The organism is Bosea sp. ANAM02, assembly GCF_011764485.1.
In the GTDB taxonomy this organism is placed as follows: Bacteria; Pseudomonadota; Alphaproteobacteria; order Rhizobiales; family Beijerinckiaceae; genus Allobosea.
The window spans coordinates 4,651,640-4,705,511 of the sequence record NZ_AP022848.1 but is presented as its reverse complement, the minus strand read 5'-3'; the positions used below and the strand labels follow the sequence as shown (position 1 = coordinate 4,705,511).

Annotated in this window: 59 protein-coding genes and 1 pseudogene (2 of these 60 cut by a window edge); 34 read left to right on the top strand and 26 right to left on the bottom strand. The window is 67.1% G+C overall.

The features are described 5' to 3' along the window. Window positions 1-387: the 3' portion of an oxygen-independent coproporphyrinogen III oxidase gene (gene hemN, locus OCUBac02_RS22485; RefSeq protein ID WP_173048850.1), read on the top strand. 957 nt of this gene lie to the left of the window's left edge; 387 of the gene's 1,344 nt are visible here — the last part of the coding sequence; its start codon lies off the left edge, out of view; its stop codon occupies window positions 385-387. Between the two features lie 8 nt (window positions 388-395). Here hemN and OCUBac02_RS22480 read toward each other — a convergent pair whose 3' ends face one another. Genes OCUBac02_RS22480 through OCUBac02_RS22470 form a run of 3 tightly spaced genes read right to left on the bottom strand, consistent with a single transcriptional unit; the run spans window position 396 to window position 3,597 of the window. Beyond that, window positions 396-1,523: an NnrS family protein gene (locus OCUBac02_RS22480; RefSeq protein WP_244639023.1), complete on the bottom strand. Its 1,128-nt coding sequence runs from the start codon at window positions 1,521-1,523 to the stop codon at window positions 396-398. Beyond that, window positions 1,502-2,083, bottom strand: a complete 582-nt coding sequence (locus OCUBac02_RS22475) for a UbiX family flavin prenyltransferase (protein ID WP_173048846.1) — start codon at window positions 2,081-2,083, stop codon at window positions 1,502-1,504. The genes OCUBac02_RS22480 and OCUBac02_RS22475 overlap by 22 nt, the downstream gene beginning before the upstream one ends. Beyond that, window positions 2,080-3,597 (bottom strand): UbiD family decarboxylase, encoded by a 1,518-nt coding sequence (locus OCUBac02_RS22470; RefSeq protein ID WP_244639022.1) that lies wholly within the window; start codon window positions 3,595-3,597, stop codon window positions 2,080-2,082. Before OCUBac02_RS22470 ends, OCUBac02_RS22475 begins: the two co-directional genes overlap by 4 nt. Window positions 3,598-3,721: 124 nt before the next feature. Between OCUBac02_RS22470 and ubiT the strand changes: the two genes are divergently transcribed. From ubiT to OCUBac02_RS22440, 6 genes are all read left to right on the top strand, one after another. Then, complete coding sequence (gene ubiT, locus OCUBac02_RS22465) at window positions 3,722-4,249, top strand: ubiquinone anaerobic biosynthesis accessory factor UbiT (RefSeq protein WP_173048842.1); 528 nt, start codon at window positions 3,722-3,724, stop codon at window positions 4,247-4,249. Then, entirely contained in the window at window positions 4,240-5,217 is a 978-nt protein-coding gene (ubiU, locus tag OCUBac02_RS22460) for a ubiquinone anaerobic biosynthesis protein UbiU (RefSeq protein ID WP_173048840.1), read from the top strand. The genes ubiT and ubiU overlap by 10 nt, the downstream gene beginning before the upstream one ends. Before the next feature lie 19 nt (window positions 5,218-5,236). Then, a complete protein-coding gene (gene ubiV / locus OCUBac02_RS22455; protein ID WP_173048838.1) occupies window positions 5,237-6,154 on the top strand; it encodes a ubiquinone anaerobic biosynthesis protein UbiV in 918 nt (305 codons plus the stop codon). A gap of 30 nt (window positions 6,155-6,184) precedes the next feature. Further along, window positions 6,185-6,556: a hypothetical protein gene (locus OCUBac02_RS22450; protein WP_244639021.1), complete on the top strand. Its 372-nt coding sequence runs from the start codon at window positions 6,185-6,187 to the stop codon at window positions 6,554-6,556. 115 nt (window positions 6,557-6,671) lie between these two features. Further along, window positions 6,672-7,118 (top strand): pseudoazurin, encoded by a 447-nt coding sequence (locus OCUBac02_RS22445; protein ID WP_173048837.1) that lies wholly within the window; start codon window positions 6,672-6,674, stop codon window positions 7,116-7,118. Window positions 7,119-7,178: 60 nt separating this feature from the next. Next, on the top strand, window positions 7,179-8,384 hold the full coding sequence (locus OCUBac02_RS22440) for an NnrS family protein (protein WP_173048835.1): 1,206 nt from the start codon (window positions 7,179-7,181) through the stop codon (window positions 8,382-8,384). A gap of 96 nt (window positions 8,385-8,480) precedes the next feature. On the opposite strand, the gene OCUBac02_RS22435 is transcribed toward OCUBac02_RS22440, so the two are convergent. The 5 genes from OCUBac02_RS22435 to OCUBac02_RS22415 are packed head-to-tail and all read right to left on the bottom strand — an operon-like array spanning window position 8,481 to window position 14,509. Next, a complete protein-coding gene (locus tag OCUBac02_RS22435; protein WP_173048833.1) occupies window positions 8,481-9,674 on the bottom strand; it encodes an NnrS family protein in 1,194 nt (397 codons plus the stop codon). A gap of 1 nt (window position 9,675) precedes the next feature. Beyond that, a complete protein-coding gene (locus OCUBac02_RS22430; RefSeq protein WP_173048831.1) occupies window positions 9,676-10,407 on the bottom strand; it encodes an ABC transporter ATP-binding protein in 732 nt (243 codons plus the stop codon). Beyond that, window positions 10,404-11,213, bottom strand: a complete 810-nt coding sequence (locus tag OCUBac02_RS22425; RefSeq protein WP_173048828.1) for an ABC transporter permease — start codon at window positions 11,211-11,213, stop codon at window positions 10,404-10,406. Before OCUBac02_RS22425 ends, OCUBac02_RS22430 begins: the two co-directional genes overlap by 4 nt. 4 nt (window positions 11,214-11,217) lie before the next feature. Further along, window positions 11,218-12,183, bottom strand: a complete 966-nt coding sequence (locus OCUBac02_RS22420) for an ABC transporter substrate-binding protein (RefSeq protein WP_173048826.1) — start codon at window positions 12,181-12,183, stop codon at window positions 11,218-11,220. 55 nt (window positions 12,184-12,238) lie between these two features. Further along, window positions 12,239-14,509 carry a TonB-dependent receptor family protein gene (locus OCUBac02_RS22415; protein WP_173048824.1) on the bottom strand — a complete coding sequence of 757 codons (2,271 nt, stop codon included), beginning with the start codon at window positions 14,507-14,509 and terminating at the stop codon, window positions 12,239-12,241. Window positions 14,510-14,899: 390 nt separating this feature from the next. On the opposite strand from OCUBac02_RS22415, the gene OCUBac02_RS22410 reads away from it, so the two are divergent. From OCUBac02_RS22410 to OCUBac02_RS22400, 3 genes are all read left to right on the top strand, one after another. Next, window positions 14,900-15,331, top strand: a complete 432-nt coding sequence (locus tag OCUBac02_RS22410) for an RrF2 family transcriptional regulator (protein WP_173048822.1) — start codon at window positions 14,900-14,902, stop codon at window positions 15,329-15,331. 135 nt (window positions 15,332-15,466) lie between these two features. Next, the gene (locus tag OCUBac02_RS22405) at window positions 15,467-16,105 is read left to right on the top strand and encodes a hypothetical protein (RefSeq protein WP_173048820.1); all 639 of its coding nucleotides are present in this window, start codon (window positions 15,467-15,469) and stop codon (window positions 16,103-16,105) included. Next, on the top strand, window positions 16,089-16,367 hold the full coding sequence (locus tag OCUBac02_RS22400) for a TehB family protein (protein ID WP_173048818.1): 279 nt from the start codon (window positions 16,089-16,091) through the stop codon (window positions 16,365-16,367). Before OCUBac02_RS22405 ends, OCUBac02_RS22400 begins: the two co-directional genes overlap by 17 nt. Before the next feature lie 18 nt (window positions 16,368-16,385). On the opposite strand, the gene OCUBac02_RS22395 is transcribed toward OCUBac02_RS22400, so the two are convergent. From OCUBac02_RS22395 to OCUBac02_RS22325, 15 genes are all read right to left on the bottom strand, one after another. Beyond that, window positions 16,386-17,078, bottom strand: coding sequence for a Crp/Fnr family transcriptional regulator (locus tag OCUBac02_RS22395; RefSeq protein WP_244639020.1), 693 nt, complete (start codon window positions 17,076-17,078; stop codon window positions 16,386-16,388). 102 nt (window positions 17,079-17,180) lie between these two features. Further along, the gene (locus tag OCUBac02_RS22390) at window positions 17,181-17,450 is read right to left on the bottom strand and encodes a hypothetical protein (protein WP_173048814.1); all 270 of its coding nucleotides are present in this window, start codon (window positions 17,448-17,450) and stop codon (window positions 17,181-17,183) included. A 1-nt stretch (window position 17,451) separates the two neighbouring features. Continuing rightward, window positions 17,452-18,000, bottom strand: coding sequence for a cytochrome c oxidase subunit 3 family protein (locus tag OCUBac02_RS22385; protein ID WP_173048811.1), 549 nt, complete (start codon window positions 17,998-18,000; stop codon window positions 17,452-17,454). Beyond that, window positions 17,997-18,872, bottom strand: coding sequence for an SUMF1/EgtB/PvdO family nonheme iron enzyme (locus OCUBac02_RS22380; RefSeq protein WP_173048809.1), 876 nt, complete (start codon window positions 18,870-18,872; stop codon window positions 17,997-17,999). The genes OCUBac02_RS22385 and OCUBac02_RS22380 overlap by 4 nt, the downstream gene beginning before the upstream one ends. A 58-nt stretch (window positions 18,873-18,930) precedes the next feature. Beyond that, window positions 18,931-20,058, bottom strand: a complete 1,128-nt coding sequence (nirK, locus tag OCUBac02_RS22375) for a copper-containing nitrite reductase (RefSeq protein WP_173048807.1) — start codon at window positions 20,056-20,058, stop codon at window positions 18,931-18,933. Window positions 20,059-20,172: 114 nt separating this feature from the next. Then, window positions 20,173-20,457, bottom strand: a complete 285-nt coding sequence (locus OCUBac02_RS22370) for a metal-sulfur cluster assembly factor (protein ID WP_173048805.1) — start codon at window positions 20,455-20,457, stop codon at window positions 20,173-20,175. Further along, window positions 20,454-20,996 carry a DUF2249 domain-containing protein gene (locus OCUBac02_RS22365; protein ID WP_173048803.1) on the bottom strand — a complete coding sequence of 181 codons (543 nt, stop codon included), beginning with the start codon at window positions 20,994-20,996 and terminating at the stop codon, window positions 20,454-20,456. The genes OCUBac02_RS22370 and OCUBac02_RS22365 overlap by 4 nt, the downstream gene beginning before the upstream one ends. Beyond that, window positions 20,959-22,356 carry a hypothetical protein gene (locus OCUBac02_RS22360; protein WP_173048801.1) on the bottom strand — a complete coding sequence of 466 codons (1,398 nt, stop codon included), beginning with the start codon at window positions 22,354-22,356 and terminating at the stop codon, window positions 20,959-20,961. The genes OCUBac02_RS22365 and OCUBac02_RS22360 overlap by 38 nt, the downstream gene beginning before the upstream one ends. Window positions 22,357-22,383: 27 nt before the next feature. Further along, a complete protein-coding gene (locus OCUBac02_RS22355) occupies window positions 22,384-22,692 on the bottom strand; it encodes a DUF2249 domain-containing protein (protein ID WP_173048799.1) in 309 nt (102 codons plus the stop codon). Window positions 22,693-22,794: 102 nt separating this feature from the next. Beyond that, window positions 22,795-22,950 carry a hypothetical protein gene (locus tag OCUBac02_RS22350; protein WP_173048797.1) on the bottom strand — a complete coding sequence of 52 codons (156 nt, stop codon included), beginning with the start codon at window positions 22,948-22,950 and terminating at the stop codon, window positions 22,795-22,797. Between the two features lie 174 nt (window positions 22,951-23,124). After that, window positions 23,125-25,017 (bottom strand): nitric oxide reductase activation protein NorD, encoded by a 1,893-nt coding sequence (locus tag OCUBac02_RS22345; protein WP_173048795.1) that lies wholly within the window; start codon window positions 25,015-25,017, stop codon window positions 23,125-23,127. A gap of 10 nt (window positions 25,018-25,027) precedes the next feature. Continuing rightward, window positions 25,028-25,846, bottom strand: a complete 819-nt coding sequence (locus OCUBac02_RS22340) for a CbbQ/NirQ/NorQ/GpvN family protein (protein WP_374679298.1) — start codon at window positions 25,844-25,846, stop codon at window positions 25,028-25,030. Window positions 25,847-25,921: 75 nt separating this feature from the next. Beyond that, the gene (locus OCUBac02_RS22335; protein ID WP_173048791.1) at window positions 25,922-27,286 is read right to left on the bottom strand and encodes a cbb3-type cytochrome c oxidase subunit I; all 1,365 of its coding nucleotides are present in this window, start codon (window positions 27,284-27,286) and stop codon (window positions 25,922-25,924) included. Between the two features lie 22 nt (window positions 27,287-27,308). After that, on the bottom strand, window positions 27,309-27,761 hold the full coding sequence (locus tag OCUBac02_RS22330; RefSeq protein ID WP_173048789.1) for a c-type cytochrome: 453 nt from the start codon (window positions 27,759-27,761) through the stop codon (window positions 27,309-27,311). 189 nt (window positions 27,762-27,950) lie between these two features. Then, entirely contained in the window at window positions 27,951-28,631 is a 681-nt protein-coding gene (locus tag OCUBac02_RS22325; protein ID WP_173048787.1) for a Crp/Fnr family transcriptional regulator, read from the bottom strand. Window positions 28,632-29,070: 439 nt separating this feature from the next. Here OCUBac02_RS22325 and napE point away from each other — a divergent pair, with 439 nt between their 5' ends. The 23 genes and pseudogenes from napE (at window position 29,071) to OCUBac02_RS22210 (ending at window position 50,266) form a co-directional block, all read left to right on the top strand. Next, on the top strand, window positions 29,071-29,265 hold the full coding sequence (gene napE / locus OCUBac02_RS22320) for a periplasmic nitrate reductase, NapE protein (protein WP_173049803.1): 195 nt from the start codon (window positions 29,071-29,073) through the stop codon (window positions 29,263-29,265). Window positions 29,266-29,274: 9 nt separating this feature from the next. Continuing rightward, a complete protein-coding gene (gene napF, locus OCUBac02_RS22315; RefSeq protein WP_173048784.1) occupies window positions 29,275-29,784 on the top strand; it encodes a ferredoxin-type protein NapF in 510 nt (169 codons plus the stop codon). Further along, on the top strand, window positions 29,777-30,064 hold the full coding sequence (locus tag OCUBac02_RS22310; RefSeq protein WP_173048782.1) for a chaperone NapD: 288 nt from the start codon (window positions 29,777-29,779) through the stop codon (window positions 30,062-30,064). The genes napF and OCUBac02_RS22310 overlap by 8 nt, the downstream gene beginning before the upstream one ends. Beyond that, window positions 30,061-32,562, top strand: coding sequence for a periplasmic nitrate reductase subunit alpha (gene napA / locus OCUBac02_RS22305; protein WP_173048780.1), 2,502 nt, complete (start codon window positions 30,061-30,063; stop codon window positions 32,560-32,562). Before OCUBac02_RS22310 ends, napA begins: the two co-directional genes overlap by 4 nt. Next, the gene (locus OCUBac02_RS22300; protein WP_173048778.1) at window positions 32,529-33,032 is read left to right on the top strand and encodes a nitrate reductase cytochrome c-type subunit; all 504 of its coding nucleotides are present in this window, start codon (window positions 32,529-32,531) and stop codon (window positions 33,030-33,032) included. Before napA ends, OCUBac02_RS22300 begins: the two co-directional genes overlap by 34 nt. A 12-nt stretch (window positions 33,033-33,044) precedes the next feature. Next, window positions 33,045-33,758: a cytochrome c3 family protein gene (locus OCUBac02_RS22295; RefSeq protein WP_173048776.1), complete on the top strand. Its 714-nt coding sequence runs from the start codon at window positions 33,045-33,047 to the stop codon at window positions 33,756-33,758. A gap of 162 nt (window positions 33,759-33,920) precedes the next feature. Continuing rightward, window positions 33,921-35,576 carry a cytochrome-c oxidase, cbb3-type subunit I gene (gene ccoN / locus OCUBac02_RS22290; protein WP_173048774.1) on the top strand — a complete coding sequence of 552 codons (1,656 nt, stop codon included), beginning with the start codon at window positions 33,921-33,923 and terminating at the stop codon, window positions 35,574-35,576. 4 nt (window positions 35,577-35,580) lie between these two features. Then, the gene (ccoO, locus tag OCUBac02_RS22285) at window positions 35,581-36,315 is read left to right on the top strand and encodes a cytochrome-c oxidase, cbb3-type subunit II (protein ID WP_173048772.1); all 735 of its coding nucleotides are present in this window, start codon (window positions 35,581-35,583) and stop codon (window positions 36,313-36,315) included. Window positions 36,316-36,319: 4 nt separating this feature from the next. Next, on the top strand, window positions 36,320-36,490 hold the full coding sequence (locus tag OCUBac02_RS22280; RefSeq protein WP_173048770.1) for a cbb3-type cytochrome c oxidase subunit 3: 171 nt from the start codon (window positions 36,320-36,322) through the stop codon (window positions 36,488-36,490). A gap of 3 nt (window positions 36,491-36,493) precedes the next feature. Next, window positions 36,494-37,372, top strand: a complete 879-nt coding sequence (gene ccoP, locus OCUBac02_RS22275; protein WP_173048768.1) for a cytochrome-c oxidase, cbb3-type subunit III — start codon at window positions 36,494-36,496, stop codon at window positions 37,370-37,372. Continuing rightward, entirely contained in the window at window positions 37,369-37,575 is a 207-nt protein-coding gene (locus tag OCUBac02_RS22270) for a hypothetical protein (RefSeq protein WP_173042966.1), read from the top strand. Before ccoP ends, OCUBac02_RS22270 begins: the two co-directional genes overlap by 4 nt. Window positions 37,576-37,589: 14 nt before the next feature. Beyond that, window positions 37,590-38,375 (top strand): DUF2189 domain-containing protein, encoded by a 786-nt coding sequence (locus tag OCUBac02_RS22265; protein ID WP_244639019.1) that lies wholly within the window; start codon window positions 37,590-37,592, stop codon window positions 38,373-38,375. Beyond that, entirely contained in the window at window positions 38,372-40,627 is a 2,256-nt protein-coding gene (locus tag OCUBac02_RS22260; protein WP_173048766.1) for a heavy metal translocating P-type ATPase, read from the top strand. The genes OCUBac02_RS22265 and OCUBac02_RS22260 overlap by 4 nt, the downstream gene beginning before the upstream one ends. Continuing rightward, window positions 40,624-40,776: a cbb3-type cytochrome oxidase assembly protein CcoS gene (gene ccoS, locus OCUBac02_RS22255; protein WP_173048764.1), complete on the top strand. Its 153-nt coding sequence runs from the start codon at window positions 40,624-40,626 to the stop codon at window positions 40,774-40,776. Before OCUBac02_RS22260 ends, ccoS begins: the two co-directional genes overlap by 4 nt. A gap of 272 nt (window positions 40,777-41,048) precedes the next feature. After that, a pseudogene (locus tag OCUBac02_RS22250) lies at window positions 41,049-41,336 on the top strand (aldehyde dehydrogenase family protein); the annotation flags it as partial. A 709-nt stretch (window positions 41,337-42,045) separates the two neighbouring features. Further along, window positions 42,046-42,951, top strand: a complete 906-nt coding sequence (locus OCUBac02_RS22245; protein ID WP_173048762.1) for a LysR family transcriptional regulator — start codon at window positions 42,046-42,048, stop codon at window positions 42,949-42,951. 185 nt (window positions 42,952-43,136) lie between these two features. Further along, window positions 43,137-44,330 carry a M24 family metallopeptidase gene (locus OCUBac02_RS22240; RefSeq protein WP_173048760.1) on the top strand — a complete coding sequence of 398 codons (1,194 nt, stop codon included), beginning with the start codon at window positions 43,137-43,139 and terminating at the stop codon, window positions 44,328-44,330. Window positions 44,331-44,374: 44 nt separating this feature from the next. Continuing rightward, on the top strand, window positions 44,375-45,412 hold the full coding sequence (locus OCUBac02_RS22235) for a TRAP transporter substrate-binding protein (protein ID WP_173048758.1): 1,038 nt from the start codon (window positions 44,375-44,377) through the stop codon (window positions 45,410-45,412). A gap of 64 nt (window positions 45,413-45,476) precedes the next feature. Beyond that, the gene (locus tag OCUBac02_RS22230; RefSeq protein WP_173048756.1) at window positions 45,477-46,097 is read left to right on the top strand and encodes a TRAP transporter small permease subunit; all 621 of its coding nucleotides are present in this window, start codon (window positions 45,477-45,479) and stop codon (window positions 46,095-46,097) included. Beyond that, entirely contained in the window at window positions 46,094-47,377 is a 1,284-nt protein-coding gene (locus tag OCUBac02_RS22225) for a TRAP transporter large permease (protein ID WP_173048753.1), read from the top strand. Before OCUBac02_RS22230 ends, OCUBac02_RS22225 begins: the two co-directional genes overlap by 4 nt. Before the next feature lie 45 nt (window positions 47,378-47,422). Beyond that, the gene (locus OCUBac02_RS22220; protein ID WP_173048751.1) at window positions 47,423-48,109 is read left to right on the top strand and encodes a DUF2848 domain-containing protein; all 687 of its coding nucleotides are present in this window, start codon (window positions 47,423-47,425) and stop codon (window positions 48,107-48,109) included. 2 nt (window positions 48,110-48,111) lie between these two features. Beyond that, the gene (locus tag OCUBac02_RS22215; protein ID WP_173048750.1) at window positions 48,112-49,467 is read left to right on the top strand and encodes an amidase; all 1,356 of its coding nucleotides are present in this window, start codon (window positions 48,112-48,114) and stop codon (window positions 49,465-49,467) included. 4 nt (window positions 49,468-49,471) lie between these two features. Continuing rightward, on the top strand, window positions 49,472-50,266 hold the full coding sequence (locus tag OCUBac02_RS22210) for a putative hydro-lyase (RefSeq protein ID WP_173048748.1): 795 nt from the start codon (window positions 49,472-49,474) through the stop codon (window positions 50,264-50,266). Window positions 50,267-50,443: 177 nt separating this feature from the next. On the opposite strand, the gene OCUBac02_RS22205 is transcribed toward OCUBac02_RS22210, so the two are convergent. From OCUBac02_RS22205 to OCUBac02_RS22195, 3 genes are read right to left on the bottom strand one after another with little or no spacing between them, the layout of a single operon-like run. Then, the gene (locus tag OCUBac02_RS22205) at window positions 50,444-51,469 is read right to left on the bottom strand and encodes an amino acid ABC transporter substrate-binding protein (protein WP_173048746.1); all 1,026 of its coding nucleotides are present in this window, start codon (window positions 51,467-51,469) and stop codon (window positions 50,444-50,446) included. Between the two features lie 35 nt (window positions 51,470-51,504). Next, window positions 51,505-52,143, bottom strand: coding sequence for a L,D-transpeptidase (locus OCUBac02_RS22200; protein WP_244639018.1), 639 nt, complete (start codon window positions 52,141-52,143; stop codon window positions 51,505-51,507). Between the two features lie 14 nt (window positions 52,144-52,157). Further along, the gene (locus OCUBac02_RS22195) at window positions 52,158-52,670 is read right to left on the bottom strand and encodes a hypothetical protein (RefSeq protein ID WP_244639017.1); all 513 of its coding nucleotides are present in this window, start codon (window positions 52,668-52,670) and stop codon (window positions 52,158-52,160) included. A 328-nt stretch (window positions 52,671-52,998) separates the two neighbouring features. Between OCUBac02_RS22195 and OCUBac02_RS22190 the strand changes: the two genes are divergently transcribed. Beyond that, window positions 52,999-53,872: the 5' portion of a flavin-dependent oxidoreductase gene (locus tag OCUBac02_RS22190; RefSeq protein WP_173048744.1), read on the top strand. Its footprint extends 371 nt past the window's final position; only the first 874 of its 1,245 coding nucleotides appear in the window; its start codon is at window positions 52,999-53,001; its stop codon lies off the right edge, out of view.

The window sequence follows — 53,872 nt, the reverse complement described above, 5'->3', positions numbered from 1 at the left end:
TCGGCGATCGGGCGCCTGCCACAGGGCTATGTGCAGAACGAAGTCGTGATCGGGCGCTATGCCGAGCGGATCTCGGACGGCGCGCTGCCGACTGCGAAGGGCTATCGCATGGCACCGGAAGACAGGCTGCGCGCAGAGCTGATCGAGCGCGTCATGTGCGACCTGACGGTCGATATCGACGCCGTTTGCGCCCGGCATCCCGTCGATGCCGGCGTGCTCGCGACGTCGCGCCATGCGCTGGCGCAGCTCGCGCAGGAGGGCGTGGTCAACTTCGACGGCAGCCGCGTGCTGTTGCCCGGCGATGCGCGCCTGCTCGTGCGCAAGGTCGCCTCGACCTTCGACGCGCATCTGAACCATGCGCCACGGCAATACAGCCGCGCCGTCTGAGCCGTGCGTCAGGACAGGCCGAGCGGGCGCCGATAGGCTGCGAGAAAGAGCAGGAAGGCGGCGCACCAGCACAGGGCCGCGTAGCTCGGATGCAGCGGCGCGCTGACTTCCGAAAGCAGCCGCAACGGCGCTGCGGCAGCGCTCGTAACCAGCATCGCCTGTGAACCGACGGGGCTGGAAAAGGCCTGACGGGATTGCCGCCGGACCATGCTGGCCATGACGCCGAGGCACATCGCGCCGACGGTGCCCGCCGCCCAGGCGTGCAGAACCGCATTTCCGCTGACTCCCAGGCCGGCGGCGCGCAAAGTGTTCAAACCCAGGCCCAGCGGAATCCAGGCGTAGGCCAGGTGAACGGCGACAAGGCCTGCGTAATGGGCAACACGCCAGGGCCGCCAGGCGAGCCATCGGGTGGCTTGCAGGACCGCCGCTACCAGGCTGACAGGAGCTTGTCCTGCAGCGTCGCAAGTCCAGAGGCCGAGAGCGGCCACGAGCGACAAGGCGGCGGCGGCCTCGAAAGCGCGAGGCAGCCGCGGGCCGCATTCCTGCCCGTGCAGAGCAAGATAGGCGGCGGTCAGTGCCGGCGCGACACGTCCCGCGATCACCGCTACCAGCCCGATTTCGGCCGCCAGGGCGAGCCGCAGGCGCAAGCCGACGGCCAAAGCGTCGAGCGCGGTTTCCGATGCCGAGGCTCCAGCCAGAGCGACCATAAGAAGAACGATCTTGATTTCCCGTAGGGCGCCGGCCCCGATCACGCGGACGGCCACGACTCCCGCGACGCAGAGGATGAAGCCGGCCGCAATCGGGGCCGTGAACGCCGGATAACAGAACGGCATCGCACGGCCTGCCAGCCAAAGCGCTGCGAGGCTCAGCAAAAAAGCGCGCGACATCGCCGCCGAGCGAGTCCAGCGCGGCAATGCGGTGAGCAGGAAGCCGGCCATGACCGCCGGCATCAACCCGAACACCAGCATTTGGCTGTGCCAAGCTGCCGCTGTCATGCCGGCCGGCGAGAGGCCGGCGAGCCAGGGTGCAACGCCTGCGACGGCAGCGAGCGCGGCGAGGACGAAGAAGATGCGAAAGGGCCGGTGCGTGCATGCGGAGCAGTCGCTCCCGGCCGTCACGCGCCACCGCCTTGCCATTCGTTGATCGGCAAGGCTGCGGTCCCGAGGTCGAGCAGCCCGATGGCGCGCCGCGCGATCTGGTCGATCAGCTCCGCGATCGTATCGGGCATCAGATAGAAGGGCGGCACTGGTGGTGCGACGATGGCGCCGTATTCTGTAACTTGGGTCATGGCGCGGAGATGGCCGAGATGCAGGGGGCTTTCGCGCACGAGTAGGACCAGCCTGCGCCGTTCCTTGAGATGGACGTCGGCGGCTCGCGCCAGGAGATTGTCGAGCTGGCCGTAGGCGATCGCGGACAGGCTGCGGATCGAGCAGGGGGCGACGATCATCCCCGCCGTGCGGAAGGAGCCGCTGGCGATGGCGGCTCCGATGTCCGAAACCTCATGGTAGCGGGTGGCCAGTTGCCGGGCTCGCGCGGGCGCGGCGCTGTCGACCTCGGTCGCCAGTGTCCGTTCGGCGGCCGGAGAGATCACCAGATGAGTCTCGACCCTGCCCGTTTCGGCCAGCAATTCGAGTACGCGCAGGCCGATCGCCGCGCCGGAGGCGCCGCTGATCCCGACGATGACGCGGAGGCTCATCGCGCCGTTCCGGCCGGATGCAGGCCGAGCGACGGCCACAGCGTATCGATGCGGGCAATGACTTCCGGCGTCATGGCCATGGGTCGGCCCCATTCCCGCTCGGTCTCCGGCGGGAGTTTGTTGGTGGCGTCGATGCCGAGCTTGCCGCCCAGCCCCGGTTTCGGGGAGGCGAAATCGAGATAATCGATTGGAGTATCGGAGAGCGTGACGAGGTCACGGCTGGCGTCGCTACGGGTCGCGACCGCCCACATCACCTGCGCCCAGTCGCGCGGGTCGATGTCGCCGTCGACGATGATCACGAGCTTGGTGTAGCTGAACTGCGGCAGCAGCGACCAAAGCCCGAGCATCAGCCGCCGCGCCTGCCCCGGATAACGCTTGTCGATCGCGACGACCGCGATCCGGTAGGAACAGGCCTCCGGCGGCAGCCAGATATCGACCACTTCGGGAAATTGCCGCTGGAGCAGCGGCAGGAACAGGACATTCAGCGCTTCGCCGATCCGCGATGGCTCGTCTGGCGCGCGCCCGGTGAAGGTCGAGAGATAAAGCGGCGCCCGCCGCATCGTCACTGCAGTCACGCGCATGACCGGAAAGGGCTCGACCGCATTGTAGTAGCCGGTGTGGTCTCCGAACGGACCTTCCGGCGCCGTCTCGTCAGGCGATACCATGCCCTCGATGACGATCTCCGCCTCCGCCGGCACGGAAAGCGGAATGCTGACACAGGGGACGAGCGCCGGCCGCTCGCCACGCAGCAGACCGGAGAAGCGTAGCTCTGGAACGGTCTCCGGCAGCGGGAGCACTGCCGACAGGATCGTGGCGGGGTCGGCGCCGATCAAGACCGCGACCGGCATGTCGCGGCCGATCCGGCGCCACTGCGCATGGTGGCGGGCGCCGCCGCGATGGGCGAGCCAGCGCAGGATCACGCGGTCCCGCCCGAGCACCTGCATGCGATAAACGCCGAGATTGCCTTCATCCTCGGGCAAGGGGGCCGGCGGCATCGTGAGCACCAGCGGCCAGGTGATCAGCGGTGCAGCTTCGCCCGGCCAGCAAAGCTGCACCGGCAGCGCCGTCAGGTCGATTGCATCGCCTCGGAATACCCGTTCTTGGACCGGTGCACGTTTCATCTCGCGCGGCCGCATCGACAGGGCGGCGCGCGCCAGCGGCAATGATCGCCATGCCTCGACGAGCCCGCGTGGCGGGCGCGGTTCGCGTAGCTCGGCAAGCGCCCGGCCAAGGGGAAGCAGGTTCTCCCGCTCGACGCCGAGACCCCAGGCGACGCGTTCGACCGTACCGAAGAGATTGGTCAGCAGCGGCATGGACGAAACCGCGCCGTCCGCAAGCAGGGGGCGTTCGAAGAGAAGGGCCGGCCCTTCCTCTGCGATGACGCGGCGGTGGATCTCGGTGATCTCATGGACCACGCTGACAGGCTCGGCGATGCGCCGCAGCTGCCCAGCGGCCTCGAGATGGGCAACGAAGGCACTGAGATCGCGGAAGCGGGGCAGGGTGCGGATCGGCAAGGCATGGGCTCCGGTTGCCGGACGATGCGCCGTTTCATTCGCGATCGTCTTTGAGCCAGAGCAACGAAGATTCCGGCTTTCGGTCCAGATTAGGGGCCGGAGGTGACCGATGTCGGATCCACAGATGACCAGGTCGGCGGCGATTCCGGCGACGCTGCCGCCAGGACTGGCGCGCGCCGTCGCGCCATTGCCGCTTGCGCCGCTGCAGCCGTTGCTGGCGCTGATGCTGCATCGCATCGGCCGGCTCTATCCCGATCTCTACGGCCGTCTCGGCGAGCACGCGGACAAGCGCTTCGGCATCGATCCGACCGACCTGCCATTCGCCTTGCTGCTGGAGCCGAGCCTGCGCCAGCCCCGGCTATGCGCCGTGCGGGCTCTGCCTGCTCGCCTCGACGCCAGCATCCGCGGGCCGCTGGTGGGGCTCGTCGGCATGGCGGAAGGCACGCTTGACGGCGATGCGCTGTTCTTCTCGCGGATTCTCTGGGTGGAGGGCGATGTCGCGGCGGCTCTCGCCCTGCGCAACGCGATCGACGACTCCCGCATCGACTTCGGCGCCGTCATGCTCGGCCCCCTCGGCCAAAGACTCGGCCAGGTGCTGCGCAGAAAACTGCAAGGGCGGTCCGCCGCCGTCGGAGCCGAGACATGGAGCTGATTTGCCCTGCCGGGACGCCGGCCAGTCTCGAAGCCGCGGTTGAAGCGGGCGCCGACGCTGTCTATTGCGGCTTTCGCGACGAGACCAACGCCCGCAACTTCCCGGGCCTCAATTTCTCGCGCGAGGAGCTGCGCAAGGGGGTCGCCTTCGCCCATCGGCGCGGCGTCAAGGTTCTGGTCGCGATCAATACATTCGCCCGTGCTGGGGCGTTCGGCCTGTGGCAGGAAGCGATCGACGATGCCGTCATGGCTGGCGCGGATGCGCTGATCCTCGCCGACCTCGCGACGCTTGACTATGCCCATCGCCGGCACCCCGGCCAAAGGCTCCACGTCTCGGTCCAGGCCGGCGCGGCCAATCCCGACGCCATCCGCTTCTATGCCGAGACCTTCGGTGCGCAACGCGTCGTGCTGCCCCGTGTGCTGAACGTGATGGAGATCGCCTCGATGGTGCGCGAGACCTCCTGCGAGACGGAGGTCTTCGTCTTCGGTGGCCTTTGCGTGATGGAGGAGGGACGGTGCTCGCTCTCCTCCTACGCCACAGGCCAATCGCCGAACATGAACGGCGTCTGTTCGCCCGCGAGCCATGTGGCCTATGCCGAGCGGAACGGACATATCGTTTCCACGCTGGGCGGCTTCACCATCAACAGCTTCGGCAAGGACGAGCCGGCGGGGTATCCGACCCTGTGCAAGGGGCGTTTCGCCACGCCCAGAGGCTCCGGCTACATCTTCGAGGAGCCTGTCAGCCTCGACGCGGCCCTGATGCTGCCGGCATTGCGCGATGCCGGCGTGACCGCCTTCAAGATCGAAGGCCGACAGCGCGGGCGCGCCTATATCGCGGGCGTGGTGAGCTCCTTCCGCAAGATACTCGCGGCGATCGACGAGGGCCGCAGCCCTCCCGCAGTCAGCCTGGCGGCCATGGCCGAAGGGCAGGCCAGCACGGTCGGTGCCTATCGCAAGGGCTGGCGTTAGGCCCGCAAAGGAACAGGCGATGCAGCTTACCCTTGGACCCGTGCTCTATCATTGGTCGCCGGAACGCTGGCGCGATTTCTACTATCGCGTGGCGGACGAGGCGCAGGTCGACGCCGTGGTCGTCGGCGAGGCCGTCTGCTCGAAGCGCGCGCCCTTCAAGCAGGATTCCATCCCCGCCGTGGTCGAACGGCTGGAGGCAGCGGGCAAGCGCGTGCTGCATTCCAGCCTGATCCTGATCTCGCTGCCGCGCGAGCGCCGCCAGACCCGTGAGCTGATGCAGAGCGACGAGGCCGAGGTCGAAATCAACGACCTGACCTGTCTGGCTGGGCTGGCGTCGAGGCCGTTCGCGGTCGGCCCCTTCGTCAACGTCTACAACGAGGCAGCGGCCGGATTTCTGGCCGAGCGAGGCGCGACGCGCATCTGCCTGCCACCGGAGTTGCCGCTGCCTGCGGTCGCGGCCATCTCGGCGGCGGTGCCGCAACTCGCGACCGAGGTCTTTGCCTTCGGCAAGGTGCCTCTGGCGATGTCGGCGCGTTGCTATCATGCGCGTGCTCACAAGCTGACCAAGGACAATTGTCGTTTCGTCTGCGAGAAGGATCCTGACGGCATGCCCGTCAAGACGCTTGACGGCGCCGGATTCCTCTCCGTGAACGGGGTGCAGATCCTTTCGGATAGCTGCGTCAGCCTGCTGAGCGATATTCCTGCCTTGCGTCGTGCCAGCGTGGCTTCGCTGCGCCTCTCGCCGCAGGGCTGCGACATGGTCGCGGTCGCGCGATTGTTCCGCGACGTCGTCGGTGGGCGGATCGAGCCCGAGGAAGCCGAGAGGCTGCTGGGTGAAATCTATCCGGATGTGCCGTTCTCCAACGGCTTCCTGCACGGGATGGCCGGTCACGTTCATGCGGGAGCGGGCGGCGGCAGTTTGGGCGCGTTGCGCTGAAGCTCACCGGGAAGCGGGAAGGAGCCTGTCATGAAAGCCGGGCACGAGGGAGACGCCGACTATACGTTCGAGCCAAGCGCAGCGACCACCTCGGCGAGCCAACTGATCGGCCGCTTGCGACGAGTGCTACGTCCGGAAGATCTGGATTGCCCTTGCCGCGAGACGCTGAACGGGGCGCTCGCCCGCTTCGACGAGCAGGAACGTCGGCGTGAAACGCGCCGGCGGCTCGCCGCCGCGCGCGAGCACAAGGAGCGCATCGCTTCGATCCTGCATTTCCTGTCGGAGTTGGACGCCCTCACCGAAGCGGAAAGCGACCGAACCGTGTTCGAGGAGTTCGCGCTGCTGTTCGTCGAGATCACGCGCAGCGCGGACGCCGCGGTCTCGGCGTTGCGCGTCCTATAGGCCCGTCAAATCCGGCCTTCTCTTTGCGCTATCGCAAATTGCGATCGGCCCGCTCCCGTTAGTGTTGCGGTGCAGCGAGAAACCGATGAGTTCGCTGCGGTGATGGAGAAGTCAGATGTTCAGGACTGTTCTAACCGGCGCGATGATGGCTCTGGCGATCGCTGGCGCGAATGCCGCCGAGGTCGAAGTCAAGATGCTCAACAAGGGTGCCGCCGGCGCCATGGTGTTCGAGCCCGCACTGGTGAAGATCGCGCCGGGCGACACCGTGAAGTTCGTTCCCACCGACAAGAGCCATAATGCCGAGAGCATTCCCGAGATGATGCCGGCCGGCGCTGAGCCCTTCCTGGGCAAGATGAACGAGCAGGTCGACGTCACTTTCAAGGAGGCTGGCGTCTACGGCATCAAGTGCAAGCCGCATTACGGCATGGGCATGGTCGCGCTGGTCGTGGTCGGCGAGCCGACCAACCTGGATGCCGCCGCTGCCGCCAAGCACCCCGGCAAGGCCAAGCAGGTCTTCGCCGATCTGGTCGCCAAGGCGAATCAGGTCGCCAAGGCGCAGTAGCTCGAAACCCGATACTCGGGCGCGGCCGGATCTCTCGCGGCCGCGGGAAGGAGGGAGCCCATGGCACCCATACCGCGACTGCGGGCCTATGACGGGCCCGCTTTTCTGTCTTACGGCTTTCGGCCGTTCTTCCTCCTGGCCGCCTTGCAGGCCGGCCTGACGATGCTGGTCTGGCTGCCTTTCGTCACCGGCCATCTCGCCGTGCCCACCGCCTTCGCGCCGGTGGACTGGCATGTCCACGAAATGCTCTTCGGCTATCAGGCGGCCGCGATCGGCGGCTTCCTGCTGACGGCCATCCCGAACTGGACCGGGCGCTTGCCGGTGCTGGGCCGGCCGCTTCTGGTCCTCGTGCTGGCATGGCTCGCCGGGCGTCTCGCCGTCTCGGCCTCGGCCCTGATCGGCTGGCGCCTGGCGATGGCGATCGATGCGCTGTTCCTGCTGCTGCTCGCCGCCGCCGCTGCCCGCGAGATCGTAGCGGGGCGCAACTGGCGCAACCTCAAGGTCGTGGTGCTGATCGTGCTTCTGCTGGCGGCGAATCTCGCCTTCCATCTCGAAGCGGGGTTGACCGGAGGCGCCGGCGTCTCCCGCCGTTTCGCGATCGCCGCCGTCCTGATGCTGGTCATGCTCATCGCCGGACGGATCGTGCCGAGCTTCACGCGCAATTGGCTGGCGCAGCGCGGAGAGGGGCGGCTGCCGGCCCCCTTCGGCACCTATGACAAGGCCGTGCTCGCCGGCAGCGCCGTGGCGCTCATCTGCTGGATCGCGGCGCCGGACACGGTCACGACCGGCGTCGTGCTGATGATTGCCGCAGGCCTCCACCTCTTCAGGCTCGCGCGCTGGGCCGGCGACCGGACTTGGCGCAATCCTCTGCTCGTCGTCCTGCATGTCGCCTACCTTTTCGTGCCGATCGGCTTCGCTCTGACGGCCCTGTCGAGCCTCGGCTTCATCGCTCCCGCTGCCGGCACCCATGCCTGGACCGCCGGCGCCTTCGGGACGATGACGCTCGCTGTGATGTCGCGCGCCAGCCTCGGGCATACCGGCCGCGCTCTGACCGCCACGGCGGCGACCCAGCTCTGCTATGCGCTCGTCGTCATCGGCACGGTGGCGCGGATCTGCTCGGCATTCGGCCATGGCCCGGTCGCGCTGCTGCATGTCGCAGGGCTGGGCTGGTCTCTGGCCTTCCTCGTCTTCGCTGTGGCCTACTGGCCGGTCCTGACCGGCGTGCGTGTCGCGCCGAAGGCTCCCGCCGCCGCCCAGCGGGCCTGATTGGAGCATCGGCCCGAAAAGTCGACCGCGGCTTTCGGCAAATGCCGATGCAAAGAGCCAGATCATCGGACCGGATACGACATTCGGTCCGATGATCTAGCCGCAGCCGCCTTCATCGCGCTGCGGGTTGTTCAGGATCGGCCAAAAGCCGATGAGCCATGTGGCGAAGGACGCCGACCAGAGCCCGGCTGCGAGCGCATAGTGCAGACCGAGCAGGCTGGAGCCCACGCCGAGCTCGGGCAGAACGCGCATCACGGTCGCGGCAGCCATCAGCGTCAGCGCCAGCTTGGCCGCCGGCGGCAGCACGAGGTCGCGTCCGCTATGGCGCAGGCCCGCGATCACGAAGACTGCCATCACCGCCAGCCCGAGCGCCCCGACGGACAGCAGATGCAGTCCGGTTGCCGGGGCGACCGGGGCGCCGAGGCCGGCCAGCCCCAGCACCAGAAAGCCGAGGCCGCCGCAGGCGTTCGCCGCTGCGAGCGCAAGCACTTCCATGCGCAGAACGGCACGGCCGATGAACCACTCCGCCAGCCTGTCGAAGAAGGCGGCTGCCGCGGCGAGCGCAAGCCAGGCGGGCACGGCGGAGTCCGGCGCGACGAGTCCGGCGATGAGCTGGAGCCCCACGAGCCCGGCGGTCAGGTTCTGGCGACCGGGATGGGGCCGGTAGGGCGTCGTCTCGCCGCTGGGATCCAGCGCATGGTTGACGACCACGACGTTGATGCGGGCGATGGCCAGCGAGAGAAAGACCAGGAAGACGGCGAGCGCGGCCTGCAGCAGCCGCCCGGACAAGGCCGTCTCCCCCAGAATCCAGGCCACGCGGATCGAGAGTTCCAGCAGCGCGAACAGCATGATCCAGACGGCGAAGGAGCCGTGGCGGGTGGTGCGCCGGTCGATCAACGGCCGGGTGACATAGACGAGCAGCACGGCAAGGAAGGCGAGGTCGGTCAGCGCCGCCGGGATGATCAGGGCATCGGCGCCGAGGAAGCCGATCAATCGGCCGGGCAGCCAGAGGGCCAGCAGGAGCAGGAGCGCGCGTCCGCGGCGCGGCTTCGTATCGGTCCATTCCGGCATGGCCGAGCCGAGAAAGCCGGCGAGCGCAGCGCCATAGGTCCCGAAGATCATCTCGTGGGCGTGCCACTGCCCGGCCGGCACCTGCCGGGTGAAGGGCAGATCGAAGGCGAAGACCGTCACCCAGATCAGCGGCAGCAGCACCGCATGGGCCGCTGCCACGGGAAAGAACAGCTTCAGCGCTTCCGCGAGCAGCGGGTGGTCCGGTGAATGTCGGGTCATGTCACTGCCTGTCGCCATCGAACAGGTCCGCGAAGGAGGGGTCCTGCATCCAGGTCTGCACGGTCTCGAACACCGCGCGGTCGTCGCGTTGGCCGGGCACGCCGTAGAGCGTGCGCTCCGCGACGATGCCGTCCTGCCGGCCGGACACGACGATGCGATGGGCGAGCCTGACCGCCTCGGCGAGATCGTGCGTGACGAAGAGCGCGGAGAACTTCTCCCGGGCGGAGGCCGCAATAATCAGGTCCTGCAGGACACGCCGTAAGCCGACATCGACCGCCGTGAAGGGCTCGTCGAAATAGACGATCTCGGGGTCGGTCGCGAGAGCACGAGCGACGGCCGTCCGCTGGCGCATGCCGCCGGAAAGCTCCGCCGGGTACTTGTCGAGATCCCGCTCCAGCAGGCCCACCTCGGCTGCGCGCTGCTCGGCAAGCGCCCGGCGTTCGGCCCTGCCCATCCCGCGCGCGGCAAGCCCATAGGCGATGTTGTCGCGCGCCGTCAGCCAGGGCAGCAGACGCGGCTCCTGGAACACGACGGCGTGTCGCCGGTAGTGCCGGCGCACGCGTCCGCGCAACGGTTCGATCAGCCCGGCTGCGATCTGCAGAACGGTGGTCTTGCCGCAGCCGGAGGGGCCGACCAGCGCGACGACCTCGCCTTCGTGGAGGTCGAGCGTCAGATCCTCGAAAACCGGCCTGCCAAGAAAGGCGTGGCCGATGCGGTCGAGTTCCAGCCTCATCGCTTCACGCCCCAGGGCCGGCCGGCCTCGCGCCATTGTTCCAGCCGGTCGCGGACGGGCTGGAGCAGCGCGTATTCGGAGAACAGCGCAAAGCCGACGACGACGAGCACGATCGCGGTGACGCGCGCTATGTCGAACAGCGCACGTGCACTGGCGAGGTCGCCGCCGAGGCCGCCCGCGTTCGATAGGAGCTCCGCCATCACAGTGACCTTCCAGGCCGAGCCCGCTGTCGTCGTCCAGGCCGGGAAGAGATAGGAGACCATGTGGGGGGCGGTGACGGTCCGCAACCGCATGAGGGGGCCGGCGCGGAAAGAACGCGCCATGGCGTCGAGCCCCCGGTCGCGCGTGGCGACGCCTTCGAGCCCGCCGGCGAAGGAGATCGGCAGCGAGGCCACGACCACGGTCATGACGGCGGTGCCGCCGCCGGCACCGAACCAGATCAGTGCCAGCACGATCCAGGCAATCGGCGGCACGCCAAGGATGACGGTCACGACCGGGCGCATCAGCCGCATCGCCGCGAAGGAGTAGCCCGCCGCGATTCCGGCGGCCGTGCCGATCAGCACGGAGAGCGCGAAGCCCAGTCCGGCGCGCTCGGCCGTTTGGCGCGCCGCATGGCGAAAGGCTTCGTCCTGCGCCAGCCTTACGACCTCACGCGCGGTCTCCAGCGGCGCTGGCAGGATGAAGGAGCCATAGAGCTCATGCCCCGCCTGCCAGGCGGCGGCGATGCAGAACAGCCCGGCCGCCCCGGCCCAGCCGGACCAGAGATAGCGGCCGGCCCAGCCCAGGAAGGCGAGCCCGTGATGCATCGCGTCACAAGGCGTAGAAGGCGTCGCCCGGCAGCTTGCCGCCGATGATCCGCGGATCGTCCGCGGCGAGCGCGGTGAACAGCGCTTCCAGGTCCGGACGGGCCGCGGAGGCGGGCTGCGCGGCGAGGTTGCTCACCGGCGCGGCGCGGGTCAGCACGGGCGAGGGCAGCTGGAACAAGGTCGCAGCCTCGTTGGCGACGGCTGTCGGATCGGTGGCGACCGTGCCGAGCGCGTTTTCGATCGCGCGCTGGAGTGCGGCGATGCCCTCGGTGCCAATCTGCTTCGTCAGCGCGTCGGTGACGGCCAACCCAGCCTGCGGCAGGTTGGGGCGCCCGGTCGCCTCGGCCCAGAGCTTGCGCAGGTCGACTGCGCGCTCGAGCGGCTTGGCGCGCATCCCCGACAGCATGATCGCGCCCGAGGTCGCGGGCTCGGACAGCAGGGCGGCGTCGGCGCGGCCGCCGAGCAGGAGCTGGACCGCTTCTGGCGGCGTGCCGGAATAATCGATGTTCAGCTCCTCCGGCCTCAGGCCCTGCGCAGCGAGCACGCGGCGGAACAGGAAATCGGGCATGTCGTTCTTGAACGGCACGACGACCCGCTTGCCCTTGAGATCGGCCAATGTGCTGACCGTGCCGGCCGGCGCCACGACCTGAAGCAGGCCGTGGGTGAGGACATTGGCCAGCCGGATGCCGAGGCCGCGATTGTGCAGGTTGGCCGCGACATAGCTCGGCACCACCACCGCCTTCATGCCGCCTGAGGAAACGCCGGCGCGCATCTCGTCCGGCGTGCGCCAGATCCTGACCTCGACATTGTCGGCGAAGGGCTTGAGCGCCGGGTCCTTGGCGGCGGCGACGAGCAGCAGCCCGGGCGTCGCCGGCGGGCCCCAGAGCACGAGCGGCTCGGCGGCGCGCGCGAGATGTGGCACGGCGATGGTGGTGGCGGTGGCAGCCAGGAAGCGGCGGCGGTTGAGCATGCTGATCTCCTTGCCGCGTCGCCGTAAGCCGGCGATGCGGACCGTGATGTCTTTTTCAGAAGCGCGCCTTCAGCCCGGCATAGAAGGCGCGGCCGGTGCCAGGCAGGAACGCCGCCTGGTCGGAGCGCGCCTGATCGACGATCAGCGTCGAGGAAGCGTAGGTCTTGTCGAAGACGTTGCTGACTTCGCCGAAGGCAGTGACGCAGTCGTTGATCCGGTATTCGGTGCGCAGGTCGACCAAGGCATAGGGGTCCGCATAGAGCGTGTTCATGTTGTCGACCGGCGTCTTTTCTGGGTTCCAACGTAGCGAGGCCTGCAGCATCCAGGCCTGCGTCGCCTGGTATTGCAGCGTGGCGTTGATGAGGTGGCGCGGCGCGCCGGCGATGCGGTTGTTGCCGCGCGTCGGATCGTTGTCGAAGCGGAAGTCCTGGTAGGTGTAGGCGAGGCGTCCGGTCAGCTGCTCGAAGATCTTGGCGCCGAGCCCGAGCTCCACGCCGAAATGCGTGGTCTTGTCAGCATTGATCGCGCCAAGCGAGGCGCCGGTCGCGTCGCGCAGGCTGAGCAGCTCGTTGTCGACCCACGAATAGTAGACGACGCCGTCCCAGGAATAGTCGCCCTGTCGGCCGCGCCAGCCGCCTTCCAGCGTCGTGCCGGTCTGCGCCTTCAACGCGGGCGTGGAGAACACCGCCGCAGCCGCCATGGGCGCGCCGGGATTGGGGCGGCCTGGGCTGCTGTTGGGCGTGCCATTGATCGTGGCGAGCAGGTCCTCATGGGTCGGCGGCTCGAAGCTCTTCGACAAGGCCGCGAAGACGATCTGGTCCGTACTCGGCCGCCAGCTCAGGCCGAGGCTCGGGCTCCAGCCGTCATAGCTGCGCCCGTAGCTCGAGTCCTGCCGGGGAACCGAGCCGTTCGGCAGCAGGGCATAGGGCGAGGCGGGGTTATAGGCATTGGTCGGGCGGCGCGCGGCGGCATAGGTATCGCTGTTGTCGCGGGTCGCATGGGCATAGGAGATGGCCGGCGAGAGCGTCACGCTCTGCCAGACCGGGATGTTGGCGCCGGCATAGAGCGAGAGCGCGCTCGCATCGAGATCGCTCTCGCCGAACAGTGCGCCCGTAGTCCCGCCCTGGTTGAGATAGTTCTCGCGCTTCGCCGAGCCGACGACGTATTGCGCGGTCGTCTCGAAGAGCGGCAGCGGTGTAGCCTGGTCCGGCTTGTAGGCGTAGCGCGCGACGGCGGTGAAATCGCCGCCCTTGGTGACCCGGACGCCCGAGGAAATCGGGAAGCGGAACATGTCGTCCGTGTAGGTGTAGCCGAGGCCCAGATCGACGAGATGCGGCCCGAATTCCGCCGTCGTGCGATTGCCGATGAAGAACTGCTTCGTCTCGCGCCGCGGGCGGTCTCGCAGGACGTTGGGGCCGGGGTCGACCGCTATGCCATTGACCACGCGGGGGCCGCCATGAACCTGCTTCGGGTCAGTGCGCAGCCCCTGCTTGGTCAGCGGGCCGGCGACATCGAAGCTCAGATCGGTGTAGCCGATGAAGAAGCGGGTCTTGATGTTTTCGGTCAGGGCCACGCCGACATTGCCGCTGACGCTGGCGCGTTGCGATTCATTGTAGACGCGGTAGCCGTCGCGGCGGCTGAAATCGCCCTGGATCAGCGCGTCGACGCCCTCGCCGCGATAGCCGGTCTGATCGGAGAGATTGACCTGTCCGAAGCTGCCGCCCGAGACCTGCACCTGCGTGCCGGGCGCGCTGTTGCCGGTCGGCGAGACGAAGTTGAGGGCGCCGCCAAGCACCGTGGCGCCGAGCCGATGCGAGGTCTGGCCGCGATAGACCTCGATCGACTGCGCCTGGAGCGGGTTTGCGAGGCCGACGATGTAGGAGCCGTCGGCGCGGTTGAGCGGCAGCCCGTCGCGCAGCACGAGGATGCCGCGCTCGACCGGGTTCTGCTGCAGGCCGGAGCCACGGATCTGAATGCGTGGCTGGTCGTTGCCGCCGAAGAACTCCTGCACCACGACGCCGGGCGCGTCCTGCAGGGCCCGGGCCAACGTCGGGTTGCCGCTTTGCGGAATGTCCTCGGCCGTTAGCAGCGTCGCGCCCCCGGCGGTTGCGAAGAAGCGATCCCGCACGAAGGCCGGCACGCCGGCCGCGGCGCCCTCGACCACGATCGTGTCGAGAACGATCGCCGAGCCGGGGGAGGCTGACTGAGCGAGGCACGCCTGTGTCGACACGGTCGTCAGCAGAGTCGCGAGCGTCAGCCGACCGAAACCGGCGATCCGGCGCGGCGCGCGCGCAGCGACGCAGAGGTGTTCATTGCGGGTCGTCATGATCTCGACGCCTTCTGAAGAGTGGAACGAAAGAGGGAAGGCGGCGTCCGTCCTGTGGACTCGCTTCGCTGATGGCGGGACCGAGTCTGCCGGCGAGAGCCGGGGCCGGTGCGATTCAAACTGACGTTCCGCATGGGAGTATTTTAAATAGGAATTTCAGATGGCACTTTTCCTACGTGCGGAGGCGGAAGCTGTAAACTCCGATCTGCGGGGTGCGACATGTTGTTACATGTCTATGCTTGTGCATTATCTGCTGAAGCGCTGCTGATTCTGATATTATATTTGAATTAATCTAGATTAAAGAAGATGTTGATGTGGATATATTACGCCGCGACCTCGACAAAATGCTAGGGGATTACTGGGTCGCGGCAGGGAGAGACGGATTCTGGAATGCGGTTGACCCAATTCAGTGAATACGCGCTGCGGCTCCTCATCTTCGCGGCGGCTCATCCCGACCGCTTGGTCACCGTCGAAGAAGCAGCGGCCTCATACGACATTTCGCGAACGCATCTGATGAAGGTGGCCAACCTCCTCGTGCGGCACGATTTCCTCAAGGGCGTGCGCGGGCGTTCGGGCGGGCTGACGCTGGCGCTGCAGCCGGAGGCGATTTCGCTGGGTGCGATCATCCGCGTGACGGAGCCGGCCTTTTCCATCGTGGAATGCTTTGGCGAGGCGGAGGGGCGTTCGCTTTTGAGCCTGGATCGTTGGCGCGGCATCCTCTCCGGGGCGATGGAGGTTTTTCTGGCCGAGCTCGACAGATATTCGCTGCGCGACCTCGCCGCTGATCCCGAGCGTTTCGGCATCGGCCGGCCGGCTGCCTGAGATGTCCTCATATGCCCTGCGGCGATCGACAGCTGCTTGCGTCGGCGCAAAAAGCGCGCCGCCAGATTGCGCTAGATTGGAGCAGTTTTTCGGATGCTCGGGCGCGGTGCGCCCGGTTGAGATCGAGGTGGCTTGATGACGTTTCCGTCCTTTTTTGCGCAGGCTCCGCGCCTCAAGGTCAGGGATCCGCTCGCTGCCTTTCTCGGCGCCAGCGAAGATGGCATCCTGGATTACAGCTACGAGGATGCGGTGCGCCTTGCCGGCCATTCCTGCCCAGCCGTCGCAGGCGCCTATCTGATGGTCATCAACGGCCTTTCCTACCTCTATGAAGACGAACTGCCGGAGCGCGGCGGCGTCGAGGTGCTGATGCGGGACGAGCGCGACCAGGGGACGACTGGCGTTCTGGCCTCAGTCGTGACGCTGCTCACCGGAGCTACGGCGGAAAGCGGCTTTCACGGCATCGGCCCGGCGCATCGTTTTGCCCGGCGTGACCTGCTTCGGTTCGGGGCCGACATCGAAGGGGTCATGGCGCTGCGCCGCCGCGACACCGGGCAGGGGGTGGTTGTCGACATCGACACCGGAGCGGTGCCGCATGCCGAGGAGATGGCCGCCGTCATGCCTCGGGCCGTATCCGGGCAGGCCGATGAGGCGGGCCTCTCCAGCTTCGCCGCGCTCTGGCAGGATCGCGTCCGCCGCATGCTCATCGATCATGCGGACGATCCCAAGCTGATCCATCTCTACGACTGGGAGGCAGCCGATGCCCCGGTGGCCTGAGGGGCTCGTCGCTTATCGGCGTTCGCCAGAGTTTACCGAAGATACCATTCCGGGCGGCCTGCTCAAGGCTCATGCCACGAAGCCGGGCGTCTGGGCCAAGCTGCATGTGCTCGCCGGCTCGTTGCGCTTCCGCGATCTGCAGAACGGCGAAGAATTGCTGCTGTCAGAGGGCGTCCATCCGCAGATATTCCCGGCCTCGTTGCACGAGGTCGAGCCTTGCGGCCCCATTCGCTTCTTCGTGGAGTTCTACAAGCCGCAGTGAGGCACGCGGATCATCCCGCTACTTCACGTTCTCGGCGAGCCGTTTCAGCGCAGGCGCATCGCAAACCACGAGCTTCTGCCGGCCGCCTTCGACCAGTCCCTGCGTCTCCCAGGCGCTGAGGATGCGCGAGACCGTATGCAGGGTGGTTCCGGTCATTTCTGCGATGTCGCGGCGCGAGATCGGAAAATCAACGCGCATGCCGGCCACATCGCGTTTCCCGGCCTGCTCGATCAGTCGCAGCACGGCATGGGCCACGCGGCGCTCGACTTCCTCGGTGGACATCTCGCGGATGCGTGTATGGGCCTCGTCGAGACGCTGGCCGATGGTCCGTATGGCGTTCATCGCCAGGTGCGGATTGTCTTCGACGAAGCTGTCCCAGGATTCGCTCGGCCATGCCGAAACGAGGCTGTCGACGGCGGCCGTCGCGGTTCCCGGATAGTCGGGGCGGCTGAGTGCGCGCGTAAAGCCGAACAGGTCCCCGGGGTGGACGACACGGACGATGATCTGCTGACCATCACGCGTCACCTGCGTCACCTTGAGCCGGCCATGCAGCAGGAGATAGAAGGCCTTTGCCGGATCGCCCTGCTCGAAGACCGCCTCGCCCTGGGGAATTCGCCGCGCGCTCGCTTGCGCGGTCATGCGGTCGAGCTGCGCGTCGCTCATGGCCGCGAAAAGCGGGATGCTACGCAGCACGCTGCGATCCAAAGCCACGGTGCTGCCTTCCCTGTGCGCGGTTCCAAACGTGCCCGCATTCTGATTTCACGCAGACGGGATGCGGAATAAGACCGCAATCGCGACAGGGGTTCAAGTGCGTCACGATATCCCGGAGAGCGCGATCCTGGCGCCTGCCAACAGGCATATCAGAGCCGCATAGCCGATCAGGGCGCCGGCCAGCACCACGTTCTCCCGCTGCAGCTGCATGAAGCCCAGCACGACGAGTATCGCCTTCGTCAGGCTGAGCGCCGCGATGGCCGCGCCCCGAAACCCGGCGGGCAGGACGGAGGCTGCGAGCAGGCTCAGCCCCGTTGCAACGAACAGGCAGATGAGAATGGCCGGGAGGGGCAGGGCAGGAGAAAAACGCATGTCAGCCGAGATAGACGACGGGGAGGATCAGGAGCCAGACGAGGTCGATCAGGTGCCAGATCGTGGCGACGCCGGCGATATGCCTCGGCGTCGGTCGCCAGGCGACGAGCAGCAGCAAGCCGGCGACGAACAGGACATGAGCGAAGTGGAAGCCGACGATGAGCATGTAGAGCTCGGCGAGGCGTGCTTCCATGGCGGCCAGCGCCGGAAGTTCGTGGGTGAACGCGACGATCTTGAGGCCGCAGAATATGAGGCCGCCCAGAGCTGCGGCAATGAGATTGCCTAGTGGCTGCCATCCGGACGCCGCCCGAGCGGCGAAGAAGCCACTGGAGACGAGTATGGCCGTGGCGATGCCCGCGAGCGGAAGGTCGAGTTCGCCGCGCACGGCAGCCAGCGCAGCGGGATCGAGCATTCCCAACAGCAGGAAGGCGCCGAGCAGAGCGCCGAAGACGGCGAGCTCGCTCCAGATCAGGATCCAGAGCAGGAGCTCGATGCCACTCCCGGCTTCCGGCTGCGTGGTATCCAGGCCCTCGCGTAACGCGACGTTCATGCCGGCAGCAGCCTGCGCAGCCGGTCGCGCCAGCTCTGCTCGCGGACCAGCCGGAAGCCGAGATTGTCGGGCGGAGTCGCCACCGAGCAGCCGCCCGCCTTCGGGTTGCGAATGAAGAAGCTCATCGGGGCGCGATGCTGGCCCTCGACGACATAGATCCCGCAATTGGTGGTCTCGCTGGTCGTCCGGCCGGCAGCATCCTGCGTGACGCGCCGTAAGCAGGTCTGCGTCCATTCCCAGACATTGCCGGCGATGTCGTGGACGCCGTGCTCGTTCGCGCCGAAGCTGCCGATCGGCAGGGGGGCCGGGTCGGAAGCTGCCTTGCGATTGGCTTCTCGTTCGTAGTCTGCAAGCCAGCGCAGCGCCGGGTTGGTCTCGCTGCCGTCCAGGCCCCGCGCGTCGTCGACGAAGCGCGAGCCGGCGGCCTGAGCCCATTCGCCATCGCTCGGCAGACGCCAGGCGGCGGCTGTCTCGCGAGACAGCCAGTTGGCGTAGTCGATGGCGTCGGCATGGCTGACGCCAGTCACCGGCAGGTCTCCGCGAGCCGCCGCATGATCGAGGTTCCTACAGGCCCCGGCGCTGATGCAGCGCGAAAAATCAGCGGCGGTTACCTGATACCGCATGATCTCGAGCGGCTGCGCGAGCCGGACGGTCACGCGCGGGGCGTCGATCGGGCGGCCCGCGCGGCTGTACTCGCCGTCGACGCGGTGCAACAGCGTCGCCGGAGGCACGATGGCCGTCTGGGGCATGGGGAAGGCCGGTACGGCGTGGTTCGCGGGGCCGGCGAGCAGAAGTGCTGCGGCACCCGCCATGAACAGGAAGCCGAGGGAAGTCGTCAGTCTCGGCAGTGAAGTGTTGAGCGTCGTACCCATGGCCGGAAGCCCTATTGGGAAGGAGCCTCCCCGCTGGTCGCGGGGAGGCTGAGAGAAGTCAGATGCCGGCCGGGGCCACGATCTGCTTCATCAGGTCGTCGTTCCACTCGCCTTCGACCTTGAAGTGGCCGGCGGCACCGAGTTCGAACGCCTCGATCAGGTTGTGGTTGACGTAGGCGTAGATCCCCGGCTGCAGGAAGGTGTAGAGCGCCGCCCCCGCACAGCCGCCGGGGATGAACCAGGTCTCGAGGTCCCGCTCTGGCGGGTTCCGGAACTTGCCCGTCGCCCAGACATAGTCGCCATGGCCACCGATCAGGTGCGGGCGGGTGTCACGGTTCGCCTGCGAATGCAGGATCAGCACCGTCTCGCCGACCTTGGCGGTGAGCGCGTTCTTGCCGGTCAGGGCGCCGACCTTGCCGTTGAAGACGACATGGCTCGGGGTCAGCGTGCGCATCGCCTTGGCGACATCCTCATGCGCTTCGCCAGGGCTGGCATAGCGCTTGAACTTGCCGTTCTCGTCGCGCGGCACGTAGAAGTCCTGCTCGCCGACATAATAGGCCTTGTCGTACTTCAGCGGCTTGCCCTGATGGTCCTTCAGTCCGTCGCGCGGCAGCACCGTGATGGCGCCGTTCATGCCGGCCGTAACGTGCCAGGGCACCATGCCCGGAGGGGCGCAGTGGTAGACGAATACGCCCGGGCGGGTGGCTTTCCAGCGCAGCACGACCTTCTCGCCGGGGTTGACCTCGGTCAGGGCGCCGCCGCCGAGCGCACCTGTCGACGAATGGAAGTCGATGTTGTGCATCAGCTCGTTGGTTTCGGCGTTGATCAGCGTCAGCTCGACATAGTCGCCCTCGTGGACAACCATCATCGGGCCCGGGACCGTGCCGTTGAAGGTAAAGGCGAAGGTCTCGGTTCCGGCGTCGTCAAGAATGATCTTCTTCTCGCGGATGGTCATCGTGAACTCGACGACCTTGGGGCCTCCGGTCGCGACCTGCTCATGCGCATGCACGAAGGGGGGATCGACCAGCTTCGGCTTGATGCGCGGCAGCTTCGCAATATCGGCGGCGGTGGCCTTGGTCATCACGGCCTGGGCCTGCGCCGGTGCAGAGGCGGCCTGGACGATCGCCCCGGTGGCTGCCGCCCCCGCCAGTATGCTACGGCGGGTCAGTTTGAGTTCTTCGCCCATGGCTTGTCTCCTTCCAATGACCGTCAATGGATCGGTCATGAGCACTTTAGGAGCCTGGCGAATTCGATCTTTGTTGCAGCACAACATCTCTGACGATTGCCGCTGGACACTAGGTCACTCGGCGGCGACCATTGCTGGCTCCCAGGCCGGCTCATAGGTCAGCGTTACGGTGACGCCCGTGACGCCCTCGACGGCGCCGGCGGCAAAGGCCACGGCCTCCTTCAGGAAGCCGGTGAGCGGGCAGCCACGCGTGGTCGTCGTCATGGTGATCGCGACCGAACCGTCCGGCGCCGCCGCGATCGCGTAGATCAGGCCGAGGTCGATGATGCTGCGGCCCATCTCGGGGTCGAGCACGTCACGCAGCGCGATCTCGACGAGGCGCTCCAGATTGGTGCTCATCCGTGCGCCCTCCCGCCGCCATGGCGCACGAGCAGGCGATAGGCCGTGCCGGACGCGTCGAAATTGCCGGCCCATTCATGCTGGCGCTTGGCCAGTTCCGGAAAGAGGAAGACCGGCTCGCGGGCGAGCAGTGCGAACAGCACATCGCCGGGCTGCAGCGCCTCGAGTGCTTCAAGGATGCGCACCATCGGCTCCGGCGGTTCGAGATCGATCAGGTCGAGCTCCTCGACGGGGTCGCCCCAGAAGATGGCGGAGGGGCTGCTGCCCGTGGCGAGCCCGGCCTCGGCCTGCATCTCGGCGACAGGCGAAAACACGACTTCCCAGTCGCCGCCGTCGAGCGGGCGGTCACTGGCGGAGAAGCCGCGATTGGCCATCACCGAGAACAGCGGCACCGGCCGGAAGGGCGCGACGAGGCGCAGGGACTCGCCCGGCGCCAGCGCGCCGACGGCCTCCATGATCGCCTGGAACGGCTCCTCGCCGGCCAGCAGCATCGGGCGGACGTCAAGCTCGCGGATGGGCGATGGTTCCGGTGTGGACATGGTCCGGTCTCCTTTCCTCTGCCCGAGCGGCGAAGAGCCTGGGGCGTTCATGCGCCGGCGGCCGGTCGGCAGCCTTGATCTGCGACAAGCGGCGGATGTGGACCAGCTCGGCGGCGATGCCGATCGTTCCCGCCAGGCCGATCGCCATGCTCGATCGGAAGCCGCCGGTCGCCTCCATCGCGAGCGCCGCCGTTCCGAACGCGACCCCTGCATAGTAGAGCAGGAACCACCAGCCGGTGCGCGGCATGGCGACGAGATCGCCGACGCGCGGCGCCGGGCCGCGCCCGAGCCGGGGCGCATAGGTTTCGAGCCAGGTCATGAAGGAGACGATCTTCACGAGCTGCGCCAGCGTCAAGCCGCCAAGCCAGCCGAAGACGACGAGGAAGACGAGTGCCGCGATCGAGCCGTCCCCGGCATGGGCCACGACGGCGACCGGCAGCAGCGCCAATCCAAGCGCGAGCGCCGCAAAGGCGGGAATGCTGGCGAGCATGTTGATCTCCAGCGCCTTGCGCCTGCGGGCGCTGTAAAGCGCGAGGATGCCCCGGCCGTAGAGGAGGCTGGCCAGGACGAGCATGATGAGCGCCGCTACGATCCAGGTGGCGCCGGGCTCGATGCCGGCGAAGGGGGCGGCGAGGCCCGCGAAGGCGAGGCCGAGCCCCAGGCTGGCCAACAGCAGCACCGGGCGCACCCCGCGTGCGGGCGGCTCCGGCGCCATCATGAACATGACGAAGAGGCGGTAGGTGACGCCGAAGGCGATCAGGCCGAGCCAGCCGCCCAGGCCGAGCAGGGCGTGGAAGGGCAGGCCGTCGGGAAGCAACGCGACGTGGCCGAGCCAGCCACCGCGTCCCGACAGGAGCGTGGTGAAGGCCGCGCCGCTCATCGCCGTGGCTGCGAGGCAGGCGAGGCCGACGAGGACGAAACGGGCGAACAAGGCGATGGGCCTCGCGTTCAGCAGCGTCACGGCCAGCATCAGGCCGAGCAGGGTCAGGCCCGAGAGCAGCGCGGCGCCGCCCAGCGGCAGGAGGTCGAGCGGGGCGTCGATCCAGCCGGCCAGCGTGGCGAAGCCGGTGCTGAGCAGGATGAGGCCGGCGGCCAGCGCGGCCAGCACCGGCAGAGCGAGTTGGGGGAAGGCAAGCGGGCGGGAGACCAGAACCGGCACGAACTGCAGCAGCGCGCCGGCCATGGCGAGGCTGAGCCAGCCGACAGCCACGAGGTGGACGAGGACGAGTGTCGCGGGCTCCCCGAGGCCGGCGGCGGGATAGCCGATGCCGGCGACGGCGAGAGCCTCGGCCGCAAGCAGGAAGGCGAGCGCGGCCGCGAAGTAGCTCATCGTCCAGCGGGACAGCGATGCCATCGGCATGGCTGCGGTCTCCCGGATGCGAAGCGGTCAGTGACCGCAGGTGCAGGAATGGCCTTCGTCATGGCCGCCGCAATCGGCGGCATATTCATCGCTGCCGGCTTCGTTGCGGCCGATCTCGACCTGCCAGATCTCCGGACCCTGGACGATGTAGCCCCAGGAATAGACGCCGGGATAACGCGCGTCGATCTGCCGGCGCAGCGGCGCGGGATCGTGATCGTTGACGATGCTGAAGGCATCGCCGGGGGAGAGCCGCTCCAGGATGCCGAAGATCGTGGCATGGCGCACGACCGGCGGAATCGTGCGCACGTCGAGCGGTTCGAGAGGCTGGATGGTCATGGTTCGGCTCCGGTTGCGGCCCCGATGCGGGCGGCTCTCCAGCCTAACGGAGCCCTCCCTGCGGCAATTTGCCGAAGCGCAAACTGCGCGCTTTTGGCGGCCTCACTGTTCGAGGAAGAGCAGGACGGCGATGGCGAGCGACATCATGACGGCGGCGGCGACGCCGCCTTTCTGGAGCACGCCCATCCGGTAGAGCAGCAGGGCCATCACGATGATCGCGGGCGTGGCGACGACGAGACCCATCTGAGCGTCGGTCATGGCGTTCTCCTCAACGCTTGTCTTGACGTTCGAGCCCTCATCCTGAGGAGCAGCGGAAGGCTGCGTCTCGAAGGATGCTCCAGATGGTTCCGGAGCCTCCTGGAGCATCCTTCGAGACGCCATTTCTGGCGAAACGGCTCCTCAGGACGAGGGCTTGCTTTTGGCTTCGGGCACTCAGGTGGCCAGCGCGCGGTAAATCGCCGGCAGGGCGGCCGGCAGGCGATCGAGCCGGGCGACCACGGCGTGGCCATTGCGGCCGAAGAGATGCGGGATGTAAGCGCGCGATTCCCGGTCGACGGTGACGGCGAAGACGCAGATGCCGGCGCGCCGCGCCTCGATCACCGCCATGCGCGTATCCTCCATCGCGAAGCGGCCTTCGTAATGGTCGATGTCGTTGGGCTTGCCGTCGGTCAGGACGAGCAGGAGCTTGCGCCGATCGGGCCTCGCCTTCAGGCCGGCTGCGGCATGGCGGATCGCCGTGCCGATGCGCGTGTAGTAGCCGGGCTTCAGGGCGGCGATGCGCGCCTCCACCGCCGGTCCCATCGCTTCGTCGAAGCGCTTCACCGTCTCGATCCGCACCCAGTCGCGCCGGCGCGAGGTGAAGGTGAGGATCTCGTGGCGGTCGCCGCAGGCGGCCAGGCCATGGGCAAAGACGGTGAGCGCCTGCTTCTCGACATCGAGCACGCGCAGATCGTCGAACCAGGAATCGGTCGAGAGCGAGACGTCCATCAGCGTGGTCACGGCGAGGTCGTGCGCCTGCGGCCGGCTCGCCAGATGGATGCGGTCGCTGCCGGAGCCGCCGGCGGCGAGATCGGCCTGGCGGCGCACCACGGCGTCGAGGTCGAGATCGGGGCCGTCGATCTGGCCTCGCTGCGGCTCGCGGAGCGGCCGCAAGGCCTCGAACTGCCGCCGCACTTGGCGCACCAGCGCGCGGGTCGCGGCATCCTGCACCGGCGGCACCAGCTCCTGCTGGGCCAAACCGGCAAGCACGCGGCAATGATCCTCACGATAGGAGGCGCTGCGGAAATCCCATTCCGGATAGGACAGGGCGCCGGCGATCGCCGTCTCGTCCATCGCCTCCGGGGGCAGGTCGAGATCGAAGCGGAAGCGCGAAGCCGGGCGGCCCTTGCGCTCGCTCAGGACCATCTCGTCGAGCTCGTCGGCGGCTTCCGGGTCATGTTCCTCGCTGTCGTCGGAGGGACGGTCGACCGCGACCATCTCCGACATCGCCAGGATCTTCTCGAAGCGGTTGAGGATGAAGGGGCTGCGCTCGCGCCACTCTTCCGCCGTCTCGTCGCGGCTGGCGGTATAGGCCTTCATCTGCTCCTCGGCCCTCGTCGAAGCCGGCGGCGGCTGGTCCTCGTCGCGCCGGCGCGTGCGGGCGGGAGCGACCGCGCTCGCCAACGGCCAGAGCGGCACGCCGAGGGCCGGCAGATAGCCGGCCGGCGCAGCCATCGACCAAGCCGCGGACGAAAGGTCGACGTCGTCGCCCCGCAGCAGCGCGCAGATGAGCGCCTCCACTTTCGCTTCGGTCGCGGGCAGGCCCTGGCGGTGCCGGCCGGCCAGCGTCGCCTCGGCAAGCCGGCGGTAGACAGGGACCAAGCCGGCGAAGCTTTCGAGAACGGTCGAGACCAAAGCGCGTGCCGCCGCGATCAGGGCAAGGTCGCGCCGGAGCGGATCGCCCTGCGCCACCGGGGCGGGCGGCGCAGCCGACATGGCGGCAGCGAGCCAGACATACAGATCGCGATTGAGGCTGCGCTCCGGGAAGAGGGCGATCTCGGCCGGAAGCTGCAGGCTGTCCGGCGTGCGGAGCGCCTGGACCAGCCGCTCCTCGCCGAGGCCGACGCGCTGACGCAGCCGCAGCCGGTGGGTGGCCGCGCGCCCGCGTGCCGGAACGATCCTGACGCCCGGCTCACCGCCGAAGCCGCGGAAGCAGACGGCCAGCGTCGACGTGATCGAGGACAATGCCACCGCAGCTTCGGGATGATGCGGCAAGCTGGCGGTATCGCCGACCAGCTTGTGCCAGAAGCGCCCGACCGTCTCTTCCATTTCCAGGAAGTCCAGCATCGCGGCGCTCCTAGGCGAGGACGGCGCGGGCGATTTCGACCAGCCCCGCGCGGACTTCGGGTTCGTCTGTCAGCGGCTCGATGATCGCGGCCATCACGGCTTCCTGCCGAGGCAGGCCGGCGGCGATCAGGCTTGCGGCATAGACGAGGAGGCGGGTCGAGACGCCTTCCTCGATGTCCTGGCCCTTGAGCGTGCGCAGACGACGGGCGAGATCGACCAGCGGCGCGACCGCGGCCTCGTCGAGCCCGCTTTCCTGCGCGACGACCGCGATCTCCTGATCGCGCGGCAGGAAGTCGAAGCTGATCGAGACGAAGCGCTGCCGGGTCGAGGGCTTCAGGTTCTTCAGAAGGTTCTGGTAGCCGGGGTTGTAGGAGACCGCGATCATGAAGGAGGGCGGGGCCGCGAGCAGCTCGCCGGTGCGCTCCAGCGGCAGGATGCGCCGGTCGTCGGTGAGCGGATGCAGCACCACCGCCACGTCCTTGCGGGCCTCGACGATCTCGTCGAGATAGCAGAGCCCGCCCTCGCGCACGGCCCGCGTCAGGGGGCCGTCGACCCAGACGGTCTCGCCGCCCTTGAGCAGGTGGCGGCCGGTGAGATCCGCAGCGGACAGGTCGTCATGGCAGGAGACCGTGAAGAGCGGCAGGCCGAGCCTGCCGGCCATGTGCGCGACGAAACGGGTCTTGCCCGATCCGGTCGGCCCCTTCAGCAGCAGCGGCAGGCGCCGCTCCCAGGCCTTCTCGAACAGGAAGAGCTCGTTGCCGGAGGCGGTGTAGGCGGGGATGTCCGCGGGCGCAGGGATGGGCAGGCCGGCGGACGGCTTCTGGATCATGTTCATGCTGGTGTCCTCACGCGGTGGTGCGGAAATGGAGGCCCGGCGGCGGGGGCGCCGCCGGGCGAAGGTCCGTCATTCGGCAGGCTGGGCGAGGCCGATCGGCTCGGCACTCCGCTCGCGGCCGGGCACCAGGACGGCCCAGGCGAACATCAGCGCCGCGAGCACCACCGCGACCCCCGAGCCGAGCCGGATCCAGTAGAACAGGACAAGGTGCTCCTGGACCTCCATGAAGAACTGGCCCATCACGCGCTGGAGGTGGATCTGGACAACGCCCGCGAAGGTCAGGGCAAAGGTCATCACGATCATCGCCGAGCACATGAGCCAGAAGCTGACGATCGAGAGCCACTGGTTGTAGGGCGCGCGGCCCTTCAGCTCGGGGATCGCATAGGCCATCACGGCAAGGTTCAGCATCACATAGGCGCCGAAGAAGGCGAGGTGGCCGTGGGCGGCGGTGAGCTGCGTGCCGTGCGAGTAGTAGTTGACGAAGGATAGCGTGTTCAGGAAGCCCCAGATGCCGGCGCCGATGAAGGCCATGACCGAGCATCCGACCGACCAGAGCAGGGCGGCGCGGTTGGGGTGGTTGCGGCCCGCCTTCCAGGTCATGTGCACCGTGAAGAGGATCATGGTGAAGAACGGCGCGACCTCGAGCGTCGAGAACAGCGAGCCGATCCACTGCCAGTATCCGGGCGCGCCGATCCAGTAATAGTGATGGCCGGTGCCGAGGATGCCGGAGAACAGGGCGAGTCCGACGATGACGTAGAGCCACTTCTCCACGACCTCGCGGTCGACGCCGTTGAGCTTGATCATCAGGAAGGCCAGGACGGAGGCCATGATCAGCTCCCAGACGCCTTCCACCCAGAGATGGATGACATACCACCAATACATCTTGTCGAGCGCAAGGTTGGCCGGGTTGTAGAAGGCGAAGAGGAAGAAGATCGCCAGGCCCCAGAGGCCGAAGAGCAGGATGTTGGTGACGGTGGTCTTGCGGCCCTTCAGCGAGGTCATGGTGATGTTGAACAGGAAGATCAGCACGACCACCACGATGCCGACCTTGATGATGAAAGGCTGCTCGAGGAATTCCCGCCCCTCATGGATGCGGAAGAGATAGCCGACGACGGCGATCGCGGCCGCGATGAAGAACAGCCAGAACTGCAAAACGGCGAGCTTGCGGCTGTAAAGTTCGGTCTGCGCCTCCTCGGGCAGCAGATAGTAGGTTGCGCCCATGAAGCCGAGCAGCAGCCAGACCACCAGCGCATTGGTGTGGATCATGCGCACGATGTTGAAGGGCAGCAGCTCAGACAGCGTGTTCGGCAGCACGTAGATCAGGCCGGCGACCAGCCCGAAGGTGACCTGGGCGAGGAACAGCGTCAGCGCGCCGTAGAAATACAGCATCGCGACGTTCTGGGTCTGATATCTGGTCGTATTGTAGCCTGGCATGGCTCTCTCCTGTCGCGACATCTCAGCCGGCATCGTTGGGCGGCCAGTTCTGGGTCTTGATCCGGCTCGTCCATTCCAGGAAGTCGGCGAGATCGTTGAGTTCCTGCTCGGTCAGGTTGAACTGCGGCATCTGGCGCCGGCCCTCGATCCCTGTCGGCTGGGCCGCCATCCAGGCCTTCAGGCTCTCGCGGGCGCCGGCCGCGTCCTTGTCGCCGCCGTAGCGCTTCCAGACATTGCCCAGTTCCGGCGCGAAATAGGCACCTTCGCCCAGCAGCGTGTGGCAGTTGATGCAGGAATTGCGCTCCCAGACATGCTTGCCGCGGGCGACCGCGGGCGTCAGCGTCGACTCGTCGGTGGATTTCGTCCGCATGTACCAGTGGCTATGGGCTGTGAGCCCGACGAAGATGGCGAAGAAGAAGATCGATCCGCCGTAGAAGACATTTCGGGCTCCCGCCTTTGTCAGACGTTCGGCCATGCGTGCACCCTTCCGTTGCGCCTTGTTGAGGCGACGCCGGCACCGCCGGCTCTTGACCCGCCGCGCGGGCAGGGAAGACCGGTCTTATCGGCCGCGGCGCCCGGCCTCTTTGCGCTTCGGCAAACAATCCGCCGACCCCTGGGGCCATCCATCCGGGTATGGCCGCGTCGCGTGGCGCAGCTTCGCCGATCAGCGTGGTGCCGGGCCGGCTAAACGGGCCGTGGCGAGGTCGACTAGGGCCGGTACGCTCTGGACCAGCAGTTCCCGCCTGCCACCGCCGATGATGCCCTGCCGCTCCCAATTCGTGAGAATGCGGGATGCGCTGTGCAGGGTCGTTCCCGTGAGCGCGGCAATGTCCTGCCGCGTGATGGGGAAATCGACCCGAATGCCCTTCTCGTCCTGCCGCCCTGCCTGATCAATCAGGCGCAGGACAAGATGGGCGATGCGGCGGGGAACATCGAGAGAGGCTATCTCGATGAGCCTGTCCTGAGTGACGGCCAGGCGGCGCTCTAGAACCCCCAACAGCCCGATCGCCAGGCCCGGCATGTCGTGCAGGAACCGGTTCCAGGTCTCGATGGGCCAGACGGCGAGCAGGCAGTCGCGCTGGGCGATAGCGGTGGTGGTCTGCAGGCTACCTTGCGTTCCGCCAGCGGGCCCGAAAGGCTCGCCCGGGTGAGCGATCCGCAGGATGACGCCGCCGCGGTGCCTACTGGCTCGCGAGAGCTTCACATGCCCGGACAGGATCAGGAAGAACTCGCCGACCGGCGCTCCTTCGGAAAACGCGCGCTCACCTCTCGCAAGATGCTGCAATGACGCCGCTGACGCGATGGCACGTCGCTCGGCATCGGACAGCGCCGCAAAGATCGGCAACCTTCTCAGATTCTGGGGAGTGAGTGTCATGACCGCGTGAAGGGGATGTCCGGAATCGCCAGGGGCGGCCGGATGCCGAGGGCAACCAAGGCGGGCTTTCCGTGTTTCGGAACGCTGCCCGTGATCTCAGCTAGTCGATCCAGAATCAGGCATGTTTGCGCTGCAGCAAACTCGGCGGTCGAAAGCTGCGCTAGGAAAAGCTTTGCGTCGCTCGTCTGTCGGGCAGGCTACCGCAGCACAGATCGTGGCGGGAGAGGGGCGCCGCGGTTTCGAAGGATTCGAACGGTTCAGTTTGCGCTACATCAAACTCAGCTCACAAATCGGGCGTGTCAGCACTTGTGAGGCTGTACAGCGGCGCAGAGCTGCTTATTCTCCTTCCTCGATCTCTAATCTGGCGACGGCGCGATACGTGATCGGCCGTCTTGGAGAAGGAAAAGAGATGGCGACGGAGACTGCGGGGGCGAGTGGCCCGGAAGCCGCTCCGGAGCGGCCGACGAAACGGGCCGAATTACTGGCTTTCCTGACGCTGGCCGTGCTGATTTGGCCGATCGTTGCCGTGGGCGTCGTCGGCGGATACGGCTTCCTGGTGTGGATGTCCCAGATCATCCTGGGCCCGCCCGGGCCGCCGCATTGAGGCCGGGCGATGGAACGCTCCGTCATCGATCGTGGGCGCCGTAATTTCCTGACGGGCCGGCGCCTTTCGCCGCCCGACAGGCCGCGCCCGCCCTGGGCGCGCGCGGCTTCCGTCGCTGCCGCCTGCACCGGCTGCGGGGCCTGCGTGCCTGCCTGTCCGCAGGGGATCGTCGCGCTCGACGAAACCGGCCGGCCCGCCCTCGATTTCTCGCGAAACGACTGCAGCTTCTGCGGCGCCTGTGCCGAGGCTTGTCCGGAACCGGTCTTCGACCGGGCCATTCCGGCCTTCGAGCATCGGGCCGTCATCGGCGCGGATTGCTTCGCCGGACGCGGTATCGTCTGCCAGAGCTGCGGCGATGCCTGCCCGGAGAGTGCGATCCGTTTCCGGCCACGGCTCGGCGGCCCGGCTTTGCCCGAGATCGCGAGCGATCGCTGCAACGGGTGCGGCGCCTGCGTCGCAGCCTGTCCGGCGCAGGCCGTCGCCGTCAGCATGCTGCCGCAGGAGGCCGCCCATGGCTGAGACTGCGCGCCCGCGCTTCCATCATATTTCGAGCGCCGTTGTCTCGGCCCTGCCGGCGCAGGTCGAGGCTGTGCTCGCCCGTATCGCAGAGCTTCCCGAGACCGAGATCCATCGGGTCGAGAACGGCAAGATCGTGATCGTGCTGGAAGGCTCCAGCACCGGCGTGATCGGCGACCGGCTGGCCGCCATCAGCCTGATCGACGGCGTGCTCTCGGCCAACATGGTGTTCGAGCAGATCGAAGACCTCGAAACCCTCGACGACCCCGGAGTGATCCCATGACCCTGTCCCGTCGCGAGATGCTGAAGGCGCAGGCGGCCGGCGTCGCCGCGCTTGCCGCCAATATGAGCGTGCCGGCCGAAGCCCAGCCGGTGACCGGCGGCGTCGACAGTCTGCAGATCAAATGGTCGAAGGCGCCGTGTCGCTTCTGCGGCACCGGCTGCGGCGTCATGGTCGGCGTCAAGGAAGGCAAGGTCATCGCCACCCATGGCGACATGAAGGCCGACGTCAATCGCGGCCTGAACTGCATCAAGGGCTATTTCCTCTCCAAGATCATGTACGGCAACGACCGGCTGACCCAGCCGCTGCTGCGCAAGAAGAACGGCGTCTACGCCAAGGACGGCGAGTTCACGCCGGTCTCCTGGGAGGAGGCCTTCGACACCATGGCCGCCAAGGCCAAGGCGACGCTCAAGGCCAAGGGGCCGACCGCGCTCGGCATGTTCGGCTCCGGCCAGTGGACGATCTTCGAAGGCTACGCCGCGACCAAATTGATGCGGGCCGGCTTCCGCTCCAACAATCTGGACCCCAACGCCCGCCACTGCATGGCCTCGGCCGCCTACGCCTTCATGCGCACCTTCGGCATGGACGAGCCGATGGGCTGCTACGACGATTTCGAGCATGCCGACGCCTTCGTGCTTTGGGGCTCGAACATGGCGGAGATGCACCCGATCCTGTGGACGCGAGTGACCGACCGCCGGCTCGGCCAGCCGCATGTGAAGGTCGCGGTGCTCTCGACCTATACTCACCGCAGCTCCGACCTCGCCGACATCCCGATCGTGTTCAAGCCGGGCACGGATCTCGCGATCCTCAACTACATCGCCAACCACATCATCACGACCGGGCGGGTGAACAAGGATTTCGTCGGCAAGCACACCACCTTCGTGAAGGGCGCGACCGAGATCGGCTACGGCCTGCGGCCAGACGATCCGCGCGAGGTCAAGGCGCGCAAGGCGGAGGATGTCACCGCGACGACGCCGATCGATTTCGAGGCCTATGCCGCCTTCGTGAAGGATTACACGCTGGAGAAGGTCTCGGCCCTGACCGGGGTCGAGCCCGGCTTCCTGCAGCAGCTCGCCGAGCTCTATGCCGATCCCAAGCGCAAGGTCACCTCGTTCTGGACGATGGGCTTCAACCAGCATGTGCGCGGCGTCTGGGCGAACCAGCTCGTCTACAACCTGCATCTGCTGACGGGGAAGATCTCCGAGCCGGGTAACAGCCCGTTCTCGCTCACCGGCCAGCCCTCGGCCTGCGGCACGGCGCGCGAGGTTGGTACTTTCGCCCATCGCCTGCCGGCCGACATGACGGTGACCAATCCCGAGCACCGCAAGCATGCCGAGGAGATCTGGCGCGTCCCGCACGGGATCATCCCGGAAAAGCCCGGCTACCACGCCGTCGAGCAGGACCGGATGCTCAAGGACGGCAAGCTCAATTTCTACTGGATCCAGGTCAACAACAACCTGCAGGCCTCGCCGAACAACACCAACGAGGCCTATCCGGGCTATCGTAATCCTGACAATTTCATCGTCGTCTCCGATGCCTATCCGACGGTGACGGCAATGGCCGCCGACCTGATCCTGCCCGCCGCGATGTGGGTCGAGAAGGAGGGGGCCTACGGCAATGCCGAGCGGCGCACCCATGTCTGGCATCAGCTGGTGCAGGCGCCGGGCGAGGCGCGCTCCGACCTCTGGCAGCTCATGGAGTTCTCGAAGCGCTTCACCACCGACGAGGTCTGGCCGGCGGAAATCCTCGACGCCAACCCGAACTACAAGGGCAAGACGCTCTTCGACGTGCTCTACCGCAACGGCAATGTCGACAAGTTCGCCGCAAGCGAGATCGATCCCGAATACGACAATGTCGAAGCCAAGCATTTCGGCTTCTACGCGCAGAAGGGGCTGTTCGAGGAATATGCCGCCTTCGGCCGCGGCCATGGTCATGATCTCGGGCCTTACGACCTCTACCATCAGGTGCGCGGCCTGCGCTGGCCGGTGGTCGACGGCAAGGAGACGCTCTGGCGCTATCGCGAGGGGCTCGACCCCTATGTGAAGCCGGGCAAGGGCGTCGAGTTCTACGGCAACAAGGACGGCAAGGCCCGGATCATCGCCGTGCCCTACGAGCCGCCGGCGGAATCGCCCGACGCCGAATACGATCTCTGGCTCGTCACCGGCCGCGTGCTGGAACACTGGCATTCCGGCTCGATGACCATGCGCGTGCCGGAGCTCTACAAGGCCTTCCCCGGCGCGCGCTGCTTCATGCACCCTGAGGATGCCCGCAAGCGCGGGCTCAACCAAGGCGCCGAGATCACGGTGGTCTCGCGGCGCGGCGAGATGCGCACCCGCGTCGAGACGCGTGGGCGTAACCGCATGCCGCCCGGCGTGGTCTTCGTGCCCTGGTTCGACGCCAGCCAGCTCATCAACAAGACGACGCTCGACGCCACCGATCCCATCTCCAAGCAGACGGATTTCAAGAAATGCGCGGTCAAGATCGTTCCGGTCTCGGGCTGATGCGCTCGCGGACCTTCCTCGGGGCCGCCCTCGCGGCGGGCCTCGTCCTCGCCTTCGGTGCCGCCGTCTCGCAGGAGGGCGCGCCGGTGAAGATCGTGCCGCGCCTCACGGGCACCGCCGATCCGATGGCGCTCGAACGCGTTCCGGCTCTCGGCCGCCCGATCGTCGATGATGTCAGGCGCATGCGCAACTATCCCGAGCAGCCGCCGGTGATTCCGCATGCGATCGACGGCTACCAGCTCACCCTCAACACCAATCGCTGCATGGACTGCCACAAGCGCGAGTTCACGGAAGGCTCGGGCGCGCCGATGATCAGCGTGACCCATTTCCAGGACCGCGACGGGCAGGTGCTCTCGGATGTGACGCCGCGGCGCTATTTCTGCACCGCCTGCCATGTCCAGCAGACCGATGTTGCGCCCCTGGTCCCGAACCGGTTCCAGGACGCCAAAGACATCGGCCGGAAGCCATAGCGGGGCGGGATCATGGCCAGGTTCAAATCCCTCGTCCTGTGGTGCTGGGGCGTCGTCGTCAGCTTCTGGCGCATCATCAGCCGGCCGAGCGCCTATCTGCCGCTTGGCGTTCTGACGCTCGGCGGCTTCGTCGGCGGCGTGCTGTTCTGGGGCGGCTTCAATACGGCGCTGGAGGTCACCAACACCGAGAAGTTCTGCACCTCCTGTCACGAGATGCGCGACAACGTCTATCAGGAGCTGCAGTCGACGATCCATTTCTCGAATCGTTCGGGCGTGCGCGCGACCTGCCCGGACTGCCATGTTCCGCATAACTGGACCGACAAGATCGCCCGCAAGATGCAGGCCTCCAAGGAGGTCTGGGGCAAGATCTTCGGCACGATCTCGACGCGCGAAAAGTTCCTCAACCTGCGGCTCGAACTCGCCAAGCACGAATGGGCCCGGCTGAAGGCGAATGATTCACTGGAATGCCGGAACTGCCATTCCTCGGTCGCTATGGATTTCACCAAGCAGACGCGCCGCGCCGCCGATATCCATAGCCGCTTCCTGACGACGGGCGAGAAGACCTGCATCGACTGCCACAAGGGCATCGCCCACCTGCTGCCGGACATGACCGGAATCGAGCCGGGCTGGAAGGACGCGCCCGAATTGCAGGGCAAGGGCAGTGCCTCCTGGCACGGGCCGGAGCGGGCGGTGCGGACCTATCTCGCGGAGATCGAGAAACAGTGAGGGGGAGGATACGGCCCACTGTCGCTACGATCAGATGCCGACTACGGCATTTTGTCCGACCCTGCCATCGGCAAATTAGGTATCTGAAATACTTCTTTTGTGCGATACCGACCTTGAAAGCCTGAGGCCGCAGGCCCGCGCTGGCTACGGAGAGGGGGAGCGATGATTGCGGCACTCACTGTCGCGGAGCGACAGCGCGCAATTGGAATCTCGGCCGCCCTGGCGCTATGCGGGCTCGCCATGGCGATCGCCGGTAAGGAAGACCTGTTCGGCGTCCACGGCGTCATCGTCATGCTGTTTGGACTCGGCTGCCTCGGCCTCGTCATGTCGCAATATTTCGCGCCGGAGCCGTCTGACGAGCGCCTGACGCGCTATTTCGACGATCCAACTCGGGTCGGCATCGTGCTCTCACTCGGCTGGGCCGTGGTCGGCATGTTCTTCGGCGTCTGGGTCGCGGCGCTGTTGGCCTGGCCGGATCTTACCTTCGATGCCGGCTGGGCGAGCTTCGGCCGCATCCGGCCGGTCCATACCTCCGGCGTGATCTTCGGCTTCGGCGGCAATGCGCTGATCGCGACCTCGTTCCATGTCCTGCAGCGGACGACGCGGGCGCGCCTGCCCGATCAATTCAGCCCATGGTTCGTGCTGATCGGCTACAACTTGTTCTGCGTACTGGCGGCCAGCGGCTACCTGATGGGCGTCACCCAGTCGAAGGAATATGCCGAGCCGGAATGGTATGCCGATCTCTGGCTCGTCGTCGTCTGGGTCACCTATTTCCTGCTCTATATCCGCACGCTGCAGCGGCGGAAGGAGCCGCATATCTACGTCGCTAACTGGTACTACATGGCCTTCATTTTGGTCGTGGCGGTGCTGCATATCGTCAACAACCTGGCGGTGCCGATCTCCTTCGGCGAGGTGAAGAGCTATTCGCTGTTCTCCGGCGTGCAGGATGCAATGACGCAGTGGTGGTACGGCCATAACGCCGTCGCGTTCTTCCTGACCTCCGGCTTTCTCGGGATGATGTATTACTACCTGCCGAAGCGGGCAGGGCGACCGATCTTCTCCTACAGGCTGTCGATCATCAGCTTCTGGGGCATCACTTTCATGTATATGTGGGCGGGCTCGCACCACCTGCACTACACGGCGCTGCCGCAATGGGTGCAGACGCTGGGCATGACCTTCTCGGTGGTGCTGCTGGTGCCGTCCTGGGCCTCGGCCGGCAACGCACTGGCGACGCTGAACGGCGCCTGGGGCAAGGTCCGTGACGACGCGACCTTGCGCTTCATGATGGTCGCCGCCGTGTTCTACGGGCTCTCGACCTTCGAGGGCTCGTTCATGGCGATCCGGGCCGTCAACTCGCTCTCGCACTACACCGACTGGACCGTCGGCCATGTCCATGCCGGCGCGCTCGGCTGGGTGGCGATGATCACCTTCGGCTCGCTCTACGCGCTGGTGCCGTGGATGTGGAAGGTCGAGCGGATGTATTCGCCCAAGCTGATCGAGGTCCATTTCTGGCTCGCGCTGGCCGGGACCGTCATTTACGTCTTCGCGATGTGGAACTCGGGCATCATCCAGGGCCTGATGTGGCGCACCTATAATGACAGCGGCACGCTGGCCTATTCCTTCATCGACAGTCTGGTCGCGATGCGCCCCTATTACATCGCGCGCACCGTCGGCGGGTTCCTGTTCCTGCTCGGCGCCGTGGTCGCCTCCTACAATGTCTGGATGACGATCCGGATGTCGCGCTGGCAGGCTGCGGCGGGCGCCGTCGATACGGACCTGCCGGCGCTGCCGGGCGCAGCGCTTCAGGCGGGGGAGTGAGCCGATGCGCGAGTTCTTTCACCGCAAGCTCGAGCGCAGTGCGATCGGCTTCGTGCTCGCTATCATCGGCGTCTCCGCGATCGGCGGCTTCGTCGAGATCGCGCCGCTCTTCACCATCGGCGAGACCGTCGAGAAGGCGCCGGACATGCGCGTCTACACGCCGCTCGAACTGGCCGGGCGCAACATCTACATCCGCGAGGGCTGCTATGCTTGCCATAGCCAGATGATCCGGACGCTGCGCGACGAGGTCGAGCGCTACGGGCCGTATTCCCTCGCGGTGGAGTCGAAATACGATCACCCGATGCTCTGGGGCTCGAAGCGGACGGGACCGGATATCGCCCGGCTCGGCGGAAAGTATTCCGACGCCTGGCATGTCGCGCATCTGATCAACCCGCGCGATGTCGTGCCGCAATCGGTGATGCCGAAATACGGCTGGCTGATGCGCAACGAATTGAAGGCCGCGGATCTTGGCCGGCATCTCAAGGCGCAGCGCGCGGTCGGTGTGCCCTATACTGATGCGCAGATCGCCAATGCGAGCGCGGACGCCTATGGCCAGGCCAGCCCCGACAGCGCCTATGCCGGCGGCGTCAGCGAGCGCTATGGCGAGGCGACGAACGTGCGCGCTTTCGACGGCGAGCCCGGCCGCCTGACCGAGATGGACGCGGTCGTCGCCTATCTCCAGATTCTGGGCCGCCTGACCGACGCTGCGCAGAAGCAGACCGCGGCGGCGGGGAAGTGAGCCGATGGAGGTCGATCACAACACGCTGGCCGGTTTCGCCAAGAGCTGGGGACTGTTCTACCTCATCACGATGGCGGCCGGCGTGCTGATCTACGCCTTGTGGCCCTCGAACCGGAAACGCTTCGACCGGGCCAAGACGAGCATTTTCGACAAGGACGACAGGCCGGGGGATTGAGCGATGGCAGATTCGGCACGCGATCCCGTCACCGGGACAATGACGACCGGCCACGAGTGGAACGGCATCGAGGAACTCGATACGCCGATTCCGCGTGTGGTATTGTTCTTCCTGGCCGTCACCACCCTGTTCGCCATCGGCTACTGGCTGCTGATGCCGGCCTGGCCGCTGGGCGTGACCTACACCAAGGGGCTGCTCGGCATCGATCAGCGCGAGGTCGTGACCGAGCAGGTGCGTAATGCCGCGGCCGAGCGGGCAAGCTGGACCGCGAAGCTCGACAAGGCCTCCTTCGCCGAGATCGCCGCCGATCCCCAGCTGATGCGCCATGTCCGCGACACCGGCCGCACGCTCTTCGAGGACAACTGCGCCGTCTGTCACGGCGTGCAGGGCAGGGGCGGGCCGGGATTCCCCAATCTCGCCGCCGGCTCCTGGCTTTGGGGCGGCAGTCCCGAGGCGATCGCCGAGACGATCCGTGTCGGGATCAACGGCACGGCCAAGGATACGCGCACCGCGCAGATGATGGCCTTCGGCCGCGATGGCATCCTCCAGCGCGAGCAAGTGCTCGCCGTCGCTTCTTATGTCCGCTCGCTCTCGGGCCAGAAGCTCGACGCGGCCGAGCAGGCGCGCGTCCCGGCCGGCAAAGAGGTCTTCGCGGCGAATTGCGTCGCCTGCCACGGCGAAAACGCGAAGGGCCAGCATGATCTCGGGGCGCCGGACCTGACTGATGCCAACTGGATTTATGGCGGGGACCTGCAATCGGTGGTCAACAGCATCCATGGCGGGCGGCAGGGCCAGATGCCGAGCTGGGAGGGCCGCCTGTCGCCGACGGATATCAAGCTGCTGGCGCTCTATGTCGGCTCGCTGGGCGAGGCGAAGCGATGAACGCGCCAGTGGACGGTGAGGCGCGGCGGCGCGGCGGGCGCAGGGTCCTATGGCTGACGCTCGCGGGGGTGCTGGCGGGCGGGCTGATCCTCGCCAACGCCCATCTGGTCTATGTCGCCATCGACTCGCAGCCGGACTGTGTGCCGCATGCGAAATCGGCGGGCGAGGCGGGCGGGTTCCGCGCCGCCCGTCCGTCCTGCTGAGGGAGGAGGAGCACATGGCTGCGATCGGGAACGGCCAGGAGATGCCGCTGCCTCTCGCCGCGCAGCGGCGGCGCAATCTGCCGGCGGGGGCCGCCCTGTCCTGGCTCGGAGCGGGCTGGCGCGACCTCTGGCGCGATCCGGCGCCGAGCCTGCTCTACGGGCTTGCGGTTTTCGCGGTCTCGGCCGTCATCGTCTGGGGCCTGTTCCGGCTCGGGCTCGACTACATCCTGTTCCCGGCTCTGGCCGGGTTCATGGTGATGGGGCCGCTCTTGGCGATCGGGCTCTACCAGAAGAGCCGCGCGATCGGGCAGGGCGAGCCCGTCAGCCTCTCGCGGATGATCTTCGTCAAGGCGGCCTCGGGCGGGCAGGTCTGGTACACGGGCGCGATCCTGTCGCTGCTGATGCTGGTCTGGATGCGGGCGGCCGTGATCATCTACGCGCTGTTCTTCGGCCTGCGGCCGTTCCCAGGACTCCACGAGGTCGCTGCCATGCTGTTCGGGACGCCGGTCGGCTGGGCGATGCTCTTGGTCGGCACCGTGGTCGGCGGGCTGTTCGCGGCCTTCTCCTTCGCCATCAGCGCCTTCGCGATCCCGATGCTGCTGGATGAGCGGGTCGATGCCTTCACCGCGATGGGTACCAGCATCTCAATGGTCTGGCGGAACCTGCCGGTGATGCTCGCCTGGGGCGCTATCGTGCTCGCGCTGTTCCTCGTCGCGGTTGCGACAGGGCTGCTCGGCCTGATCGTCGTCTTTCCGCTGCTCGGCCACGCAACCTGGCACAGCTACAAGGCGCTCAGGTGAGCTGCTGCGCGCCGCCGCTGGCTCTGGACGGCGCGCCCGATCCGTCCGCTGCGCGGCAGGAGATTCGCCTCGCCAGCCGCGATCTCGGCAATGGTCTGCGGCAGAGCGACCTTTCGGTCCCCGGCCTGCACTGCGCCGCCTGCATAAGGACGGTCGAGACCGGGCTTGCGCGACTGCCGGGCGTGGCGCAGGTCCGGGTCAATCTCTCGACCCGCCGCGTTGCCGTGCAGTGGCGGGGCGAGCAGGCGCCGGAGCTGCTGACGGCGCTGGCCGGGCTCGGCTATCCCGGCCATCTCTTCGAGAGCGCGGCGGAAGGGACGGACCCCGAGCGCGACCGGCTGATCCGGGCGCTGGCAGTCGCCGGCTTCTGCGCCATGAACATCATGCTGCTCTCGGTCTCGGTCTGGTCGGGGGCGGAGCCTGAGACGCGGCAGGCCTTCCACTGGATTTCCGGCGCGCTGGCCTTGCCCTGCCTGATCTACTCGGGCCGCATCTTCTTCGCTTCCGCCTGGGTCGTGCTGCGGCGCGGGCGCACCAATATGGACGTGCCGATCTCGATCGGCATCTGCCTCGCCTTCGCGCTCAGCCTCTACGACACGATCCACGATGGCCCGCATGCCTATTTCGATGCCGCGACCTCGCTGATCTTCTTCCTGCTGATTGGCCGAACGCTCGACCACCTGATGCATGAGAAGACGCGGGCTGCCGTGCGCGGCCTGATGCGACTGGCGCCGCGCGGCGCGACCGTGCTCGATGCCGATGGCAGTCGGAACTATCTGCCACTGGGGGAGGTCGTGCCGGGCATGCGCATCGCGCTCACCGCCGGCGAACGTGTGCCGGTCGACGGCATCGTGGAGGAGGGCGCTTCCGAGCTCGACTGCGCCATCGCCACCGGCGAGAGCGCGCCGCGATCCGTCTCGCCGGGCATGCCGGTGCAGGCCGGAACGCTCAATCTCTCCGGTCCGCTGACGATCCGCGCAACGGCAAAGGCCGAGAGCTCGTTCCTTGCCGAGATGGTCCGATTGATGGAGGCGGCGGAGGGTGGCCGCGCCCGTTATCGGCGCATCGCCGACCGGGCGGCGGCGCTCTATTCGCCAGTCGTCCATGCGACCGCGCTGATCGCCTTCCTCGGGTGGATGATGGCCACCGGCGACTGGCACCGGGCAATCACCATCGCGATTGCCGTACTGATCATCACCTGCCCCTGCGCGCTGGGGCTGGCGGTGCCGATCGTGCAGGTCGTGGCCTCGCGGCGCCTGTTTGAGGCCGGCATCATGGTGAAGGATGGCTCCGCCATCGAGCGGATCGCCGAGATCGATACGGTCGCCTTCGACAAGACGGGCACGCTGACCTATGGCCAGCCGCAACTTGTCGATCCTACTTCGCTCCAGGCAAACGATCTTGCCATCGCGGCGGCCATTGCGCGGCGTTCCAGCCACCCGCTCTCGCGCGCCATCGCGGCTGCGGCGCCGGACGCGGGGCTGGCGCCGAGCGAAGTTCGGGAGCATCCTGGGCTCGGAATCGAGGCCGCGCTGGAAGGCCATCTTTATCGCCTCGGGCGGGCGGAATGGGCACTTGCGGAAGCGGGCGGCCAGCCGGAAAACGGCACGGTGCTGAGCCGCGATGGCGCGCTCGTCGCCTGCTTCGCCTTTGCCGAGACCTTGCGCCCGCAGGCGCGTGCCGCCGTCGATGCCCTGCGCGGGGGTGGGCTCGCCATCGTGCTGCTCTCCGGCGATCGTCCGGAGGCCGTGCAACCGATCGCGGGCCGGCTTGGCATCGACGAGGTCTCAGCCGGTTTGCTGCCTGCCGGGAAGGTTGAGCGTCTCGCCGCGCTGGCGACCGAGGGACGCAAGGTGCTGATGGTCGGCGACGGCCTCAACGATGCTCCGGCGCTGGCCATGGCGCATGCCTCGATGGCGCCGGCCTCGGCCGCCGATATCGGCCGCAACGCCGCGGATTTTGTCTTCCTGCATGACGGGCTCGATGCCGTACCGGTCGCTGTCGCCGTCGCGCGGGCCGCCGGCCGGCTGGTGCGGCAGAACTTCGCGCTCGCGATCCTCTATAATGTGCTCGCCCTGCCGGTCGCGATCGCCGGCTATGTCACGCCGCTGATCGCGGCGCTTGCCATGTCGCTGTCCTCGATCCTCGTCGTCGCCAATGCCTTGCGCCTCGATGCAGGACGAGCGCTCGTGCCTGTCAACGCCAGCTCGCAACCGGCTGGAAGACTCTTGGTTCAGGAGCCGGGTGAATGAGCAGCCTCGTTTTCCTCGTCCCATTAGCATTGCTACTGGGCGGGGCGGGTCTTGCCGCCTTCCTATGGTCGCTTCGCAATGGCCAATATGATGACCTCAACGGAGCGGCTGAGCGCATCCTGATCGATGACGAACGAGATACCCAATGACGATCTTCGTGTTCGATCGTTTGGCGGTGCGGCTCCACGAGAAATAAAGGCCACAAGGGAACCATTACATTTCTGGTTATGAGCCGGTTCGTACGCGGAAATGTGTAACGGACCATTAGAGCCATGCACGAATTTCCGACCTGTCACTCTGGAGGTTACGTGTTCGAACCCCGTCGCTCGCGCCATTTAAATCGATGACTCATTGGTGTTGTCGTCATTACATTTCTATAGCTAAAATCATTAAATTTTTGTCCCGGTTTGCTCCCTCTGAGCTTTCGCCGGTCTACCGCTTCACGACCGAGGACGAGGTCGTCACTATGGCCAACGACACGCCCTTCGGGTTGGCCGCCTATTTCTACTCGAAGGATCTCGGCCGCGCCTTCCGCGTCGCGGAGGAACTCGAATCCGGCATGGTCGGCATCAACTCCGCCATTCTCGGCACTGAGGTCGCCCCCTTCGGCGGTGTGAAGGAGTCGGGCCTCGGCCGCGAGGGATCGCTCCACGGCATGGATGAGTTCGTCGAGATCAAGTACATGCTCGTAGGCGGAGTTGGGCTGTAACATTGGTCGCCGCTTAGATATCGAAGATGAATAGCTCCACGATGAGCACCACACCTGGGAAAAGTTCGCGGAAACGGGTCATCTCGACCACAAGGCGTTAGATCGCCAGCACTAACGAATGTCGGGATCGGTGGTTGCGAGCCCCCGCAACCAAATAAAAAAATCCCCGTGGCCAAAATACCGCGGGGCTTTGCGCATTCAAGCATCGGCAACGCCAGCAGCGAGGGAGCCACCCGATCGGCAGCTTCAATCGAATTGGTGTCGAGGCGCTTTATCTTTCGCGCGCGCCTTGGATCGCCCCGGAGAAACATCGCCAGGGGGCGTCGTTGGCGAGGCCCGGCGACGCTCGCCGCCGACAAAGCTCAACCTTCGACAAGCCGTAGAGCTCTCCGCTGGTTATGATCCGTATATCCGGGCGGCTTTGCGGGCCTCAGGGACTATCATCTGCGTAAAAGCCCGCGACATCCCCGGCAAGGCCGCACCGCATCGGACGTTTGCAGATGCCGAAATTTCCGCACGCTATCGCGGCTCGCCGATGAGCCGGGAGCGTGCTTGGCGGATCCTGCCGTCAGGAAGCGGCCGGTAGCGCCTGTCGGAACCGGGGCCGCACGGGCAGTCCTCGCCTCGCGCGACGATACCGGCGATCCCGCGCGGATCCATGGCGGCTTTTTTGATTGGTTCTCGGTCGGCTCCCCGGCATCATCGCGCCATGATCGACCTGCGCAACATCGAGACCTTCTTCTGGGCCGCCGCGCTCGGCAGCCTGCGGGCGGCTTCGGAGAAGCTCGGCACGACCCAGCCCGCGATTTCGCAGCGGATCGCCTCGCTGGAGGCGGCCCTCGGCGTGCGCCTGTTCGAGCGCGATGCGCGTGGAGTCACGCTCACCGCCAAGGGCCATGAACTGCTCGCCCATGCCGAGCGGATGATGCAGGCGCGCCGCGATATGATGCAGGCTGCCCGCGACCAGACCACGATGAGCGGCACGTTGCGCATCGGGGTGGCGGAAACCATCGTGCAGACCTGGCTGCCGAAGCTGATCGAGGAGGTTCACGTCGCTTATCCGGCCCTCGTTCTCGAGATCGAGGTCGACAGTACCCATGTGCTGCAATCCCATCTGATGGCGCGGCAGATCGATCTCGCCTTCCTGCTCGGCCCGGTGCTGGAGGCGCGGGTGGAGAACCTTCCGCTCTGCACCTATCCGCTCGCCTGGGTCGTCAAACCCGGCGCCGGTCTCGGTCCCGGTCCGGTCGCGCTCGCCCGCATCGCCGGGCTGCCGATCATCACCTATCCCTCCAACAGCTCGCCCTACCGACAGGTCCGCGACATGCTGATGCGCGCCGGCATCGCCACCCCGCGCATGTATGGCAGCGCCTCCCTCCTGATGGTGGTGCGCATGGTGCTGGACGGCATCGGCGCCGCCGTGATCACGCCGGTCTTTCTCGACCGCGAACTGGAGCGCGGCGAACTGGAGATCCTCGACGTCGAGGCCGACCCGCTGCCCGATCTGAGTTTTACCGCGAGCTGGATCGACGGGCCCGACAGTCACCCCGCCCGCGTCATCGCCCGCATGGCGCAAGCGGTCGCGCGGCAGGCTTCCGCCGGCCGGGACGGGTGATAAATCTGATTTATATCTCGGTTCCAAACATACGATTGGACAGCAACGCCCCGATATCCTGCAATATCGATGCATAGACGGCTCTAAAGTCGCGGCAGAGGGGTCACGCGTTGGATCTTGCAGACATCGTTGTTTCGGTGCGGCCGGTCATGGCCGCCATCTTCGTCGTCCCGGTCTGATCCGCAATGACGGGTGAGGTGCCGGGAGACAACCCAGACCTGTTTGCGCAGCGACGAGACGCGCTGCTGCGCCTAGCGCGCGATCACGGCGCCGACAGTGCAGCTATCTTCGGTTTCGGCAGTGCTCTTGGCGCCGGCAGCGCCTCCCACGGCGCTCTTCGTTTCTTCAGCGGCTGGGATGGGCATGAAAGCCTGTCGCTGCTGCTCGTCACCCCCGCGGGCGCACGCTTGCTGTTGGGCAGCCCGTTCATGCTGCCGCTCGCACTCGAGAGCCGGCCCGATCTCGTCGTCGAATATGTTCCGCCGCTGGATTGGGGCACGGCGCTTGCGGCGCGTCTGCCGGGGGCTTCCCTTGCGACGGTGGGCTTCGGCGAACTGCCCCGGCAGGTCGATGCCGCGCTGACACGGGATGGGGTCGCCATCGGCCTGGCGCTGGACGAAGCCGCGGCACGGCTGCGGCTGGCCAAGGATGCGCATGCCATCGCGCTGCATCGCGAGGCTGCGGCCTTGTGCGATGTGCTCTTCGGCCGGCTGGGCGGAGAGTTGGCGCGGCGGCTGCCGGCCTGGGAGGTCCAGCTCAACCTCGAAACCGAGGCGCGTCGGCAGGGCGCCGACTATTGCCGGACCTGGCTGACCGTCGCGCCGGCAGCCGATTATCCGCGCTACTGGCCGGCGGAGGCGCGGCGGGTGCCCGAGCCGGGCGACCAGGTTCTCTTCGGCGTCGCGCTGACGGTCGACGGCCATTGGGGCCACGGCATCCGGATGGGCGGCATCGGGCCGCAGAAGGCCGAGCACCACGAACTCGCCGGTCATGTCGAGGCCATGCTGGAAGCGGGGCTGTCGGCCCTGCGTCCAGGCCTGCCGCTGGGCGGAGCCGAGCAGGCCATGGAGGCGGTTCTGGCCGGGCGCGTCGATGCGCAGGACCGCCGGCGCCTCCGGCGCTTCCGCAACGGGCATGGTCTCGGCTTCTCCTATGAGGAGCCGCTGACGACCGGCGTGTTCCGCCAGCATTTCGATCCCGGCGCGCCGCCGGCCGCGACCTCCGATCTCGCGTTGGCGCCCGGCATGATCTTGGAGCTGCATCCCAATCTGTTCGTGCCCGATCTCGGCGGCGCGGCGCTCGGCGAGATGGTCCTCGTCACGCCGGCCGGCCCCGAATGCCTGCTCCACCACCCCCGCGTCTGCCAGTCCTGGGACTAGGGCGCGAGGCATTTCACCACCAACCACCAACGAGGGGACAAACGATGAAAGCATTCATTCTCGCGACCGGCCTGCTCGCGGCGACCGCCGCCTCCGCGCAGGACCTGCCGAAGACCAGCCTCAAGGTCGTCGGCGGGCTGAGCAACCTCACCGCCTATCAGGACTACGAGCAGCCGTTCTGGACCAAGACGATCCCGGAGAAGTCGAAGGGGCAGGTCACGGCCGAGATCAAGGGCTTCAACGAGATGGGGCTGAAGGGTCCCGAGCTGCTGCGGTTGATGTCGCAGGGCGTGATCGAGTTCGGCACGGCGACGCTCTCCTATTTCGCCAGTGACAACCCGATCAACGAGGCCATCGATCTCGCCGGCCTGGCGCCCGACGTCAGGACCGCTCGCAAGATCACCGACGCCTTCGAGCCGATCTATGCTAAGTTCTACGGCGAGGGCTCGAAGGTTCGCCTGCTCGGCATCTCGCCCTATCCGGCGCAGGTGCTGTTCTGCAATGCCGAGATCAAGGGCCTCGCCGATCTCAAGGGCAAGAAGGTCCGCACCTCCAGCCGCACCCAGGCCGAGTTCGTCGAGGCCTTCGGCGGCTCGAGCGTGACCATGGCCTTCGGCGAGGTCGTGCCGGCCCTGCAGAACAAGGTCGTCGACTGCGCCATCACCGGCTCGCTCTCCGGCTATTCGGCCAAGTGGTACGAGGTCTCGACCCACCTGCTGGCGCTGCCGATCAACTGGAACCAGCAGATCCACGCGGTCAACGAAGCCGCCTGGAACAAGATCGACCCCAAGGTCCGCGAGTTCCTGGCGACCAACATCAAGACCCTGGTCGGCCAGATCTGGGACGCGGCCGCGCAGCAGACCCAGCAGGGCTATGATTGCAACACCGGCGCCGCCGCCTGCACGCTGCCGGTCAAGGGCAAGATGCAGCTCGTCGTCCCGACCGACGCCGACAAGGCGCTGCTCAAGACGGTGCTGCAGGAGAAGGTGCTGCCGAAATGGGCCGCACGCTGCTCGGCCGATTGCGTCGCCGGCTTCAACGCCACGGTCGGCAAGGAGCTCGGCCTGACCGCGAAGAAGTAAGCGCCGGAACCGGAGGCCGGCCCCGCGCCGGCCTTCTCCCACTTTACCGGGAGCCGAGGATGCCATGACCAATCCGCCCCCGCCTAACGCTCTGGCGGCGCTGCTGCGCCATGCCGAGAAACTGTCCCGCGCCGCCGTCTGGTGCGCCGGGGCCCTGACGATCGCGAGCGTGCTGCTGATCTCCTTCGACGTGCTCGCCCGCAAGTTCCTCGGCTTCACCACCGGGGGCGCGGACGAGCTGTCGAGCTATACCTTCGCCGTCAGCACGAGCTGGTCGCTCGCTTTCGCGACCCTGCAGCGCGCCCATGTCCGCGTCGACGTGCTCTATCAGTACTTTTCCGTGCGGCTCGCCGCCGTCCTCGACTGGGTCTCGCTGATCGCACTCGGCGTCTTCATGGCGATGCTGACCTACTATGCCTATGACGTGGTCGGCGCCTCGCTTGCCCAGAGTTCCCGGGCCAATACGCCGTTGGCGACGCCGCTCGCGATCCCGCAGGGGCTGTGGTTCGCCGGCCTGCTCTTCATGTGCGTCGTTCTCGCCCTGATGCTGCTGCGCGCCTCGATCGCGCTGGTGACCGGCGACATCGACACCGTGAAGGCGATCGCAGGCGTCCGCTCCACCCAGGAAGAGGCCGAGGAGGAAGCTGCCGCCGGCGAGCGCATGGTCAAGGGAGACGCGGCATGATCGGCACCACCCTCATCCTCCTGCTCGTCCTGATCGGCCTGTCGATCCCGGTCGGCGCGGCGCTCGGCGTGCTCGGCCTGATCCTCGATCCGCTCTATTCGATGCTGCCGCTGACCCGCGGCATCGGCGAGCTTGCCTGGAGCACCAACAACGAGTTCCTGCTCGTCGCCATTCCGCTCTTCATCCTGCTCGGCGAGATCCTGCTGCGGTCCGGCCTTGCCGAGCGGATGTACGGCGCGATGAGCCTGTGGCTGTCCTGGCTGCCGGGCGGGCTCATGCACGCCAATATCGGCGCCTCGGCCCTGTTCGCGGCGACCTCGGGATCGAGCGTCGCGACCGCGGCGACGGTCGGTACGGTCGCGCTGCCGCAGATCAAGCGCTACGGCTACAACGAGCCGCTGTTCCTCGGCAGTCTCGCTGCCGGCGGCACGCTCGGCATCCTGATCCCGCCCTCGATCAACCTCGTGCTCTACGGGGTGCTGACCAACTCCTCGGTGCCCAAGCTCTATCTCGCCGGCATCATTCCCGGCCTGCTGCTCGCCGGCCTGTTCATGCTCACGGTCATCGTCGGCTGCATCGCGAAGCCGGAATGGGGCGGGCGCCGGATCACCGCGAGCTGGGGCGAGCGTTTCGCCAGCCTGAAGCATCTGGCGCCGCCGCTCGGCATCTTCCTGCTCGTGGTCGGCTCGATCTATGCCGGCCTCGCCACACCGACGGAAGCCGCCGCGCTCGGCGTGACCGGCGCGATGATCCTCGCGGCATTCTCGCGCCGGCTGACCTTGTCGATGCTGCGGGACGCCGTCGAGGGCACGATGAAGGCGACCGCGATGATCATGCTGATCATCGTCGCCGCCGCCTTCCTCAACTTCGTGATGTCGGCGACCGGGATCACCGACGCGATCACCGGTTCGATCCGGGGGCTCGGACTCTCGCCGGGGCAGATGCTGCTCGTGCTCGTGGTATTCTACCTGGTCCTCGGCTGCTTCATGGAGACGCTCTCGATGATGATCACCACGATTCCGATCGTGGCGCCAATCATGATCGGGCTCGGCTACGATCCGATCTGGCTCGGCATCCTGATCATCGTGCTCGTCGAGGCCGCGCTGATCACCCCGCCCGTCGGGCTCAATCTCTTCGTGGTCCAGAGCCTGCGCAAGAGCGGCTCGATGAACGCGGTGATCGTCGGCTCCATGCCCTATGTCGCGGCGATGGCGCTGCTGCTGCTGCTGCTCGCGCTCGTTCCGGACCTCGCGCTCTTCCTGCCCCGCGTCTTCGAATAGACGCCGGGCATCACCCTCCCCATCTCGGACAATCCGCAGGACGTCATGGAACTCAACTTTACCGTCGAAGGCGGCGCTGCCACGAAGCCGCTCAAGGTCGAACTCGCCCAGCTGGTCGTCGCCGGCTGGGCCGGGCGCGACCGCGCCGCGATCGAGCATCATATCGAGGAACTCGCCGCCATCGGCGTGCCGCGTCCGAGCACCGTGCCGCTCTACTACCGTGTCGCCGAGAGCCTGGCGACGCAGGCGGAGTGCATCCAGGTCATCGGGACCGAAAGCTCCGGCGAGGTCGAGACCTTCGTCTTCAGCGCCGGCGGCGAGATGTATGTCAGCCTCGCCTCCGACCATACCGACCGCAAGCTGGAGACCATCGGCGTCGCGATCTCCAAGCAGGTCTGCGCCAAGCCGCTGGCCGGCAAGGCCTGGCGCTTCGCCGAGGTCGCCGGGCACTGGGACGAGATGATCATCCGCTCCCATATCGAGGAGAACGGGACACGGGTGCTCTATCAGGAAGGTCCGCTGGCCAGCCTGCGTCCGCCGCTCGAGCTCATCGCCGGCTTCACCGGCGGCGCCGAGTTCCTGCCGGACGGAACCGGCATGATCTGCGGCACGGTCGGTGCGATCGGCGGTATCCGGCCGGCGCCGTCGTTCAGCATGGAGCTGTTCGACCCCGTGCTCGGCCGCAGCATCGAGCATGCCTACCGGATCGTGTCGCTGCCGGAAGTCGCCTGACCATGAACGGGACCTTGATCGAACTGCGGGGTGCTCTCGAAAGCGGGCGCACCACCTCCGTCGCCCTGACGGAAGACGCGCTGGCGCGGGCACGGGCGAGCGATGGCGAGGGCGCCCGCGTCTTCACCAGCCTCCATGCCGAGCGTGCGCTCAAGGTAGCGCGCGCTTCCGATGCGCTGCGTCAGGCCGGCTTCGCGCGCTCAGCCCTCGAGGGCCTGCCGATCTCGATCAAGGACCTGTTCGACGTTGCCGGCGATGTCACCCTGGCCGGCAGCGTCGCTCTCGACGACGCGCCGCCCGCCCAGGCCAATGCACCTGTGGTCGATCGCCTCGTCGCTGCCGGCGCGGTCATCGTCGGCCGCACCAATATGACCGAGTTCGCCTTCTCCGGGCTCGGGCTCAACCCGCATTACGGCACGCCGCTGAACCCGTTCGACCGGGCCGCCGGGCGCATTCCGGGCGGCTCGTCCTCGGGGGCGGCGGTCTCGGTCAGCGACGGCATGGCGGCGGCCGCCATCGGCACGGATACCGGCGGTTCGGTCCGGATTCCCGCCGCGCTGTGCGGCCTCACCGGTTTCAAGCCGACCGCACGGCGGGTCCCGCGCGACGGGGCGCTGCCGCTTTCGACCAGCCTCGATTCGATCGGGCCGATCGCGCGCAGCGTCGCCTGCTGCGCGATGCTCGACGCGGTTCTCTCCGGCACCGGCGAGAATCTGCTCGGTGAAGCGAGCCTCGCCGGATTGCGGCTCGCCGTGCCCGGGACCGTCGCGCTCGACGGCCTAGACACCGCGGTGGCGGCCAGCTTCGAAGCCGCGCTCGGCATCCTGTCGCGGGCCGGTGCGCGAATCAGCGAGATCGCCGTCCCCGAATTCGCACAGCTCGGCGCGATCAATAGCAAGGGCGGCCTTGCGGCGGCGGAAGCTTGGCACTGGCATCGCGATCTGATCGAGCGGGCGGGTGATCGCTACGATCCGCGCGTGCGGGTGCGGATTCTGCGCGGCCGGGAGATGTCGGCTGCCGACTATATCGACGTACTGGCGGCCCGCTCCGCCTGGATCAGGGCGGTCGAGGCGCGGATCGCTCCCTTCGACGCGCTGATCATGCCGACAGTACCTGTCGTCGCGCCCCGGATCGACGAGCTGTCGAATGACGCTGCCTTTGGCGCCGCCAATCTGCTGATCCTGCGCAATCCCACTTTCATCAACTTCCTCGACGGCTGCGCCGTGAGCGTGCCGTGCCATCGCTCCGGGGAGGCCCCGGTCGGGTTGATGCTCGCCGGCGCGGCTGGGCGCGATCGCATGGTCCTGTCGATCGGGCAGGCGGTGGAACAGGCGCTTCGCGCCACAAACGGGCGCTGAAATCATGGCAGACAACCCGTCCTTGCTTGATCCCTATGCGGCGCGCCTGGCGGTTCGCTCGGGCGCCTTCGACGCGCCGACCGCGAATGTCGCGCCGGGCTTCGTCCAGGCCAATCTGGCGATCCTACCGCGCGAACTTGCCTTCGAGTTCATGCTGTTCTGCCAGCGCAACCCGAAGCCCTGTCCGCTGATCGGCGTGTCCGAGATCGGCGATCCCATGCTGCCGGCTCTCGGACGCGATCTCGACATACGCAGCGACCTGCCGCGCTATCGCATCTGGAAGGACGGCGAGCTGGTGGCTGAGCCGACCGACATTCGCGACTACTGGCGCGAGGATCTCGTCAGCTTCCTGATCGGCTGCTCCTTCTCCTTCGAGGAGGCGATGCTCGCCGCCGGACTGCCGGTGCGCCATATCGAGCAGGGCAGCAACGTGCCGATGTACCGGACCTCGATAGCGACGACGCCGGCAGGCCGCTTCTCCGGACCGCTGGTCGTCTCGATGCGACCGCTGACGCCGGCCGATGCGATCCGCGCCGTCCAGGTCACGGGCCGGTTTCCTTCGGTCCACGGGGCGCCGGTCCATCTCGGCGACCCCGCCGCCATCGGCATCCAGGACATCATGGCGCCCGACTATGGCGATCCCGTCGAGATCAGGCCCGACGAGATCCCGGTGTTCTGGGCGTGCGGCGTCACGCCGCAAGCCGTCATCGCTAAGACCCGCCCCGGGTTCTGCATCTCGCATGCTCCCGGGTACATGCTGGTCACCGACATTCCCAACGGCGAGCTCGCGACGAGCTGAGCGGGCGGCACCTCAGAACATTCTCGAGCGAAGTGGACACCGGTTCGCGTGAAGACGATGCGTTGGAACAAAGGCTTGGAGCAATTCCGCGATACGGGGAGTTGTGGAATGGCCCTAGAGCATCGGCCCGAAAAGTAGAACGCGGTTTTCGGAAAAAGCCGATGCAAAATCAAAGAGCTAGAGCAGCGGCGGGGCGTAGAGAATGCCGCCCATGTTCCAGAGCTGGTTCAGGCCGCGTGGGATGCCGAGAGCGGAGCCGGTGCCAAGATTGCGCTCGTAGATCTCGGCATAGTTGCCGCCGGCCCTGATGGCGCGGACCGCCCAATCGGCATCGAGGCCGAGCGCCTGGCCGAAACCGCCCTCCGCCCCTGTGAAGCGACGAACGTCCGGCTTCTGCGACTTGAGCGCGTCGTCGAGACTGGCGCTTGAGATGCCGAGCTCTTCGGCATTGACCAGCGCGAAATTCACCCATTTCATCAGCGTGAACCAGGAAAAATCGTCGCTGCGCACCACCGGCCCGAGCGGTTCCTTCGAGATCACGTCCGGCAGCACGATCGCATCCGTCGGCTTGGCGAGCCGGAGGCGGTCGCCGTGCAGGGCCGACTGGTCGCGGGTCAGCACGTCGCATTGCCCGCTCTCGAAGGCGGTAAAGGCTGCGGCCGCGTTCGGGTAGACCTTCTCCTCATAGGTCATGGAGTTGGCCTTGAAGAAATCGGCCAGGTTGAGTTGCGTGGTCGTGCCGGCTTCGACGCAGATCTTCGCCTTGTCGAGCGACAGCGCCGTGTCGGCCTTGAGCGAACGCTTCGCCAGGAAACCCTGGCCGTCGTGATAGGTGATGCCCGCAAAGGCAAGGCCCAGCTCGGCTTCGCGGCTGAGCGTCCAGGTCGAGTTGCGCGCCAGCAGGTCGACCTTGCCGCCTTTCAGGGCATCGAAGCGCTGGCTCGCGGACAGCGGCGTGAAGGCGACCTTGCCGGCGTCGCCGAGGATGGCAGCGGCGGCGGCACGGCAGAAATCGACATCGAAGCCGCGCCAGTTCCCCTGCGCATCCTTTTCCGAGAAGCCGGTGACGCCCTCGCTGACGCCGCATTGCAGCGTGCCCCGCTGCTTGACGCTGTCGAGCGTGCCCGCGCTGACGGGCAGCGCGAGGCCAGCGAGGGCTGCGAGGCCCAGGCCGCTGCGGCGAAACCAGTTGGCCTTCGACATGTCTGTCAGTTCCTTCTGCAGGCCGGTAGGTGCGGTTACAGCGTCGCCTTGTGGCGGATGATGACCTTGGTGCCGAGCGGCACGCGATCGTAGAGATCGGCGATATCGCCATTGGCGAGCCGGAAGCACCCTGACGAGATCGCCTGGCCGATCGTCTCCGGCTGGTTGGTGCCGTGGATGCGGAACACGGTCGAGCCGAGATACAATGCACGGGCGCCCATCGGGTTGCCCGGGCCGCCGGCCATGAACCGCGGCAGGTAGGGCTGGCGTTGCAGCATCTCCGGCGGCGGGCGCCAGTCGGGCCATTCCGCTTTGCGGCTGACCTGGACCTGGCCGGACCAGGTGAAGCCTTCGCGACCGACGCCGATGCCGTAACGCAGCGCGCGACCATTGCCCAGCACCACATACAGGAAGCGCTCGGCCGAGTGGATCACGACGGTCCCCGGCGCCTCGCTCGAGCGGAAGAGCACCATCTGGCGGGCATAGGGCCCCTCGGTGATGGTGGCGTCCTCGGTCGAGACGCGGCCGGGCTCGTCGACGATCTCCATTGTCTCCTGGGTCGCTGCCGGTGGGCGCGGCTGCGCCGGCGTCGCGTGCGGAAAGGCGAGGAGCGCCGTGAGTCCAAGCGCGGAGGCGGCGAGGCCGCGTGGGGCTTTGCGCATGGTCGAGTTCATCGCTTCGCCTCCCGTCAGCCGCACCGGCTGTAGATGAAGGTGCCGTAACGGGCATGGGCGTCGGGGTCGACGAAGCGCGCCACGATCTCCTTGGGCTTGACCGAGAGAAGCTCGCGATCCTGCGGATCTCCAGCCGGGGCTTCGAAGCCGAGATAGGTCTTGCCGCCGGCGCCCGCCTTCAGCCTGAGCTCGTAGAGCTTGGGATCGTCGGCGACATGCATCATCACGCCTTCGCCATTGCCTCTGGCGATGACATAAGGCTGCCGGCATTGCGCCCGTGCCTCGGCCTCCGTGCGCTTGCGGTCCTTCTCCGCATGGAAGGATGCGACGCCCCAGCGTCCGATCAGCGCGTCACGCGAGATATGCGCAGGTGCCGGCGCGCTCGCCACGCTGCTGCCGCCTGCGACGGGTGGCAGGCTTTCGCCGCCGCCGCAGCCCGACAGGACCAGCGTCAGAAGGAGGCCGCAGCCCAGGACGGCAAGGGTTGGGGGTTGCGCGCTTCGCGGCTCGACGGGGCTCCGTATCATCTTTCCTCCGGAATGGCGTGGTCCGTGAAGCCTTTGGGCGTGGGAGGCGAAGGGTCGGCAGGTTCGCGGCCAAGGACGGTAACCCGGCGGCCGTGAGAGACAAGCCTGAATGACCGGTGACCAACTCGTCAATGGGGTCGGCGGCTCAGCCGCCGCATCTGCGACAGCCGCGGCAGCTATCGGCGGAGCGGTTCCCCAGGAAAAAAGGGGCGCATGACGACCGGCCTCAAGCCGGGAGCGCTCCCGACAATGATCGCGCCTGGTTGATTGACAGGGTGGATCAAGATATTTCAAACTTAAAATATTGGGATCGCTGAGGGGCGGCGTCATGCGGGTCATCATTGTCGGCGGCGGTATCGGCGGATTGACGCTGGCCCTGATGCTTCATGCCCGCGGTATCGGCGCGACGGTCTACGAGCAGGCCAGCGAAATCCGCGAGGTCGGCGTCGGCATCAACACCCTGCCGCATGCCATACGCGAACTGGCCGATCTCGGCCTGTTGCCGGCGCTCGACGCGGTCGGCATCCGCACCCGCGAACTGCTCTACATGAACCGCTTCGGCCAGACCGTCTGGCGCGAGCCGCGCGGCCTGCATGCCGGCGCGCCCGTGCCGCAATTCTCGATTCATCGCGGCCGTTTGCAGAAGGTCATCCGCGATGCGGTCGCGGAGCGGCTGGGCGAGGACGCGATCCGGACCGGGCGGCGATTGCAGGGTTTCGTCCAGGACGAAGGCGGCGTCACCGCGCATTTCAGCGATACCCGCTTCGGTGAGGCTGGCGAGACGGCGCGCGGCGATATCCTGATCGGCGCCGACGGCATCCATTCGGCGGTGCGCGCTTTCTATTTCCCGAACCAGGGGCCGCCGCGCTGGCAGGGCGTGCAGATGTGGCGCGGCGCCTGCGACTGGCCGGTCTTCCTCGACGGCGAGAGCATGATCATCGCCGGCGGCATGGCCGGCAAGCTGGTGCTCTACCCGATCGGCGCGGGCGCGACGCCGCAGACCCGCCTGCTCAACTGGGTCGTCAATATCCGTACCGGCGATCCCGAGCGGCCGCCGCCGAAGGAGGCCTGGTCGAAACCCGGGCGGCTGGAGGACGTGCTGCCCTTTGCCAGGCGCTTCAGCGTGCCCGAGGTCGATATCCTCGCGCTGATCCGCGCGACCGGGACGTTCTGGGAATATCCGATGTGCGACCGCGACTCGC

Bases quoted from the DNA above. Each gene is read 5' to 3' on its own strand.
- OCUBac02_RS22440 (WP_173048835.1), top strand. From the start codon at position 7,179: ATGGCACCCATACCGCGACTGCGGGCCTATGACGGGCCCGCTTTTCTG.
- OCUBac02_RS22210 (WP_173048748.1), top strand. From the start codon at position 49,472: ATGGCAGACAACCCGTCCTTGCTTGATCCCTATGCGGCGCGCCTGGCG.
- OCUBac02_RS22380 (WP_173048809.1), bottom strand. From the start codon at position 18,872: ATGGGTACGACGCTCAACACTTCACTGCCGAGACTGACGACTTCCCTC.
- OCUBac02_RS22240 (WP_173048760.1), top strand. From the start codon at position 43,137: ATGACGGGTGAGGTGCCGGGAGACAACCCAGACCTGTTTGCGCAGCGA.
- OCUBac02_RS22310 (WP_173048782.1), top strand. From the start codon at position 29,777: ATGGCTGAGACTGCGCGCCCGCGCTTCCATCATATTTCGAGCGCCGTT.
- OCUBac02_RS22365 (WP_173048803.1), bottom strand. From the start codon at position 20,996: ATGTCCACACCGGAACCATCGCCCATCCGCGAGCTTGACGTCCGCCCG.
- OCUBac02_RS22235 (WP_173048758.1), top strand. From the start codon at position 44,375: ATGAAAGCATTCATTCTCGCGACCGGCCTGCTCGCGGCGACCGCCGCC.
- ccoN (WP_173048774.1), top strand. From the start codon at position 33,921: ATGATTGCGGCACTCACTGTCGCGGAGCGACAGCGCGCAATTGGAATC.
- OCUBac02_RS22390 (WP_173048814.1), bottom strand. From the start codon at position 17,450: ATGCGTTTTTCTCCTGCCCTGCCCCTCCCGGCCATTCTCATCTGCCTG.
- OCUBac02_RS22280 (WP_173048770.1), top strand. From the start codon at position 36,320: ATGGAGGTCGATCACAACACGCTGGCCGGTTTCGCCAAGAGCTGGGGA.
- OCUBac02_RS22430 (WP_173048831.1), bottom strand. From the start codon at position 10,407: ATGAGGCTGGAACTCGACCGCATCGGCCACGCCTTTCTTGGCAGGCCG.
- ubiT (WP_173048842.1), top strand. From the start codon at position 3,722: ATGACCAGGTCGGCGGCGATTCCGGCGACGCTGCCGCCAGGACTGGCG.
- OCUBac02_RS22270 (WP_173042966.1), top strand. From the start codon at position 37,369: ATGAACGCGCCAGTGGACGGTGAGGCGCGGCGGCGCGGCGGGCGCAGG.
- OCUBac02_RS22415 (WP_173048824.1), bottom strand. From the start codon at position 14,509: ATGACGACCCGCAATGAACACCTCTGCGTCGCTGCGCGCGCGCCGCGC.
- OCUBac02_RS22345 (WP_173048795.1), bottom strand. From the start codon at position 25,017: ATGCTGGACTTCCTGGAAATGGAAGAGACGGTCGGGCGCTTCTGGCAC.
- OCUBac02_RS22335 (WP_173048791.1), bottom strand. From the start codon at position 27,286: ATGCCAGGCTACAATACGACCAGATATCAGACCCAGAACGTCGCGATG.
- OCUBac02_RS22475 (WP_173048846.1), bottom strand. From the start codon at position 2,083: ATGAGCCTCCGCGTCATCGTCGGGATCAGCGGCGCCTCCGGCGCGGCG.
- OCUBac02_RS22360 (WP_173048801.1), bottom strand. From the start codon at position 22,356: ATGCCGATGGCATCGCTGTCCCGCTGGACGATGAGCTACTTCGCGGCC.
- ubiV (WP_173048838.1), top strand. From the start codon at position 5,237: ATGCAGCTTACCCTTGGACCCGTGCTCTATCATTGGTCGCCGGAACGC.
- OCUBac02_RS22195 (WP_244639017.1), bottom strand. From the start codon at position 52,670: ATGATACGGAGCCCCGTCGAGCCGCGAAGCGCGCAACCCCCAACCCTT.
- napA (WP_173048780.1), top strand. From the start codon at position 30,061: ATGACCCTGTCCCGTCGCGAGATGCTGAAGGCGCAGGCGGCCGGCGTC.
- napE (WP_173049803.1), top strand. From the start codon at position 29,071: ATGGCGACGGAGACTGCGGGGGCGAGTGGCCCGGAAGCCGCTCCGGAG.
- OCUBac02_RS22435 (WP_173048833.1), bottom strand. From the start codon at position 9,674: ATGACCCGACATTCACCGGACCACCCGCTGCTCGCGGAAGCGCTGAAG.
- OCUBac02_RS22245 (WP_173048762.1), top strand. From the start codon at position 42,046: ATGATCGACCTGCGCAACATCGAGACCTTCTTCTGGGCCGCCGCGCTC.
- OCUBac02_RS22340 (WP_374679298.1), bottom strand. From the start codon at position 25,846: ATGATCCAGAAGCCGTCCGCCGGCCTGCCCATCCCTGCGCCCGCGGAC.
- OCUBac02_RS22425 (WP_173048828.1), bottom strand. From the start codon at position 11,213: ATGCATCACGGGCTCGCCTTCCTGGGCTGGGCCGGCCGCTATCTCTGG.
- OCUBac02_RS22385 (WP_173048811.1), bottom strand. From the start codon at position 18,000: ATGAACGTCGCGTTACGCGAGGGCCTGGATACCACGCAGCCGGAAGCC.
- ubiU (WP_173048840.1), top strand. From the start codon at position 4,240: ATGGAGCTGATTTGCCCTGCCGGGACGCCGGCCAGTCTCGAAGCCGCG.
- napF (WP_173048784.1), top strand. From the start codon at position 29,275: ATGGAACGCTCCGTCATCGATCGTGGGCGCCGTAATTTCCTGACGGGC.
- OCUBac02_RS22355 (WP_173048799.1), bottom strand. From the start codon at position 22,692: ATGACCATCCAGCCTCTCGAACCGCTCGACGTGCGCACGATTCCGCCG.
- OCUBac02_RS22405 (WP_173048820.1), top strand. From the start codon at position 15,467: ATGACGTTTCCGTCCTTTTTTGCGCAGGCTCCGCGCCTCAAGGTCAGG.
- OCUBac02_RS22410 (WP_173048822.1), top strand. From the start codon at position 14,900: ATGCGGTTGACCCAATTCAGTGAATACGCGCTGCGGCTCCTCATCTTC.
- ccoP (WP_173048768.1), top strand. From the start codon at position 36,494: ATGGCAGATTCGGCACGCGATCCCGTCACCGGGACAATGACGACCGGC.
- OCUBac02_RS22225 (WP_173048753.1), top strand. From the start codon at position 46,094: ATGATCGGCACCACCCTCATCCTCCTGCTCGTCCTGATCGGCCTGTCG.
- OCUBac02_RS22445 (WP_173048837.1), top strand. From the start codon at position 6,672: ATGTTCAGGACTGTTCTAACCGGCGCGATGATGGCTCTGGCGATCGCT.
- OCUBac02_RS22420 (WP_173048826.1), bottom strand. From the start codon at position 12,183: ATGCTCAACCGCCGCCGCTTCCTGGCTGCCACCGCCACCACCATCGCC.
- OCUBac02_RS22265 (WP_244639019.1), top strand. From the start codon at position 37,590: ATGGCTGCGATCGGGAACGGCCAGGAGATGCCGCTGCCTCTCGCCGCG.
- OCUBac02_RS22295 (WP_173048776.1), top strand. From the start codon at position 33,045: ATGGCCAGGTTCAAATCCCTCGTCCTGTGGTGCTGGGGCGTCGTCGTC.
- OCUBac02_RS22370 (WP_173048805.1), bottom strand. From the start codon at position 20,457: ATGAGCACCAATCTGGAGCGCCTCGTCGAGATCGCGCTGCGTGACGTG.
- OCUBac02_RS22230 (WP_173048756.1), top strand. From the start codon at position 45,477: ATGACCAATCCGCCCCCGCCTAACGCTCTGGCGGCGCTGCTGCGCCAT.
- OCUBac02_RS22220 (WP_173048751.1), top strand. From the start codon at position 47,423: ATGGAACTCAACTTTACCGTCGAAGGCGGCGCTGCCACGAAGCCGCTC.
- OCUBac02_RS22450 (WP_244639021.1), top strand. From the start codon at position 6,185: ATGAAAGCCGGGCACGAGGGAGACGCCGACTATACGTTCGAGCCAAGC.
- OCUBac02_RS22400 (WP_173048818.1), top strand. From the start codon at position 16,089: ATGCCCCGGTGGCCTGAGGGGCTCGTCGCTTATCGGCGTTCGCCAGAG.
- ccoS (WP_173048764.1), top strand. From the start codon at position 40,624: ATGAGCAGCCTCGTTTTCCTCGTCCCATTAGCATTGCTACTGGGCGGG.
- OCUBac02_RS22205 (WP_173048746.1), bottom strand. From the start codon at position 51,469: ATGTCGAAGGCCAACTGGTTTCGCCGCAGCGGCCTGGGCCTCGCAGCC.
- nirK (WP_173048807.1), bottom strand. From the start codon at position 20,058: ATGGGCGAAGAACTCAAACTGACCCGCCGTAGCATACTGGCGGGGGCG.
- OCUBac02_RS22300 (WP_173048778.1), top strand. From the start codon at position 32,529: ATGCGCGGTCAAGATCGTTCCGGTCTCGGGCTGATGCGCTCGCGGACC.
- ccoO (WP_173048772.1), top strand. From the start codon at position 35,581: ATGCGCGAGTTCTTTCACCGCAAGCTCGAGCGCAGTGCGATCGGCTTC.
- OCUBac02_RS22480 (WP_244639023.1), bottom strand. From the start codon at position 1,523: ATGGCAAGGCGGTGGCGCGTGACGGCCGGGAGCGACTGCTCCGCATGC.
- OCUBac02_RS22330 (WP_173048789.1), bottom strand. From the start codon at position 27,761: ATGGCCGAACGTCTGACAAAGGCGGGAGCCCGAAATGTCTTCTACGGC.
- OCUBac02_RS22215 (WP_173048750.1), top strand. From the start codon at position 48,112: ATGAACGGGACCTTGATCGAACTGCGGGGTGCTCTCGAAAGCGGGCGC.
- OCUBac02_RS22200 (WP_244639018.1), bottom strand. From the start codon at position 52,143: ATGAACTCGACCATGCGCAAAGCCCCACGCGGCCTCGCCGCCTCCGCG.
- OCUBac02_RS22350 (WP_173048797.1), bottom strand. From the start codon at position 22,950: ATGACCGACGCTCAGATGGGTCTCGTCGTCGCCACGCCCGCGATCATC.